The sequence below is a fragment of the Butyricicoccus sp. AM32-19 genome, from assembly GCF_003480365.1.
GTDB lineage: Bacteria > Bacillota > Clostridia > Oscillospirales > Butyricicoccaceae > Agathobaculum > Agathobaculum butyriciproducens.
This window is the reverse complement of the sequence record NZ_QUIX01000004.1, coordinates 105,420-161,937: the sequence shown is the minus strand read 5'-3', so window position 1 is coordinate 161,937 and position 56,518 is coordinate 105,420. Positions and strand designations below refer to the sequence as shown.

General features: G+C 56.5%; 57 protein-coding genes, 5 tRNA genes, 1 other RNA gene and 1 riboswitch (1 of these 64 running past the window's edge). Of the genes, 54 read left to right on the top strand and 9 right to left on the bottom strand.

The genetic code is table 11. The features are described 5' to 3' along the window. Nucleotides 1-105 precede the first annotated feature (105 nt). The 5 genes from DW806_RS05820 (at nt 106) to DW806_RS05800 (ending at nt 3,744) form a co-directional block, all read left to right on the top strand. Nucleotides 106-534 carry a DUF4368 domain-containing protein gene (locus DW806_RS05820; protein ID WP_243022649.1) on the top strand — a complete coding sequence of 143 codons (429 nt, stop codon included), beginning with the start codon at nt 106-108 and terminating at the stop codon, nt 532-534. A gap of 830 nt (nt 535-1,364) precedes the next feature. Continuing rightward, the gene (locus DW806_RS05815; protein ID WP_118360428.1) at nt 1,365-1,745 is read left to right on the top strand and encodes a GntR family transcriptional regulator; all 381 of its coding nucleotides are present in this window, start codon (nt 1,365-1,367) and stop codon (nt 1,743-1,745) included. Continuing rightward, entirely contained in the window at nt 1,742-2,590 is an 849-nt protein-coding gene (locus DW806_RS05810; protein ID WP_118729417.1) for an ABC transporter ATP-binding protein, read from the top strand. Before DW806_RS05815 ends, DW806_RS05810 begins: the two co-directional genes overlap by 4 nt. Then, nucleotides 2,587-3,243, top strand: a complete 657-nt coding sequence (locus DW806_RS05805) for an ABC-2 transporter permease (protein ID WP_118729416.1) — start codon at nt 2,587-2,589, stop codon at nt 3,241-3,243. The genes DW806_RS05810 and DW806_RS05805 overlap by 4 nt, the downstream gene beginning before the upstream one ends. 51 nt (nt 3,244-3,294) lie before the next feature. Next, the gene (locus tag DW806_RS05800) at nt 3,295-3,744 is read left to right on the top strand and encodes a TspO/MBR family protein (protein ID WP_118729415.1); all 450 of its coding nucleotides are present in this window, start codon (nt 3,295-3,297) and stop codon (nt 3,742-3,744) included. A gap of 34 nt (nt 3,745-3,778) precedes the next feature. Here the strand turns inward: DW806_RS05800 and DW806_RS05795 are convergent, their stop codons facing one another. Continuing rightward, nucleotides 3,779-4,534 (bottom strand): DeoR/GlpR family DNA-binding transcription regulator, encoded by a 756-nt coding sequence (locus DW806_RS05795; protein ID WP_117491063.1) that lies wholly within the window; start codon nt 4,532-4,534, stop codon nt 3,779-3,781. A 591-nt stretch (nt 4,535-5,125) separates the two neighbouring features. On the opposite strand from DW806_RS05795, the gene DW806_RS05790 reads away from it, so the two are divergent. The 28 genes from DW806_RS05790 to DW806_RS05655 all read left to right on the top strand — a co-directional run bounded on the left by DW806_RS05790 (nt 5,126) and on the right by DW806_RS05655 (nt 35,670). Further along, nucleotides 5,126-5,977, top strand: coding sequence for a transketolase (locus DW806_RS05790; protein ID WP_117491065.1), 852 nt, complete (start codon nt 5,126-5,128; stop codon nt 5,975-5,977). Nucleotides 5,978-5,992: 15 nt separating this feature from the next. After that, the gene (locus tag DW806_RS05785; protein WP_118480412.1) at nt 5,993-6,964 is read left to right on the top strand and encodes a transketolase family protein; all 972 of its coding nucleotides are present in this window, start codon (nt 5,993-5,995) and stop codon (nt 6,962-6,964) included. Nucleotides 6,965-7,144: 180 nt separating this feature from the next. Beyond that, nucleotides 7,145-7,759, top strand: coding sequence for a hypothetical protein (locus tag DW806_RS05780; protein WP_118729414.1), 615 nt, complete (start codon nt 7,145-7,147; stop codon nt 7,757-7,759). A 23-nt stretch (nt 7,760-7,782) separates the two neighbouring features. Continuing rightward, a complete protein-coding gene (locus DW806_RS05775; protein ID WP_118729413.1) occupies nt 7,783-8,415 on the top strand; it encodes a hypothetical protein in 633 nt (210 codons plus the stop codon). Nucleotides 8,416-8,508: 93 nt separating this feature from the next. Further along, complete coding sequence (locus DW806_RS05770; RefSeq protein WP_118729412.1) at nt 8,509-9,891, top strand: MATE family efflux transporter; 1,383 nt, start codon at nt 8,509-8,511, stop codon at nt 9,889-9,891. A gap of 163 nt (nt 9,892-10,054) precedes the next feature. Continuing rightward, nucleotides 10,055-11,227 carry an NAD(P)-dependent malic enzyme gene (locus DW806_RS05765; protein ID WP_110436477.1) on the top strand — a complete coding sequence of 391 codons (1,173 nt, stop codon included), beginning with the start codon at nt 10,055-10,057 and terminating at the stop codon, nt 11,225-11,227. 246 nt (nt 11,228-11,473) lie between these two features. Next, nucleotides 11,474-12,406, top strand: a complete 933-nt coding sequence (gene iolE / locus DW806_RS05760) for a myo-inosose-2 dehydratase (RefSeq protein ID WP_110436478.1) — start codon at nt 11,474-11,476, stop codon at nt 12,404-12,406. A gap of 818 nt (nt 12,407-13,224) precedes the next feature. Further along, nucleotides 13,225-13,947, top strand: a complete 723-nt coding sequence (gene pyrH, locus DW806_RS05755; protein ID WP_110436479.1) for a UMP kinase — start codon at nt 13,225-13,227, stop codon at nt 13,945-13,947. After that, nucleotides 13,947-14,501, top strand: coding sequence for a ribosome recycling factor (frr, locus tag DW806_RS05750; protein ID WP_117555167.1), 555 nt, complete (start codon nt 13,947-13,949; stop codon nt 14,499-14,501). Before pyrH ends, frr begins: the two co-directional genes overlap by 1 nt. 372 nt (nt 14,502-14,873) lie before the next feature. After that, nucleotides 14,874-15,548, top strand: coding sequence for a polyprenyl diphosphate synthase (gene uppS, locus DW806_RS05745; RefSeq protein WP_243022653.1), 675 nt, complete (start codon nt 14,874-14,876; stop codon nt 15,546-15,548). 23 nt (nt 15,549-15,571) lie between these two features. Beyond that, the gene (locus tag DW806_RS05740; protein WP_118729411.1) at nt 15,572-16,393 is read left to right on the top strand and encodes a phosphatidate cytidylyltransferase; all 822 of its coding nucleotides are present in this window, start codon (nt 15,572-15,574) and stop codon (nt 16,391-16,393) included. A gap of 136 nt (nt 16,394-16,529) precedes the next feature. Further along, the gene (locus tag DW806_RS05735) at nt 16,530-17,666 is read left to right on the top strand and encodes a 1-deoxy-D-xylulose-5-phosphate reductoisomerase (protein WP_418986412.1); all 1,137 of its coding nucleotides are present in this window, start codon (nt 16,530-16,532) and stop codon (nt 17,664-17,666) included. A gap of 17 nt (nt 17,667-17,683) precedes the next feature. After that, the gene (gene rseP, locus DW806_RS05730; protein ID WP_158578304.1) at nt 17,684-18,724 is read left to right on the top strand and encodes an RIP metalloprotease RseP; all 1,041 of its coding nucleotides are present in this window, start codon (nt 17,684-17,686) and stop codon (nt 18,722-18,724) included. Nucleotides 18,725-18,812: 88 nt separating this feature from the next. Further along, nucleotides 18,813-19,868, top strand: coding sequence for a flavodoxin-dependent (E)-4-hydroxy-3-methylbut-2-enyl-diphosphate synthase (gene ispG / locus DW806_RS05725; protein WP_118564503.1), 1,056 nt, complete (start codon nt 18,813-18,815; stop codon nt 19,866-19,868). Nucleotides 19,869-19,870: 2 nt separating this feature from the next. Further along, nucleotides 19,871-24,244: a PolC-type DNA polymerase III gene (locus DW806_RS05720; protein ID WP_243022648.1), complete on the top strand. Its 4,374-nt coding sequence runs from the start codon at nt 19,871-19,873 to the stop codon at nt 24,242-24,244. 15 nt (nt 24,245-24,259) lie between these two features. Further along, nucleotides 24,260-24,607: a DUF6054 family protein gene (locus DW806_RS05715; protein ID WP_116704962.1), complete on the top strand. Its 348-nt coding sequence runs from the start codon at nt 24,260-24,262 to the stop codon at nt 24,605-24,607. 225 nt (nt 24,608-24,832) lie between these two features. Then, complete coding sequence (gene hisZ, locus DW806_RS16035) at nt 24,833-26,467, top strand: ATP phosphoribosyltransferase regulatory subunit (protein WP_118729409.1); 1,635 nt, start codon at nt 24,833-24,835, stop codon at nt 26,465-26,467. 108 nt (nt 26,468-26,575) lie between these two features. Continuing rightward, nucleotides 26,576-27,877: a histidinol dehydrogenase gene (hisD, locus tag DW806_RS05705; protein WP_118729408.1), complete on the top strand. Its 1,302-nt coding sequence runs from the start codon at nt 26,576-26,578 to the stop codon at nt 27,875-27,877. Continuing rightward, nucleotides 27,864-28,439, top strand: coding sequence for an imidazoleglycerol-phosphate dehydratase HisB (gene hisB, locus DW806_RS05700; protein ID WP_118729407.1), 576 nt, complete (start codon nt 27,864-27,866; stop codon nt 28,437-28,439). Before hisD ends, hisB begins: the two co-directional genes overlap by 14 nt. Before the next feature lie 78 nt (nt 28,440-28,517). Then, on the top strand, nt 28,518-29,135 hold the full coding sequence (hisH, locus tag DW806_RS05695; protein ID WP_118729406.1) for an imidazole glycerol phosphate synthase subunit HisH: 618 nt from the start codon (nt 28,518-28,520) through the stop codon (nt 29,133-29,135). Next, the gene (gene hisA, locus DW806_RS05690) at nt 29,132-29,845 is read left to right on the top strand and encodes a 1-(5-phosphoribosyl)-5-[(5-phosphoribosylamino)methylideneamino]imidazole-4-carboxamide isomerase (RefSeq protein WP_117491097.1); all 714 of its coding nucleotides are present in this window, start codon (nt 29,132-29,134) and stop codon (nt 29,843-29,845) included. Before hisH ends, hisA begins: the two co-directional genes overlap by 4 nt. Before the next feature lie 48 nt (nt 29,846-29,893). Further along, entirely contained in the window at nt 29,894-30,658 is a 765-nt protein-coding gene (gene hisF / locus DW806_RS05685) for an imidazole glycerol phosphate synthase subunit HisF (RefSeq protein WP_118729405.1), read from the top strand. 85 nt (nt 30,659-30,743) lie between these two features. Beyond that, on the top strand, nt 30,744-31,076 hold the full coding sequence (gene hisI, locus DW806_RS05680) for a phosphoribosyl-AMP cyclohydrolase (protein WP_116704955.1): 333 nt from the start codon (nt 30,744-30,746) through the stop codon (nt 31,074-31,076). Between the two features lie 15 nt (nt 31,077-31,091). Continuing rightward, entirely contained in the window at nt 31,092-31,415 is a 324-nt protein-coding gene (gene hisE / locus DW806_RS05675; protein ID WP_118285349.1) for a phosphoribosyl-ATP diphosphatase, read from the top strand. Nucleotides 31,416-31,730: 315 nt separating this feature from the next. Continuing rightward, entirely contained in the window at nt 31,731-32,216 is a 486-nt protein-coding gene (locus DW806_RS05670) for a pyridoxamine 5'-phosphate oxidase family protein (protein ID WP_118729404.1), read from the top strand. Between the two features lie 2 nt (nt 32,217-32,218). After that, nucleotides 32,219-33,439: a CapA family protein gene (locus DW806_RS05665; RefSeq protein ID WP_147358084.1), complete on the top strand. Its 1,221-nt coding sequence runs from the start codon at nt 32,219-32,221 to the stop codon at nt 33,437-33,439. Between the two features lie 144 nt (nt 33,440-33,583). Further along, a complete protein-coding gene (locus DW806_RS05660; protein WP_118729402.1) occupies nt 33,584-34,207 on the top strand; it encodes a TetR/AcrR family transcriptional regulator in 624 nt (207 codons plus the stop codon). Between the two features lie 152 nt (nt 34,208-34,359). After that, nucleotides 34,360-35,670, top strand: a complete 1,311-nt coding sequence (locus DW806_RS05655; RefSeq protein ID WP_243022647.1) for an MATE family efflux transporter — start codon at nt 34,360-34,362, stop codon at nt 35,668-35,670. A 469-nt stretch (nt 35,671-36,139) separates the two neighbouring features. Here the strand turns inward: DW806_RS05655 and murD are convergent, their stop codons facing one another. Beyond that, complete coding sequence (gene murD, locus DW806_RS05650) at nt 36,140-37,501, bottom strand: UDP-N-acetylmuramoyl-L-alanine--D-glutamate ligase (RefSeq protein WP_118729401.1); 1,362 nt, start codon at nt 37,499-37,501, stop codon at nt 36,140-36,142. A 104-nt stretch (nt 37,502-37,605) separates the two neighbouring features. On the opposite strand from murD, the gene rnpB reads away from it, so the two are divergent. From rnpB to DW806_RS05635, 3 genes are all read left to right on the top strand, one after another. Continuing rightward, nucleotides 37,606-37,936: RNase P RNA component class A (rnpB, locus tag DW806_RS05645), an RNA gene on the top strand. A 268-nt stretch (nt 37,937-38,204) separates the two neighbouring features. Beyond that, a complete protein-coding gene (locus DW806_RS05640) occupies nt 38,205-38,849 on the top strand; it encodes a hypothetical protein (RefSeq protein ID WP_118729400.1) in 645 nt (214 codons plus the stop codon). Between the two features lie 248 nt (nt 38,850-39,097). Further along, nucleotides 39,098-39,709 (top strand): CpXC domain-containing protein, encoded by a 612-nt coding sequence (locus tag DW806_RS05635; RefSeq protein ID WP_117751668.1) that lies wholly within the window; start codon nt 39,098-39,100, stop codon nt 39,707-39,709. 129 nt (nt 39,710-39,838) lie between these two features. Here the strand turns inward: DW806_RS05635 and DW806_RS05630 are convergent, their stop codons facing one another. Then, a complete protein-coding gene (locus DW806_RS05630; protein WP_147358083.1) occupies nt 39,839-40,687 on the bottom strand; it encodes a putative manganese transporter in 849 nt (282 codons plus the stop codon). 150 nt (nt 40,688-40,837) lie between these two features. Here DW806_RS05630 and DW806_RS05625 point away from each other — a divergent pair, with 150 nt between their 5' ends. The 8 genes from DW806_RS05625 to DW806_RS16030 all read left to right on the top strand — a co-directional run bounded on the left by DW806_RS05625 (nt 40,838) and on the right by DW806_RS16030 (nt 48,041). Next, nucleotides 40,838-42,565, top strand: a complete 1,728-nt coding sequence (locus tag DW806_RS05625; protein WP_118729398.1) for a DEAD/DEAH box helicase — start codon at nt 40,838-40,840, stop codon at nt 42,563-42,565. Nucleotides 42,566-42,635: 70 nt separating this feature from the next. After that, nucleotides 42,636-43,817, top strand: coding sequence for a phosphodiester glycosidase family protein (locus DW806_RS05620; RefSeq protein WP_118729397.1), 1,182 nt, complete (start codon nt 42,636-42,638; stop codon nt 43,815-43,817). Nucleotides 43,818-43,903: 86 nt separating this feature from the next. Beyond that, a tRNA-Ser gene (locus DW806_RS05615) sits at nt 43,904-43,994 on the top strand. Nucleotides 43,995-44,478: 484 nt separating this feature from the next. Further along, nucleotides 44,479-44,563: transfer RNA gene (locus tag DW806_RS05610), tRNA-Leu, on the top strand. 22 nt (nt 44,564-44,585) lie between these two features. Continuing rightward, a tRNA-Leu gene (locus tag DW806_RS05605) sits at nt 44,586-44,671 on the top strand. A 210-nt stretch (nt 44,672-44,881) separates the two neighbouring features. Next, a riboswitch (THF riboswitch) is annotated at nt 44,882-44,984 on the top strand. A 69-nt stretch (nt 44,985-45,053) separates the two neighbouring features. Further along, a complete protein-coding gene (locus DW806_RS05600; protein WP_110436503.1) occupies nt 45,054-45,638 on the top strand; it encodes a folate family ECF transporter S component in 585 nt (194 codons plus the stop codon). A gap of 518 nt (nt 45,639-46,156) precedes the next feature. Beyond that, a complete protein-coding gene (locus DW806_RS05595; protein ID WP_118729396.1) occupies nt 46,157-47,779 on the top strand; it encodes a mannitol dehydrogenase family protein in 1,623 nt (540 codons plus the stop codon). A gap of 112 nt (nt 47,780-47,891) precedes the next feature. Next, nucleotides 47,892-48,041 (top strand): putative holin-like toxin, encoded by a 150-nt coding sequence (locus DW806_RS16030; protein WP_413814495.1) that lies wholly within the window; start codon nt 47,892-47,894, stop codon nt 48,039-48,041. Between the two features lie 146 nt (nt 48,042-48,187). Here DW806_RS16030 and DW806_RS15155 read toward each other — a convergent pair whose 3' ends face one another. From DW806_RS15155 to DW806_RS15150, 5 genes are all read right to left on the bottom strand, one after another. Next, on the bottom strand, nt 48,188-48,349 hold the full coding sequence (locus tag DW806_RS15155; protein ID WP_158578114.1) for a hypothetical protein: 162 nt from the start codon (nt 48,347-48,349) through the stop codon (nt 48,188-48,190). A gap of 117 nt (nt 48,350-48,466) precedes the next feature. Then, entirely contained in the window at nt 48,467-49,849 is a 1,383-nt protein-coding gene (locus DW806_RS05590) for an MATE family efflux transporter (RefSeq protein ID WP_243022646.1), read from the bottom strand. Further along, nucleotides 49,846-50,331, bottom strand: a complete 486-nt coding sequence (locus tag DW806_RS05585) for a DNA-deoxyinosine glycosylase (RefSeq protein ID WP_118646314.1) — start codon at nt 50,329-50,331, stop codon at nt 49,846-49,848. The genes DW806_RS05590 and DW806_RS05585 overlap by 4 nt, the downstream gene beginning before the upstream one ends. Nucleotides 50,332-50,334: 3 nt before the next feature. Beyond that, nucleotides 50,335-51,378, bottom strand: a complete 1,044-nt coding sequence (locus DW806_RS05580) for an A/G-specific adenine glycosylase (protein WP_118729394.1) — start codon at nt 51,376-51,378, stop codon at nt 50,335-50,337. Beyond that, nucleotides 51,375-51,797, bottom strand: coding sequence for a PaaI family thioesterase (locus tag DW806_RS15150; protein WP_110436509.1), 423 nt, complete (start codon nt 51,795-51,797; stop codon nt 51,375-51,377). Before DW806_RS15150 ends, DW806_RS05580 begins: the two co-directional genes overlap by 4 nt. Before the next feature lie 1,269 nt (nt 51,798-53,066). Between DW806_RS15150 and DW806_RS05570 the strand changes: the two genes are divergently transcribed. From DW806_RS05570 to DW806_RS05555, 4 genes are all read left to right on the top strand, one after another. Continuing rightward, complete coding sequence (locus DW806_RS05570; RefSeq protein WP_118729392.1) at nt 53,067-53,744, top strand: helix-turn-helix domain-containing protein; 678 nt, start codon at nt 53,067-53,069, stop codon at nt 53,742-53,744. A gap of 60 nt (nt 53,745-53,804) precedes the next feature. Beyond that, nucleotides 53,805-53,880 (top strand) — tRNA-Thr (locus DW806_RS05565). A 21-nt stretch (nt 53,881-53,901) separates the two neighbouring features. Next, nucleotides 53,902-53,986 (top strand) — tRNA-Tyr (locus DW806_RS05560). A gap of 251 nt (nt 53,987-54,237) precedes the next feature. Beyond that, nucleotides 54,238-54,492: a helix-turn-helix domain-containing protein gene (locus tag DW806_RS05555; protein ID WP_118729391.1), complete on the top strand. Its 255-nt coding sequence runs from the start codon at nt 54,238-54,240 to the stop codon at nt 54,490-54,492. 44 nt (nt 54,493-54,536) lie between these two features. On the opposite strand, the gene DW806_RS05550 is transcribed toward DW806_RS05555, so the two are convergent. Next, nucleotides 54,537-54,752, bottom strand: coding sequence for a helix-turn-helix domain-containing protein (locus DW806_RS05550; RefSeq protein ID WP_118358530.1), 216 nt, complete (start codon nt 54,750-54,752; stop codon nt 54,537-54,539). Nucleotides 54,753-54,921: 169 nt separating this feature from the next. Between DW806_RS05550 and DW806_RS15885 the strand changes: the two genes are divergently transcribed. From DW806_RS15885 to DW806_RS05525, 6 genes are all read left to right on the top strand, one after another. Beyond that, a complete protein-coding gene (locus DW806_RS15885; RefSeq protein ID WP_256152932.1) occupies nt 54,922-55,056 on the top strand; it encodes a hypothetical protein in 135 nt (44 codons plus the stop codon). A gap of 82 nt (nt 55,057-55,138) precedes the next feature. Continuing rightward, nucleotides 55,139-55,558: a hypothetical protein gene (locus DW806_RS05545; RefSeq protein WP_118729390.1), complete on the top strand. Its 420-nt coding sequence runs from the start codon at nt 55,139-55,141 to the stop codon at nt 55,556-55,558. 16 nt (nt 55,559-55,574) lie between these two features. Continuing rightward, nucleotides 55,575-55,775, top strand: a complete 201-nt coding sequence (locus DW806_RS05540; protein WP_118358534.1) for a hypothetical protein — start codon at nt 55,575-55,577, stop codon at nt 55,773-55,775. A gap of 2 nt (nt 55,776-55,777) precedes the next feature. Continuing rightward, on the top strand, nt 55,778-56,008 hold the full coding sequence (locus DW806_RS05535; RefSeq protein WP_118729389.1) for a hypothetical protein: 231 nt from the start codon (nt 55,778-55,780) through the stop codon (nt 56,006-56,008). 10 nt (nt 56,009-56,018) lie between these two features. Then, on the top strand, nt 56,019-56,249 hold the full coding sequence (locus DW806_RS05530; RefSeq protein WP_118729388.1) for a hypothetical protein: 231 nt from the start codon (nt 56,019-56,021) through the stop codon (nt 56,247-56,249). 48 nt (nt 56,250-56,297) lie between these two features. Further along, on the top strand, nt 56,298-56,518 hold the 5' portion of the coding sequence (locus DW806_RS05525) for a hypothetical protein (protein WP_118729387.1). 43 nt of this gene lie beyond the right edge of the window; 221 of the gene's 264 nt are visible here — the first part of the coding sequence; it begins with the start codon at nt 56,298-56,300; the stop codon falls past the right edge of the window.

Here is a 56,518-nt window from a genome sequence, read left to right as displayed (position 1 = left end):
GCGGTCAATGCGTATATCCGCAGCGATGTGGAGGGCTTTCAAGAGGAGTGGCTGCATTACCGCCGCGCCGATCAGGAATGAGACATCCGGGAAGATCAGAAGCGCGTGGAGCAGGCAATAAAACGCCTTGCCAATCTTGATGTGGTCATGTCCCGGCTCTATGAGGATTACGCTCTCGGTGAGATCGGCAAGGAGAAGTATAAGAAAATGACGGCTGATTATGAAGCGGAGCAGGAACGGTTAAAGCTCGAAATTGAAACAACGGAAGAATGGGGCGAGCAGCGGCAGGCAATGGGCGATGATCTGGACGCTTTCATTGCGCTGACGAAAAAGTATGTGGATGTCACGGAGCTGACGCAGACGATTGTCAACGAGTATATCAAGAAGATCATCATTCACGCACCGGATAAGTCTGACGGCAAGCGCCGACAGAAGGTTGAGATTTTCTTCAACTTCGTGGACGATGTGGGGATCCCCGTGCTGGCAGAACCCATGATCGCAGAATCTACCCTTGGACGCAGAAAAACGGCGTGACCTTCACGGTCACACCGTTCTCTGCCCCAACCGCAAGACTTATAGTTCCTTACGACTGTTAAGCCTTGGTTTCGGGTTCTTTTTGTGTGTAATTGAGAATGGAGAATTGAGAATGGAAAATGAACGCAGTTTCTTTCTGGTTTGTGCAGGGTGTATCGTATGGGAGTACAGTGTGCGCCCATAGCACGACCGAACGCGCCCGGTTAACGGTGTTTTGGGTGCCTCTACGGTTAGGTGTTTGCAAATGAATTGACAAATGGCGGGGCGCTCCGGAGTGGTCTCTTGCATTTTGGGCGATTCACCCTCTGAGGGCACTCAACCCTACGGAGTATGTAGAACGGGTGCCGTTTTCACGAGGTTTACCAGTATATTCATCATTTATTTTCTGTTTTCAATTCTCCGTTTGCAACACGGGAAATAAAATTTCAGACAAAAACAAAACAGGCTCGGATAAACCGAGCCTGCTTTGCTGTGATCGGGAGGTGTGATCCGATCACAAAGAAGAAAAGAGTAAAAAAGAAAGGAAAAAGAGAGATAGTCAATTAGTAAAGCTGTGTTTTACAGTGTTTGTGCTGTTTTTAAGCACTTTCTTTGAACAATTACAGTATAGCGTGGTTTTCGTCAAAATGCAAGAAAAAATGTTCGGCAGTTTGTATGAAAATACTATAAAATTTTTCGGCGGGAATTGTGCTTTGCGTTGAGCGTGTGAAAAACCGCCGTCTCTCAAACCGCTTCGTTTGTGAAAAATCGCGTCTGGTGGAAATCTATCCCTTGACATATTGCTCATATTGTATATAATGAGTATATACAATAAAAGAGGGAGGGACGGCATGGACATCATAGTATCCAACATGGACAGCACGCCGATCTACGAGCAGATCACACGTCAGATCAAGGCGAAAATCCTCGGCGGAGAGCTGCAGCCGGGGGAGGCGCTGCCGTCTATGCGCCTGCTGGCGAAGGAACTGCGCATCAGCGTTATCACGACCAAGCGTGCGTATGAGGAGCTTGAGCGCGAGGGCTTGATCACCAGCCAGACCGGACGCGGCAGCTTTGTTGCACCGGTCAGCAGCGAACGTTTGCGGGAAGCGCAGCTTCGCACGGCAGAGCAGCACCTGACGGACGCTGTGCAAGCGGCGAGACTGGCCGGACTGTCTGCGGACGAGTTTGCAGAGTTGGCACGGACACTGTTTGAGGAGGAAGGATTATGAGAGAGAATGCACTGGAGCTGCACGGCGTCTGCAAGAAATACGGCGGATTTGCGCTCCACAATGTGGGATTTACCCTGCCGAGAGGCACGGTAATGGGTTTAATAGGAGAAAACGGTGCCGGAAAGACAACGACCATCAAGGCGGTGCTCGACCTCATCCGGCCGGACAGCGGCGAGATTACCGTGCTGGGGGAACGCGGCTCGAATCTGTCCGTCCGTGAGAAGATCGGCGTGGTGCTCGAGGACGGCGGTTTCCCGAGCACGATGAGCGCCGCACAGGTGAGCACGCTGCTCGGCAGAGCGTACAAAAACTGGAATGCAGAGCAGTTTGCGTCGTACATCGAAAAATTCGGCATTGACCGCGAAAAGGCCATCAAGGACTACTCCAAGGGCATGAAAACCAAGCTGAATCTCGCGGCAGCGCTGTCGCATGACGCGGAGCTGCTGCTGCTTGATGAGCCGACGAGCGGCCTTGATCCGGTCGTGCGGGATGAGGTACTCGATCTGCTGTACGACTTCATGCAGGACGAAAATCACGCGATTTTGTTGTCCAGTCACATCACGAGCGATTTGGACAAAATCGCGGACGAGATCACCTTCATCCACAAGGGCGAGGTGCTGCTGAGCGAGCCGCGCGACGAACTGCTCGACACCTGCGGTATACTGCGCTGCACCGCCGATCAGCTGAACGCCCTTGACCCGTCTGCCGTGCGGGCAAAGCGCGTGGGCGCGTTCGGCTGTGAGGCCTTGGTAAGACGCGACGGCGTACCGGAAAACTGGTCGGTCGAGCCGGTCAACATCGAACAGATCATGCTGTTCCTGACGAGAGGGGAGGACGCAAGATGAAAGCAATGCTGTATGCGGACTGGATGAATCTGCGCCGGTCGATGAAGGCAATGGTGATCGCAACAGTTGTAGTTGCGCTGGCTTCGATCATCTCCGGAAACGGGCTGTCTTTTGTACCGTTTATGCTGTGCATGCTGTCGCTTATGGTGCCCGCAACGCTCATGAGCAGCGATTATGCCTACGGATGGGATAAGCTGAGTCTGGCACTTCCGGTCTCTCGGCGCGATGTGGTGAGCAGCAAATTTGTGATCAGCCTGCTGGTCAATCTGACGGTTGTGGCACTGGGCATGATATGTATTGCGGGCATGAATGCCTTCGGCGGTGATGCAATGGCAGAGGATATGATGGGCATGCTGGCCTGTGAGGCGGTCGGACTGGCGCTAATGGGTATTGAATTTGTACTCGTTTTACGGTTTGGTCCGGATCGCGGTCGGTATTTACTCCTTGCCGTGGTGTGGGTGCCGATCATCCTGCTGACCGTCGTCAAAAAGCATCCGGCGTTCAATAAACTTGTGCAGGCTGTCGGCGGCATGGACAGCTGGTCGGTCGGACAGCTTGCGGCGTTCTTTGGCGGACTGGTGATCGTCGGGGCCATCGTGTACGCGGTATGCTGGCGCATCGGTGTGGGCATTTACCGGAAAAGAGAGCTGTAAATGCATAAAATCCCTCTCGCTCCATATAAATAGGAACGGGAGGGACGGAAAATGAAGATTTTCAGCTTCGCACTGCCTCTGGCGGTCGGCGGACTTGCGGCATGGCTGACGATGGGCAGCATGTCGCAGTATGCGGCGTTGGTGCAGCCGCCGCTTGCACCGCCGGCATGGATATTCCCCATTGCGTGGACGATTCTCTATGTGCTCATGGGCTGGGCGAGTCTGCGCGTGCGGCAGTCCGGCTCGCCGGAGCGAAGCAACGCGCTCGCGCTGTATTACACGCAGCTTGCAGTGAATTTTGTGTGGCCGCTGCTGTTTTTTCGCGTTGGACTGTACGGAACGGCGTTCTGGTGGCTGATTCTGCTGCTGGCGCTTGTGCTTGTCACCGTAAGGGCATTTTACCGTATTGACAAGCAGGCGGGATGGCTTCTTGTGCCGTACTTGGCCTGGCTGATATACGCGGCGTATCTCAATGCCGGTGTCTGGTTCCTGAATAAATAAAAGGGAGCAAATCGTGTGATTTGCTCCCTTTACGTTACTCATATCTCAGTTTTACGTTTTCTGCATTGCACAGATCAACGTACTCCTTCGGCGGTTCGCAGTCGGTGATGAACGCGGTCAGATCCTTGAGGTGGCAGAACGTGACAATTGCTTCCTTGCCGATCTTGGATGAATCGACCATGCCGTAGATGTTATCCGCGCGGTGAACAACGGCACGCTTGATCTCGGCTTCGAGGAAGGTGGTGTTGGTCATGCCTGCAGTCAGCGACACGCCGGTCGCGCCCATGAACGCCTTGTTGATACGCATGGTGGACAGCGCTTCGATCGCGGACAGGCCGACAAACGAATCCGTAGTCGGGCTGTAAATGCCGCCGAGCGAGATAATATTAAGGTTATCGTACTTGGAGGCCTCGCTCAGCGCGCCGAGCGAGTGGGTGATGATCGTAATCCGCTTTTTTGCCACGAGAAACCGCAGCAGACACAGGGTGGTCGTGCCGGAGTCGATAAAAATGGTATCGCCATCCGCGACCTCCTCGGCGGCCAGACGGCCGATGAGAGACTTGTCGATCTGGTTGAGGCCCGAACGGATGGGCGTCGGCACGGCACCGGAGGGAACCGTAGCGGTCACGCCGCCGTATACCTTGGTGATGTGGCCGCGCTGCTCAAGCTCATTCAGGTCGCGGCGGATGGTATTCTTGGACACGCCAAAAACCTCGCACAGCTCGTCAATGCTGACGGTCTCGCGCGAGATGACATATTGCTCTATCGAATTGAGACGGCTGACTTTCATATTCACAGCTCCCACATAATAATATCCGCCCAGTAGTATCCGAATGTATCCACAATGTTTTCTTTAGTTTATCAAATTTGTAACCAAATGTCCACTGCTCCGAAGAATGGGAATATGACATGGATTTGGCGAAAAAGGTCGGAAATACATGATAATTCGCGGTGAAGAACGGCAGAAAGTAAGCAAAATCCGTAAAACCGCCTTTCAAAAATAATTTCTGGCAGTGAGCGGGGAGAGGAGCGGTAACCCGTCTGCGGGGAGAGGGATACGCAGACAAACAGCGAAAATAGGGCGGGATACCCCTTTTGAAAATATATTTTTACCGTTTTGCAAGAGGTTTACCAACAAAATAAATACATATAACCAGCAGATAACCAACAAATTACCTAATTTTACTCGAAATAAATTAGATATTTTCCATAAGGCGTTTGAATGAAATTGGAATTTTGCGAACAAATGCAGGAATTTCGGTTGAAATTTGGGCGGTTTGGTGATACACTTGTATTCGTAAAACAGTGGCATTGTGCCGCTGTACGCTGGAACCTGTTCCGCGGAGAGAAAATTATATTTTGAATTAGGCAGGTGTATGCAATGCAGAAAGCAGAAAAGATGCAGGAGCTTCGTGTATTTGCTCAGGAAATCCGTGTGGAGACCCTGAAGACCGTCGGTTCGCTTGGCTTCGGCCACGTTCCGGGTGCAATGTCCGTTATTGATGCGCTGGCAGTTCTGTACGGCGAAGTAATGAAGGTTGATCCGAAGAACCCGCATTGGGAAGATCGTGACTGGTGCGTGCTGTCCAAGGGCCACGCTGGTCCGGCTATGTACGCTACCCTCGGTCTGAAGGGTTTCTACCCGATCGAGGACGCTTATACCCTCAATCAGCCGCACACCAATTTCCCGTCCCATACCGACCGCACCAAGACCCCCGGTGTTGACCTGACGACCGGTTCTCTCGGTCAGGGCATGTCCACCGCTACCGGTGCTGCTCTGGGCAACAAGCTCGACGGCCGCGACAGCCATGTATTCGTATTCGTTGGCGACGGCGAGTGCGATGAGGGCCAGGTTTGGGAGGCTGCTCAGTTCGCAGCTCACTACAAGCTGGACAACCTCGTTTGCTTCGTAGACGACAACAAGTACCAGCTCGACGGTGCGGTTGACAAGGTTATGAGCCACGGCAAGGGCATCGGTGCTAAGTTCGCAGCATTTGGCTGGAACGTGATCGAGCTGCAGGACGGCAATGACGTAGAGCAGATCTACGACGCTGTTCAGCTCGCTTACGACACCAAGGGCGTACCGACTTGCATCGTCCTGAACACCGTTAAGGGCCTGGGCGCCACCTTTGCTGAAGGCACTGGCGCGCACTCCTCTCAGCCGACTAAGGAGCAGTGGGATGAAGCCATTGCTGCTGCTGAGAAGAAGCTCGCTGAGATCAAGGCACAGTAAGGGAGGGTATTGAACATGAGCTTTACTTTGATTGGCAAGCACGAGAAGGATTCTCGTAACAACCGTGACGGTTTTGTTACCGCTATGCTGGACCTGATGGAGAAGGACAGCAAGGTTATGCACGTTGACTGCGACCTCGAGAACTGCATCAATACCGGCAAGCTGGCTAAGGCTTTCCCGGAGCAGACCGTAAACGCAGGTATCGCAGAGGCTAACGCTATGGGCGTTGCTGCAGGTCTGGTTGCTACCGGCCGCACCGTATTCATGCACTCCTTCGGCTGCTTCGCTTCCCGCCGTGCATTTGACCAGGCATTCATGTCCGCAGCTTACGCTAAGCTGCCGGTACACGTTATCGGTTCCGACCCCGGCGTATGCGCTGCATACAACGGCGGTACCCACATGCCGTTCGAGGACTGCGCTCTGTACATGTCCGTACCGGAAGCAGTTGTCATCGACCCGGTTGACTACGCTCAGATCAACTGCCTGACCAAGAAGCTGGCAGCATCCGGCAAGTTCTCCTACATGCGCATGATCCGCAAGGGCTTCACCACCGTTTACGGCGATGGCTCTGACTTCGAGATCGGCAAGGGCGTTACCCTGAAGGAAGGCAAGGACGTAGCTATCATCGCTTCCGGCATCATGGTAGACGAGGCACTGAAGGCTCAGGAGCAGCTGGCTGCTGAGGGTATCTCTGCCAAGGTTATCGATATGTTCACCTGGAAGCCGCTCGACGAGCAGCTCATCCTCGATTCCGCTGCTGAGTGCGGCGCTATCGTAACCGCTGAGAACCATCAGGTAAAGGTTGGTCTGGGTTCTGCTGTTGCTAACGTTGTTATCAAGAACAACCCGGTTCCGATGGAGATGGTAGGCGTTGAGGATCGCTTCGGCCAGGTAGGCGCTGAGTCCTTCCTGCGCGAGGAGTACGGTCTGACCGCTGCTCACATCGTAGAGGCTGCTAAGAAGGCTATCGCTCGCAAGAACGGCTAAGTTTTCCCGCAGATACGCGAAGTAAAATTGCATCGAAAAGCGTTCCGACGTATGTCGGAACGCTTTTTTGTCGTTACATTGCACAGAAGCAAACGCAGATTTTGCATGGTCTGGAAATAGACAATATCACCCAAATCTGCTACACTGTAAGCACAACAGTAAAAGGAGGAGGTGTACCGCATGAAAAAACGGTACGCGGCAGGACTGGCACTGGCTCTTGTGGGGATTTTGAGCGTGTGCGGACAGCCGGCGGCAGACAACACAATCAGCCTTACACCGGTGGAGGAAACGACCGCAGACCAGAGTGGCAGACTGATTGAGTATAATTTTTCCGGCCACAGGAGCGAAGCCGAGGGCGTATTGTTTGGCTGTTATATATGGGATGGCAGCACATGGCAGAAAGATGAGGATGCCACGTTTGGGTTGCGTTGTTCGGCGACACTGGGCAGCGGCAAGGGCACGATCAAATTCGAGCGTGACGGCGATGCGGCGAATGCGAACTATAAGATTGGAATGGATTCGCCACAGCTTGGCGGATATGCACAGGTTATGGATTCGCCCGAGAGAAACAGTCTGCCGATGGAGGGATTGACGGCAACTGTTGCTGCATGGGAGGAACCTGTCAATGGCTTGGCAGTCGACACGGAAATTCCGTTGCTCGTGCGTGTGTTCCGCACGGACGGTACGATCATTCCGGTATCTATTGATGCGTTTTCGGAACCGGAAAACAGCAAAGCCGTACAGAAAAGCGTGTATGCGGAAGCGTACACTGTAATTTTCTGTTATGAAATGTAAATGCTGAAACGGAGGTGTACCACATGAAAAAACGATACGCAGCAGGACTGGCGCTAGCTCTTGTGGGGATTTTGAGCGGGTGCGGACAGGCGAAGACACAGCCGGCGGATAATACGATTTCCATCACGCCGGTGGAGCAGAAAACCGATGGACCGCAGATGGATATGGCGGTGAAGTACGATTTTGCCGGCAATCATGCGGATGTAAACGGAATGGAGTTCCGGCGTTACATCTGGGACGGCAGCGCATGGGAGAACGAGGGCGGGACGTTTACCGTTAATTTGGATAAAGTCGAAGAAAACGAGGGAACGATTCGATTTCAGCCGGAGAGTGATGTACTCAATGCGGAATATATCGTTATCATTGATGCGCAGACACCGGAATCGGGAAATTCTATACAGTTTGCGGAATCTCCTGCGCTGAGCGGTCTGCCGACGGAGTGGCTGACCTCGGCGGTGGCCATGCAGGAGGAAAAGATTGACGATCTGGCGGTCGATGTGGAGATTCCACTGCTTGTACGCACATTCCGTACAGACGGAACACAGATTCTGGTGGCGATTGACGCGTTCGCTGACCCGGAAAACAGTTCGGCGGTCAAATACAGCAGCTATGCGGAGGCATATACCGTAAAATTTGTAAAGAACGATAATCTGTAAACGCGAATGCCCTGACCTCCCGTCAGGGCATTTTCCTCTTTACGCCAACCGCGAATCTCACTATAATAGAGGGAGCGGAAAGGGGAGAGAACCATGACCCAAACAGACAGCCCACTGGGCACAGCACCGGTCGGCAAGCTGGTTCTGCAGCTTGCAATACCGGCCATGCTGGCACAGTTTGTCAATATTCTATACAGCGTGGTCGATCGCATGTACGTCGGTCACATTGCAGGCGCAGGCGATGCGGCACTGGCCGGTGTCGGCGTGTGCGCGCCTGTGGTGACTATGATAACCGCCATCGGTGCGCTCATCGGCTTCGGCGGCGGACCGCTGATGAGCATCCGCATGGGGCGGCGCGACATGGACGGTGCCCGTCAGATTATCACGAACAGCTTCTACCTTTTGCTGGCGCTGAGCGTGCTGGCAACTGTGCCGCTGCTCATTTTCAAGCGGCAGATTCTGTTCGCTTTCGGGTGCAGCGAGGTCCTGTGGGATTACGCGCAGGCGTACTTCACGACCTATGTTTCCGGTACGGTGTTCGCATTACTGAGCTACGGACTCAATCAAATTACAATGAGTCAGGGATTTTCGGGTACCGCAATGCGGTCGGTTATGCTCGGAGCGGCCGTAAATATCGCACTTGACCCGGTGTTCATTTTTGCGCTGCACATGGGCGTGCGCGGAGCCGCTCTTGCGACCGTGCTGTCGCAGGCGTGCTCGACGGTGTACATTCTGCGGTTCCTGTTCAGCGGCAGAGCCGCTGTCCGCATTACCCGTCAGTCGGTCAATTTTGGCTGGATGCGCCGTATCGTGCAGGTCGGTCTGTCGCCTGCGCTCATCATCGCGCTTGATAACGTGCTGCTCATCTCCATCAACGTCATGCTGCGCAAATACGGCGGCGCAGACAGCGATATGCTCATCGCGTGTGCCGCCATCATGCAGAGCTTCATGCTCGTCATCACCATGCCACTCGGCGGAATTACGGCGGGCACACAGTCCATTCTCGGCTATAACTACGGCGCGTGCGACGAAAAACGCGTCATGAAGGCGTTTCGGTGCATTGTGCTGCTGTGCCTCGTGTTCTGCGGTATCATGTTCCTGCTCGCGCAGACGGTCTCGGGCGCTTTTGTCAAAATTTTCACCAAAGACCCGGCGTATATTGATATGGCGGCGTATATGATCCGCACCTACTCGCTCGGCGTGCTTGGACTGACCATCCAGTACCCGTTCGTGGACGGCATGACCGGCATGGGCCTTGTCAAATGGGGGCTGACGTTTTCCATGATCCGCAAGGGCATTTTCCTTGTCAGCGTGTTCGTCCTGCCGCCGATCTTCGGGGCAACGGCCGTTATGTTTTCCGAGCCGCTGTCGGACGTTGTTGGTGCCGTGTGCTCGGGGTGCGCTGCAATCTTTATTTTACCGAAGCTGGTCAGAAAACAGTGCTGCAAGCAGAGTGAAGAGTGTGTGTTGCCTTAACCATCTTCACGTTCATTCTCCATCCTCCATTTTTCATGCTCGATTACTCTCCGCTCTTTGTACAAACTACCCCTTTACGAACGCATTTCTACTCTGTATAATAAGGTAAGATAGAAAACTCTTTCCGTCGAACGGAACAAGAACGATAACGGAGGAACAGAACATGGACGTTAAGGAACGCGCACTGCAGGCACACGAAAAATGGGGCGGCAAGATTGAGGTCGTAGCTCGCTGTGAGGTAAACAGCAAGGACGATCTGTCGATCGCGTACACGCCGGGTGTTGCCGAGCCGTGCCTTAAGATCAAGGACGATCCGTCTCTCAGCTACAAGTACACGCGCCGCCACAATCTGGTTGCGGTCATCACGGACGGCACTGCGGTGCTCGGTCTGGGCGATATCGGTCCGATTGCCGGCATGCCGGTTATGGAGGGCAAGTGCGCGTTGTTCAAGGCGTTCGCTGACGTGGATGCGTTCCCGCTCTGTGTGGCTTCCAAGGATGTGGACGAGATCGTCCGCACCATTCAGTTGATCTCCGGCTCGTTCGGCGGCATCAACCTCGAGGACATCGCGGCTCCGCGCTGCTTTGAGATCGAGCGCCGTCTGAAAGAGGTCTGCGACATTCCGGTATTCCACGATGACCAGCACGGCACGGCTGTCTGCTGCGGTGCGGCTCTGCTCAACGCCTGCCGCCTGACCGGCCGCAAGGTGGATGAGATCAAGATGGTTGTCAACGGCTGCGGCGCGGCTGCTATCGCCGTTACCAAGTTCCTGATGTTCCTCGGTGTCAAGCACATCACGATGGTTGAGCGCTTCGGCATCGTCTGCGAGGGCGATGAGCGCCTGAATCCGGCACAGCAGGAGATGGCCAAGGTCACCAACCGCGAGCACATGACCGGCACGCTGGCCGATGCTGTCAAGGGTGCGGATGTATTCTTCGGCATGTCCGCTCCGCAGGTGCTTACTGCAGAGATGGTCTCCACCATGGCCAAGGACCCGATGGTATTCGCTATGGCAAATCCGGTGCCCGAAATCTGGCCGGAGGACGCAAAGAAGGGCGGCGCTGCCGTTGTCGGCACCGGCCGTTCGGACTACCCGAACCAGATCAACAACGTGCTTGCGTTCCCGGGCATTTTCCGCGGCGCACTCGATGTTCGCGCAAGCGACATCAATGAGGAGATGAAGCTGGCAGCGGCTAAGGCGATCGCGGCCTGCGTTTCCGATGAGGAGCTGAACGCGGAGTATATCATGCCGATGGCGTTCGACAAAAAGGTCATCCGTTCGGTAGCCGATGCCGTTGCACAGGCTGCCCGCGATTCCGGTGTGGCCCGTATCTGAGCGCAGCAGACGAAAAGTTACAGATAAGACAAAATCAACCGCGCGGGAACAATCTCGCGCGGTTTTTGCGCAAAAGTGCGTGCACGCACACGCACAAGTTCGCGGAATGACAAAAACAGCGGATTGCACAACTCGGCTTTGTGAAAAAATGCGTTTGACATTTACAGTGCATAAGGGTACAATAAGAATAACAAAAATGCGTTTGTTCTGCGCAGACGCAGAGAGAAGATTATGGAGGGAATAACTATGTTAGATCCGAAGAAAGTAAGACTGGGTATCTGCCCGATCGGCTGGTCCAATGATGATATGTGGGATCTCGGCGACGAGAACACCTTCCAGCAGTGCATCTCTGAGATGAAGCTCGCTGGTTTTGACGGCTGCGAAGTAGGTCACAAGTATCCGGAGGACAAGACTGTCCTCAAGCACATGCTGGACGCACGCAACCTGACCATCGCTTCCAAGTGGTTCTCCTCTTTCCTGGTTGACAAGCCGTACGAAGAGGTAGAGGCTGAGTTCATCAAGGAGCTGGATTACCTGTCCTACGTTGGCGCTACCGCAATCAACGTATCCGAGCAGTCCGGTTCTATCCAGGGCCAGCTGGACACCCCGGTTCTGGACGACAAGAAGCGCGTTCTGACCGACGAGGAGTGGGATCGCTTCACCACCGGCCTGAACAAGCTGGGCAAGCTGTCCATGGAGAAGTACGGCATCCGCACCTGCTTCCATCATCACATGGGCACCGTATGCCAGACCGTTGAGGAGACTACCCGCCTGATGGAGAACACCGATCCGAAGTATGTATTCCTGTGCTTCGATACCGGCCACTTCACTTTCGCTGGCGAGGATCCGGTAAAGATGCTCGAGAAGTTCGCTGACCGTGTTGGCCATGTTCATCTGAAGAACATGCGCATGCCGCTGGTTGAGAAGGCTCGCGCTGAGCACTGGTCCTTCCTGGATGCAGTTCGCGCAGGCGCTTTCACCGTACCGGGCGATCCGGACGGTTGCGTAGAGTTCGACGCTGTATTCGATCTGCTTGACAAGGCTGGCTACACCGGCTGGATCATGGTAGAGGCAGAGCAGGATCCGGCTAAGGCTAATCCGTTCGAGTACGCTAAGATGGGCCGTGAGTACATCACTGCACACACCGGTCTGGGCGGCGAGGTTGTTCTGAAGAAGTAATTCTTCGCATATCGCGCAATAAAACACGAAACCGAGGGCATTTGCCCTCGGTTTTTTGCGTTCCCCAAAGGATATATGTCGTTAAGAACCGTTTGCACCGACCGGAAGCCTCCCCTGAAAGGAGAGGGGAACCGCCGAACGGCGGTGGAGGGGGTTGCCGTACCCACGGCAGAGGATTTCGCACGCTGCGGCGTGCGGGAATGTTGCCGCTGCGCGCGGCGGGCGCACAAGAGGGTAGACAACCTGCGGTTTTCCACCCTCTTGTGAATCACCCCTTTTCCCGCAAGGGCTTGGGTGCAGATGGTAGACTGCGTAAGCATGAAAAAGGGGAACGGCAGTCGGGTTACCGTTCCGTAGGGCAGACCAATGTGTCTGCCCATTTCTTTACCTATACGCAATGTCAGATACCTTTCTGCTACACATACGGTTTAGTCTACGCAGGCGCGGCATACCCGTGCCGCGCAACATTTTTACCTGTGCAGATTATCCAAATCCTGCGATTGCAGCCGGTTTGTGTCGGAAAACGAGTTGCGCGGCACTGTTATGCCACGCGTAGCGGCAATCCCCGCCGCAGTCTACGGCAAAACGCTTCGCCCGGAAGCGGTGAACCGCCTGCACGGTTCGGATGCCCTGAAAAACCGGTGCCGAAACCCCTCAGTCGCAGCAAGCTGCGCCAGCTCCCCTTTCAGGGGAGCCTGCAACCGTCCGGAGGGCGCAAACCGCTTCGCCTTTTATTCATTTGCCGCTATATAAATCGTTGCAAATTCTCCGAAAATAGGGTAGAATAGTAAACAGGAATAGAATAAGGAGTGTGGAGCATGGAAGCACAGAAATATAAGCGCGTACTGATCAAGATCAGCGGCGAAGCCCTTGCGGGCGATAAGCATTTCGGCCTGAACTTTGATGTCATCGGTCCGGTATGCGATGTGATCAAAAAATGCAACGAAGAGGGCTGCGAGATCGGCATTGTTGTCGGCGGCGGCAACTTCTGGCGCGGCGTAAAGGACGGCGGCGGCAAGATGGAGCGCACCCGCGCGGACCACATGGGCATGCTGGCAACCACCATCAACGCACTGGCTCTGCAGGATGCTTTGGAGCAGCGCGGCGTGGACGTTCGCGTGCAGACCGCTATCGAGATGAACAAGATCGCTGAGCCGTACATCCGTTCCCGCGCGACCCGTCACCTTGAAAAGGGCCGTGTCGTTATCTTCGGTTGCGGCACTGGCTGTCCGTTCTTCTCGACCGACACCGCAGCGGTTCTGCGTGCGGCAGAGATCGGTGCGGACGTTATCCTGCTGGCAAAGAACGTAGACGGCGTGTACGATTCCGACCCGGCTGTCAACCCGGATGCCAAGAAGTACGACCACCTGAGTTACATGGATGTGCTCAATCAGGGTCTCGGCGTTATGGACTCCACCGCGACCTCGCTGTCCATGGATAACCATATCCCGATTCTGGTATTCGCGCTTTCCGACCCCGAAAATATTCACCGCGCTGTTAACGGCGAAAAGATCGGCACGATCGTTGAGGAGGTAAAATAATGAAGGAACAGATCAAGTCCCACGAGGCAAAAATGCAGAAAACGCTGGACGTGCTCTCCAAGGAGCTGGCAGCAGTCCGCGCAGGCCGCGCAAACCCGGCGGTTCTCGATAAGATCACCGTTGAGTATTACGGTGCACCGACCCCGCTGAATCAGGTTGCGGCAATCTCTACTCCCGACCCGCGCACGCTGGCCGTCCAGCCGTGGGACGGCTCGGTGCTCAAGGCCATCGAGAAGGCGATCCAGGTCTCCGACCTCGGCATCAACCCGCAGAACGACGGCAAGCAGATCCGTCTGAACTTCCCGCCGCTGACCGAGGAGCGCCGCAAGGAGCTTATCAAGGGCGTTTCCAAGACCGGTGAGGAGGCAAAGGTTGCGCTCCGCAACATCCGCCGCGATGCACTGGATAAGTTCAAGGCAGCGCAGAAGAAGAGCGAGATCACCGAGGACGAGCTGCACGACGGCGAGGACAAGATGCAGAAGCTGACTGACAAGTATGTCAAGGAAGTTGATGCAATGGTCGCTAAGAAGTCCAAGGAACTCGCAGAGGTTTAATCCAGGGGGAAGTCCGCTGCCTGCAGCGGCATAAAATCGGATTTTCGCAGAAAATCCGTAAAAAGCGGGAGCATGTATCTCGCTTTTTACACAAGGGAGCATAGCTGTGTGCCGCAAAGCGGCGCGCAGATGTGCTCGCAGGACGTATCCGAGCGTTTGCTCGGTACGTTCCGATCGACCGAAAACGTGTTTTCGGTCGAGGAGCGAAGTGACATTGGGGGCGGCGGATTCGTCGCCCTTTTGCATGAAATTGGCAGGAAAACCTGCTGCAAGAGGGACAAACAGGGAGGAAACAGGTTGGGTCTGTTCACACGAAAAAAGAAGGATAACGCGCCCGAAAACCGTCCGGTGCCGCGTCATATTGCGGTCATCATGGACGGCAACGGCCGCTGGGCCAAGAAACGCGGTCTGCCGCGCAAGGCCGGTCACAAGGTCGGCGCGGAGACGTTCCGCACCATTGCCGCCTACTGCAAGGACATTGGCGTGCAGTATTTCACGGTCTATGCATTCTCTACCGAAAACTGGAAGCGTCCGCAGGATGAAGTCGATGCGCTGATGAATCTCTTCCGCTCCTATCTGAAGGAAGCGGCGGAAACCATGTTCGAGCGCGGCGTAGCCGTGCGCGTGCTGGGCGACCTGACTGTTCTGCCGGAGGATATCCGCGCGCAGATCGCGGAGGTGGACGAGATTGCCGATCGGCTTGGTCCGGACGCGGCAACAGCCTCGCTGTGTATCAATTACGGCGGCCGTGACGAGATCAAAAACGCCGTCCGTGCCATCGCGGAGCAGGTGAAGAACGGCGAGCTGGCACCTGAGGATATCACCGAGGATACCATCACCGCCAACCTGTATACCGCGCACATGCCCGATCCCGATCTCATCATCCGTCCTTCAGGCGAGATCCGCACGTCCAACTTCCTGCTGTGGCAGTCCGCCTACTCGGAGTATTACTTCACCGATGTGCTGTGGCCGGACTTCAAAACCACCGATCTGGATGCGGCAATCGACAATTTTAACAACAGAAACCGTCGTTTTGGCGGCGTTTAATATCCAATTAGGGTGATAAAACTATGAAAGCAAGAGTATTGTTTGGCGTATTCGGCTTTATTTTTGTGCTGCTGGCGCTGTATGTGTTCCCGCCGATCGTGCTGGAGCTTGTCGTGGCGGCGCTGTGCGTGTTCGCCACCTATGAGGTGCTCGGCTCGACAAAACTGGTGCGCAACCACTTGGAACTGCTGCTCGCAATGGCCGTTTCGCTGGGACTGGCTGTCGGTCATTTCAGCATCCTGCCGCTGCGGCTCGAGAGCGTGATGCAGGGACTGGTGCTGGTGCTGCTGTTCGGCTCGTTCGCCATCGAACTGAAATATCACGACGTTATGAAGGCTTCGCAGGTATCGTGGGCGTTTTTCGGCGGACTTGTCGTGCCGTACCTGCTGCTCAGCCTGCTGCGCATTTTCCAGATGCACTACCACCACGGCGCGTTCATCGTGCTGCTGCCGCTGCTTGCTGCCTGGGGTGCGGACACCTGCGCTTTGTTCTCGGGCATGCTGTTCGGCAAGCATAAGCTGGCGCCGGTCGTCAGCCCGAAAAAGACGGTAGAGGGCGCCGTCGGCGGTGTGGTCGGCGGTGCTGTCCTCGTGCTCATCGCGGCTGTGATTATGAACCGGACGCTTGACCTTGAAATGCCGCTCTGGTCGGCGGTCGTGCTCGGTGCAGTCGGCGCGGTGCTCGGCGAGATCGGCGACCTGTCGTTCTCGGTCATCAAGCGACAGACCGGCATTAAGGATTACGGACATATTTTTCCGGGACATGGCGGTGTGCTGGACCGCTTCGACAGTGTGCTGTTCGTAGCGCCGTTCGCGGAATTGCTCTTTAGAGTCATTTGTAATTGAAAATTGAGAATGGAGAATGGGGAATTGTGGTATCGTGCTTTGCGCGATGATTAAATTCCGCCCTTTGGGCGGCACCATAATTTTCAATTTTCCATTTTCAATTATCCATTATCCCAAATCGTTTAACAGGAGAAAAATAATGAAGAAGATTGCGATTTTAGGTTCAACGGGTTCGATCGGCACGCAAACGGTCGATATTCTGCCTTCGATCGACGCCGAAGTCGTCGCATTGACGACCAACCGGCGCATAAACTTATTGGAGGAGCAGGCGCGTGCCCTGCATCCGAAAATGGTCTGCGCGATGGACGAAAACGCAGCCAAGGAGCTGAAAATCAAGCTGGCGGACACGGATATTGAGGTTCTGACCGGTATGGACGGTCTGATCGCCTGTGCCGCCGAGAGCGGCGCGGACATCGTGGTGACGGCGGTTGTCGGCATGGTCGGCCTGCTGCCGACGATGGCGGCCATCAAGGCGGGCAAGGATATCGCGCTGGCGAACAAGGAGACGCTCGTGTGTGCGGGCGGTCTGGTGATGAGCGCCGCAAAGCAGTACGGCGTGCGCATCCTGCCGGTGGATTCCGAGCATTCGGCTATCTTCCAGTGCGTGCAGGCGGCAAACGGCAACCCGATTGATAAAATCCTGCTGACCGCGTCCGGCGGTCCGTTCTTCGGCAAAAAAATCGAGGAAATGCGCGGCATGACGCGCGAGCAGGCGCTTGCACACCCGAACTGGAGCATGGGTGCAAAGATCACGATCGACTCTGCGACCATGATGAACAAGGGTCTGGAGCTGATCGAAGCCATGTGGTTGTATGATCTGCCGCCGGAGGACATTGAAATTGTTGTCCACCGCGAGAGCATCGTGCACTCGGCGGTGGAGTTTGCGGACGGAGCGGTAATCGCGCAGCTTGGTCTGCCGGATATGCGTCTGCCGATCCAGTTGGCGCTGACATGGCCGCAGCGTGTGCCGTGCAAGGTGCCGCGCATGTCGCTCGCGGAGGTCGCAAAGCTGACGTTCTACGCACCCGACTATGAGGCGTTTCCGGCGCTGAACCTCGCCAAGCACGCCGCCTCCCTCAAGGGCGACCGCGGCGCTGTGCTCAACGGTGCAAATGAGGCCGCAGTCGGTCTGTTTTTGAATGGTAAGATCGGTTTTACCGACATCGCAGAGCGCGTTGCATACGCACTCGATACCATTCCGTACAAGAAGGACATCACGCTGGACGACGTTCTGGCGGCGGACAAAGCCGCGCGCGAGATCGTGCTCGGCTGACCGAAAGGAGCTACGCTTTGCTGCAAATCATTCTGGCAATCCTCGCCTTCGGTGTGCTGGTCATCGTGCATGAGTTCGGACATTTCATCACCGCCAAGCGCGGCGGTGTGCAGGTCAACGAATTCTGGATCGGCATGGGTCCGACCCTCCTCAAGCACGAGTACCACGGCACGCTGTACTGTCTCAAGCTGCTGCCGTTCGGCGGCGCGTGCGTTATGGAGGGCGAGGACGGTGAAAGTGAAAACGAGCACGCCTTCGGCAAGGCGAAGCTGCCGCGCCGCATGCTCATCGTGTGCGCGGGTGCGCTGATGAATTTCCTCGTGGGATTCCTCATCGTGCTGGCGGTCATGCGTCCGAACGGACCGAACGGCGGCTATATCGTCTCCACCATCAGCGAGGTCAATCCGGCGAGCACCGCCGCCGCAGACGGCGGTCTGGAGGCAGGCGACGAGATTCTGAAAATCGACGGCTACCACATCCTCGTGCGGACGGATTTCGATACCGCGCTTGCGCGAACCGGTTCGACCACGCATGAAATTACCGTGCGCCGCAACGGCGAAAAGGTGACGCTGCCATCCGTCAAGCTGGAGGCGACAGTCACCGATGCGAACGGCAACAAGCGCATCGGCATCACCTTTGCGGAGCTGCCCGACAGCCTTGGCATGCACCTCAGCATGAGCGTGCGCACCGCCGTCAACTACGCGCGGCTCGTCTGGTCGAGCGTGGGCATGCTCGTCAGCGGACAGGTCGGCGTGGATCAGCTTTCCGGTCCGGTCGGCGTGGCCGAGGTCATGGCGGATACCGCCAAGTACAGCATGATTTCGTTCTTCCAGCTTGTGGCATTTATCTCGATCAACCTCGGCGTGATGAACTTACTGCCGCTGCCTGCACTGGACGGCGGTCGGCTCGTGTTCCTCATCATCGAGGGCATCCGCCGCAAGCCCGTGCCGCCCAAGTACGAGGGCTATGTGCACGCGGCAGGACTCATGCTGCTGCTTATGCTGATGGTGTATGTGACCGGGCAGGACGTACTGCGCATTTTTATGCGCAGTAATTGAGAATTGAGAATGGAAAATGGAAAATGAATGTGCGGCGTAAAGTGCGATACCACAATTCTCCATTTTCCATTTGTGAGAGGTTAGAGCTATGAAAATAACAAAGCAAATCAAGATAAGGGACGTATTGGTTGGCGGCGGCGCCCCCATCGCGGTGCAGTCCATGACCAACACGGATACGCGCGACGCGCAGGCTACTCTGGCACAGATTCGCGCACTGGCGGACGCGGGCTGCGACATTGTTCGCTGTGCCGTGCCGGATATGCAGGCGGCGGAGGCGCTGCGCGAAATCTGCGCGAACTCGCCGCTGCCGGTGGTGGCGGACATTCATTTTGACTACCGTCTCGCGCTGGCGGCGATCGAGTCCGGCGTGGACAAGATTCGCCTGAATCCGGGCAACATCGGCGGCGCAGACCGCGTACAGGCGGTTGTGAAGGCGGCAAAGGCACGCCATCTGCCAATCCGCATCGGCGTAAACTCCGGCTCGGTGGAGAAGCACATTCTCGAGAAATTCGGCGGGCCGACACCTGAGGCAATGGTGGAAAGTGCGCTGTACCATGTTGGTCTGCTCAACGACTGCGATTTTGACGACATCTGCATTTCCATCAAGTCATCCTCGGTGCCGAACACCATGCAGGCCTACCTGCTGGCGAGCGAAAAGACCGATTATCCGCTGCACCTCGGCGTGACCGAGGCGGGCACCGAGTACATGGGCACGATCAAGTCGGCGGCGGGCATCGGCGGTCTGCTGGCGCTCGGTGTGGGCGACACCATTCGTGTGAGCCTGACCGATGATCCGGTCAAGGAGGTCTACGCGGCAAAGGCGATTCTCAAGGCTGTCGGCAGAGCGGAAGAGGGCATCAACGTGGTTTCCTGCCCGACCTGCGGCCGCACGCGCATCAACCTCATCGACATTGCCAAAGAGGTCGAGCAGCGCTGCCAGAGCATTCGCGGCAAGAAGATGAAGGTAGCTGTTATGGGCTGCGTGGTAAACGGTCCGGGCGAAGCGCGTGAAGCCGATCTCGGCATTGCGGGCGGCGACGGCGTCGGCCTGATCTTCCGCCGCGGCGAGATCATCAAAAAGGTGCCGCAGGAGCAGCTTGTGGATGCACTGATGGACGAAATCGCACATTATGAAGGAGAATAATCGTGGCTGGAAAGCTGATTGATATTTTTCAAAACTGCAAATGTGTAAATGAGGAGAAGCACCTTGCCGCAGGCGAGGTGCGTTCTCTGGCATTTGGGGATAATAACACGGTGATGGTCGTGGAACTCAATCTGCACGAGGTTGTCAGCCGCAAGGTGATTGCCAAGGCGGAAAAGCAGATCGCGGACACCTACGGTCTTGACCGCGTGATGATCGAGCCGCGCTACAACATGCCGGGTGAGCTGTCGAACGCGTACATCAAGTCGCTGTATGACGACATGGCGTACCGCATGCCGTCAGCCAAGGGTCTGCTCGATCACACCAAGTGGGAATTTGCGGACGGTGCGCTCCAAATCCCGATGGACGAGGTGAGCGAAAAGCATTTCGCAAACGCACTGCGGCATCTGGAGGCGCGTATTCAGCGGGAGCTGGGCCGCAGCTGTCCGGTGCATGCAGTACGCGCGGACGCACAGGATTTTGCACCCGCACCCGAGCAGGAGGAGAGCCGCGAGGAAATTCTGCACAAGGCTGTGGAGCAGGCAGCGGCAGCCGCAGCGGAAACGCCCAAGCCGAAAAAGCCGCGTCCGGCGCCGCAGCAGCACACCGGCTATCAGCGCCCGCGTGCCGAAAAGGTGCGCGAGGACGACCTCATCTTCGGCAAGCTGATTCAGGACCCCATTGTTTCGGTCAACGAGGCGATTGCCGCCTATGATATGGTGACGATTCAGGGCGAGGTGTTCTTCACCGACAACAAGGACATTCACAGCAAGAAAACCGGCAAGGATTACGTCAAGATTGCGTTTGACATGACCGACCGCACCAATTCCGTGCGCGTTTCCAAGTTCCTTGCGGCGGATAAGGCGGGCGATACGGCATCTAAAATCAAGAAGGGACTCTACTGCACCGTGCAGGGCAAGATGGTGTACGACACCTTTGCCAAGGAGATGGTGCTCGAGCCAACCGGCATCGTCAAGGCGAAAAAGCCCGAGCGCAAGGACACCTACGAGGGCATGAAGCGCGTGGAGCTGCATCTGCACACCAACATGAGCGCGATGGACGGCATGAGCAGCACCGCGTCTCTGCTGTGCCGCGCCGCCAAGTGGGGACACCGCGCGATGGCGATTACCGACCACGGTGTGGCGCAGGCGTTCCCCGAAGCACTGCACGCGCAGGAGGGCAAGCAGAAGGACATCATCGGTGACATGAAGATCATCTACGGCATCGAGGCGTACTACATCAACGACGAGAACAGTATTTCGGTCGTGCGCGGCAGGAGCGCAGAGCCGCTCGACGGAACATTCATCGTGTTCGACCTTGAGACCACCGGACTCAATCCGGCGAGCGAGGAAATTACCGAGATTGCTGCTGTGCGCGTTGTGGAGGGCGAGATTCGTGATTCCTTCCAGACCTATGTCAACCCGCACAAGCCGATTCCGGCGGAAATCACCGAGCTGACCGGCATTTCGGACGAGACGGTAGCAGACGCGCCCGACCTCGACAAAGCCGTGCCGGAATTCCTCGCATGGGCAGGCGAGGGACAGTACCCGCTTGTGGCGCACAACGCAGGCTTCGATATGGGCTTCCTGCGGACGGCCTGCCAGAGACTGGGTATCGAGCGGGAGTTTACAAGCATTGATACCCTCGAGATGAGCCGACTGATGCTGCCGCACATGCACAAGTTCAAGCTGAACATTCTGGCGAAGGAGCTGCAGGTCGGCCCGTTCGAGCACCACCGCGCGAGCGAGGATGCCGCCGTGCTCGGCCGCATTTACGTCAAGCTGCTGAAAAGGCTCAGGGAGGAGATGCACGCGGTTACGACTGCGGATATCAATCCGGTGCTGGCGGCGACGACCGACCGCAAGAACAAGCTGAAAAACCTGCCGCGCTATCATTTTATCATTCTGGTGAAGAACCAGGCGGGACTGCGAAACTTGTATCAGCTGATTTCCAAGAGCTTTCTGGAATATTACAACAAGCGCCCCATTATGCCGCGCAGCGAACTCATCCGTCACCGTGAGGGACTGATTTTCGGCTCGGCGTGTGAGGCGGGCGAGGTATTCCGCGCATTGACCAAGGGCGAGCCGTGGGAGGAGATCAAGCGGCTGGCGTCGTTCTACGACTATCTGGAGATTCAGCCGATCGGCAACAACAACTTTATGATCGCAAAGGGCATGGCGAAGGACGAGGAGCAGCTGCGCGACTGGAACCGCGATATTCTCCGCCTGGCGGATGAATTGGGAAAACCGTGCTGTGCCACCGGTGACGTACACTTCCTCGAACCCGAGGATGAGGCGTTCCGCCGTATCCTGATGGCGGGTCAGGGCTTCTCCGATGCGGACAATCAGGCGCCGCTGTACTTTAAGAGCACGGATGAAATGCTGAAGGAATTTTCCTATCTCGGGGAGGACCGGGCGTATGAGGTAGTCGTGAAGAACACCAATGAGATCGCCGACATGTGTGACGTGATTCGTCCGGTGCCGAGGGAAAACTACCCGCCGCACATCGACGGCTGTGAGGACGACCTGCGCAACATGTGCTATGAAAAGGCCAAGCGTATCTACGGCGATCCGCTGCCCGAGCCGGTGCAGGCGCGGCTTGACCGTGAGCTTGGCTCCATCATCGGCAACGGCTACGCGGTTATGTACATTATCGCGCAGAAGCTGGTTACCAAGTCCCTCGCGGACGGCTATCTGGTCGGCTCGCGTGGTTCGGTCGGCTCGTCGCTCGCGGCGTTCATGTCGGATATCACCGAGGTTAATTCGCTCGCCCCGCACTATCTGTGTCCGGACGACAAATATCTCGAGTGGCACGAGGAATACTCGTGCGGTGTCGATCTGCCCGATAAGATCTGCCCGAAATGCGGCAAGCCGCTCACCAAACAGGGCTTCAACATTCCGTTCGAGACCTTCCTCGGCTTTGAGGGCGACAAGGTGCCGGATATTGACCTGAACTTTGCGGGCGAGTATCAGTCGCGCATTCACTGGTACACCGGCGAGATCTTCGGACACGACCATGTGTTCCGAGCGGGCACCATCGGCACGGTTGCCGAAAAAACCGCGTTCGGTTATGTCAAAAAGTACATGGAGGAGCGCGGCGTTGAGTGCTCCCGCGCGGAGGAAAACCGCCTTGCCGCAGGCTGCACGGGCGTGCGCCGCACCTCGGGTCAGCATCCGGGCGGCGTTGTCGTTGTGCCCAAGGAGATTGAGATTTACGACGTCTGTCCGATTCAGCATCCGGCGGACGACCCGGATTCCGAGATCATTACCACCCACTTCGAGTATCACTCCATTGACGCGAACCTCTTGAAGCTCGACGAGCTGGGACACGATGACCCGACCATTATCAAGCATCTGGAGAACCTCACCGGCGTGAACGCGCAGGAGATTCCGCTTGACGACCCGGAGACCATGAGCCTGTTCCATTCGTGCAAGGCGCTTAAGTACACGGGCGAAAACCCGGATACCGACCCGATCCTCGGTGACCTCGGCTGTGTGGCGGTGCCCGAGTTCGGCACCAAGTTCGTGCGCGGCATGGTAAAGGAGACGCACCCATCTACGTTCGCGGAGCTGGTTTCGATTTCCGGCTTGTCGCACGGCACGGACGTTTGGCTCGGCAATGCCGCAGAGCTGGTCCGCAAGGGCATTCCGCTGTCCGGCTGTATCTGCTGCCGAGACGATATTATGAACTACCTGATCCTGCAGGGCGTCAAGCCCAAGCTGTCGTTCAAGACGATGGAGTCCGTCCGAAAGGGCAAGGGACTGACCGAGGAAATGGAAGCCGCCATGAACGAGCAGCATGTGCCCGAATGGTACATCGACTCATGCAAGAAGATCAAGTATATGTTCCCGAAGGCGCACGCGGTCGCATATGTTATGATGGCGTTCCGTATCGCGTGGTTCAAGGTGCATCGTCCGCTTGCGTTCTATTCGGCGTACTTTTCCATCCGGGCAAAAGGTTTTGATGCGTCCTGCATGATCAAGGGCGACAAGGTCTGTCTGGACAAGATGACCGAGCTGCGCGGCAAGGAGCGCGATAAGACGATTTCAGCGGCGGAAAAGGACATGATGACGACCCTTGAGGTCTGCCACGAGTTTTACCGGCGCGGATTTACGTTCGAGCCGATGGATGTGTACAAATCGGACGCAACGCGCTTTCTCGTAACGGAAACCGGCCTGATTCCGCCGTTTACGTCCATGCCGGGCATCGGTGAGCAGGCCGCGCTCAGCATCGTGGAGGAGCGCAAGAACGGTAAGTTCCTCTCGGCGGAAGAACTGATCGTCCGGTGCCCGAAGGCGTCCAAGGCGGTCGTCGAACTGCTCGAGCAGATCGGCGCACTTGGCTCCATGCCGAAAACAACGCAGATGACCCTCTTTTAGAAAGGTGTGACGATTGTGGCAAAGTACGAAAAGCATCTGACGGGAAATTTTGACGAGCTGCTGGAGCTTGTAACGGACGGCGTGCTGAACGGCAGCATGTCTGCGTCCTACGAGGACGGCTCGGATTGGACAAACGGCACGGTCCGCTGCGCGGTGCGCGTGTTCGAGCGTTACAGCTACATGGGCGGCAACCGCGTCAGCATGAATGTCACTCTGGTCGGCAACGACCGCGACCTGTTTTTCTCCGCCATCACTTCAGGTGGCAGTTCGGCCGTGTTCTTCAAGCTCAATACCCTCGGCGAGGAGAGCTTTCTGGAAAAGCTAGTGCCGATCGTGGAAAACTATAAAAAGAGAGTAGAGTGAGGAGTTGAGAGTGAAGAGATGGGAGGAAGCGGGAGGGCGGAGAGAAAAAAGCCGCCTCTGCTTCATCTCCGCTCTTCACTCTTTCTTTTTCACTCGAAAACGGGAGTTTGAAGCGGAAAAGGCTGCCCACTGTGTAGGCTCCGCTCTCTAAAAAGGGTCTTGACAGTATATAGGGAACTATGGTATGATTTCATCATGATAAAGCGATAAAGGAGCAGCGGAGCCATGAACCGTTTTCGTATTTCCACCCCGGAGGGTACCCGAGACCTGTTATTTTCCTCGTGCCGTGCGCTGCGGCAGACGGAAAACGCTGTGCGCGACGCGCTGGAGGAGCGCGGCTACAGTGAGATCATCACCCCGGCGGTTGAGTATTTTGATGTATTTGCACAGGCAAACCCCGAGCTGGATCAGGATCAGATGCTGAAGATCATCGACAAGTCCGGCCGGATCTGCGTGGCACGTCCGGATAACACCACGCCGATCGCGCGTATCGCGGCCACCCGACTGGATGACGCGGCGCTGCCGGTCCGCCTGTATTACAGCCAGAAGGTGTTCCGTTCGGTGTCCGGCGACCACGGCCACAAGGGCGAGTTCCTGCAGGTCGGCGCGGAATTTATCGGCGCGGACGGTCTGGAGGCCGACAAGGACATTCTCTCGGCTGCGTTTGCCGCACTCAGCAAGACCGGTGCGGACAACTTCCGCGTAGAGCTTGGTCACGCTGAGATCTACAAGGCGCTGATGGATGAGCTTGGCGCGGATGCACAGTCCGCCGAGGGCATCCGCCGCCTGATTGAAAACAAGTCGTTTGCCGCGCTCGGTGACGCGCTCGAGCCATTTAAGGGCAAGCCCGCCGCAAAGGCGCTCAGCGCTATGCCGAACCTGTTCGGCGGCATCGAGGTGCTTGACGAGGTCGAGTCGCTCACCGGCAACGTGCGCGTGCTTGGCGCGACCGCTTATCTGCGCCGGCTGTATAAGGCACTGGATGAGGCAGGCTACGGCGACCGCATCATGATCGACCTCGGTCTTGTCCACGAGATGGATTACTACACCGGCATCATGTTCCGCGGCTATATCGGCGGTGCGGGCGCGGCGATTCTCGCAGGCGGCCGTTACAACGCGCTGTGCGCCAAGTTCGGCAAGGATATGCCCGCGGGCGGCTTCGGCATTGACGTGGAGAGCGTTGCCGACAGCCTTGCAGGACAGAGCCGTCCCGAGGTCGCAACCCGCCGGGATACCGTGCGTATCGCACTGACCAAGGGCCGTCTGGAGAAGAAAACGCTCGCGCTGCTCAAGGCCGCAGGCTACGATATCTCCGAGCTGGAGGCCGGAACGCGCAAGCTCATCTTCACCCTGCCGGACAGCGGCGTGGAGATCGTGCTGAGCAAGGCCGCGGACGTAATCACCTACGTTGAGCACGGCGTGTGCGACATGGGCGTGGTCGGCAAGGATACCATCATGGAAAAGGGCGGCAGCTTCTACGAAATGGTAGATCTCGGCTTCGGCAAATGCCGCTTCGCCCTCGCTACCAAGAAGGGCAAGGACGTGTACGGCGGCTATAAGACCCCGGTTATCGCTACCAAGTATCCGGCGGTTACCAAGGCCTTTTTCAATAAGAAGAATATGGACGTTGAGACCATCAAGATCGAAGGCTCGGTCGAGCTGGCGCCGCTGCTCGAGCTGGCGGACGGTATTGTGGATATCGTGGAGACCGGCACGACGCTCAAGGAGAACGGCCTCGAGGTCGTTGAGAATGTAGCGCCCATCTCGGCAAGAGTTATCGTCAATCTCGCAAGCGCGAAGATGAAGAAGGCGGCGATTCAGAAGGTTATTGCAGAACTGGAAAGTGGCTTGGAGAAGTAAGCCAATACCTATATAACATAAATCATATCCATAGGGCGGGGTGCCCTGCGGAATATTGATACCAATGCCGGTGGACGAAAACGGTTGACACAAAAGGGGAATACCACAATGTTTATGAAAACAGTCCTCGCGGACGGACAGGCAGAGCAGCAGGTCATCCGCGAAATGAAAGCCCGTGCGGCAGGTGCGCGCGGCGATATTGAGCAGATTGTCCGCGGTGTGATGGCGGACGTACAGCAGCGCGGCTGGGATGCGGTCGTGGAGTACGCCGAGCGGTTTGACGGCAAGGCGCCGTACATTGTCGAGCCGGAGGTGCTTGACGACGCGTACAACGCCTGCGACCCCAAGCTGATCGCAGCGCTGGAAAAGGCGGCGGCGAACATCCGCGACTACCACGAGCAGATGCTCGTCAAAACGTGGGAGTGGAACCGCTCGGGGGGTGAAACGCTCGGTCAGACCGTGCGCGGGCTTTCGCGTGTCGGCATTTATGTGCCGGGCGGCACGGCAGCGTATCCGTCGAGCGTGCTGATGAACGCCATTCCGGCCAAGGTTGCCGGTGTCGGTGAGCTGATCATGGTCACGCCGCCGACCGAAAACATGTCCAACGAAGTGCTTGCGGCGGCAAAGATCGCGGGCGTGGACACGGTCATTGCCATCGGCGGCACGCAGGCGATTGCCGCGCTGACCTACGGCGCGGGCTTTATCCCGCAGGTGGACAAGATCGTCGGCCCGGGCAACGCCTTTGTTGCGGCAGCCAAGAAGCTGGCGTTCGGCACGGTCGATATCGACATGATCGCCGGTCCGTCCGAGGTGCTGGTCATTGCGGACCACACCGCCAACCCGACCTACGTTGCCGCCGACCTGCTCAGTCAGGCCGAGCACGACAAGCTGGCTTCCGCCGTCCTGCTGACCGATTCCATGGCACAGGCGCAGGCGATTTCGTGCGAGATGGAGCGGCAGGCAAAGCTCCTTCCGCGGTGGGACATCATCAAGGAGAGCGTGGCGAACTACGGCTGCGCCATCGTGTTTGACGACCTGAAGGACGCCTGCAGGATGGCTGATGTGGTCGCACCCGAGCATCTGGAGATCGTAACCGCCGCTCCGCGTGAGCTGCTGCCGTACCTGCACAACGCAGGCGCGATCTTCCTCGGTCAGTACGCGCCGGAGCCGCTCGGTGACTACATGGCAGGCCCGTGTCACGTTCTGCCGACCTCGGGCACGGCAAGATTCTTCTCGCCGCTGTCTACCGACACGTTTTTGAAGAAAACCAGCGTTATCGAGTACACGCGGGACGCGCTCGAAAGCTATGCACAGGATATTATCGCGCTCGCGCAGAGCGAGCACTTGGACGCGCACGCAAACTCCATCGCGGTGCGCTTTGCGGAGGAAAACGACAATGAGAACCGCTGAAATCAAACGAAAGACCAAGGAAACCGACATTTCGCTTAAGCTGACGCTCGAGGGCGGCGACCGCAAGATCGACACCGGCATCGGCTTTTTCGACCATATGCTGAACAGCTTTGCTGTGCATTCCGGCTTCGGTCTGGAACTGACCTGCAAGGGCGACCTCGAGGTGGACGGTCACCATTCGGTCGAGGACTGCGGCATCGCGCTCGGTCAGGCACTGGCACAGTGCGTCGGTGACAAGGCGGGTATCGCGCGTTTCGGACAGGCGTTCGTGCCGATGGATGAGGCGCTCGGCTTCTGCGCGCTGGATATTTCCGGCCGCCCGTACCTCGTGTTCGACGCATCCATGCCGCAGCCGATGTGCGGTCAGTACGACACCTGCCTGACGGTCGAGTTCATGCGTGCGCTGGCGGTACACGCCGGACTGACGCTGCACCTCAAGTGCGAGTACGGCGAGAACGCGCACCATATCACAGAGGCGCTGTTCAAGGCGCTTGCACGCGCGCTCAAGCAGGCCGTTGCGGTTACCGGCGGCGGCGTTTTGAGTGCGAAGGGTGTTCTCTGAATTTCATAAACATGGTGCCAACCGTTACGGCAGGATGAGGTCATCCCGCCCTGCGGAACAGATTCCGAGAGGTACAACATGAGTTATATTGCAATCGTAGATTATGGCGCAGGCAATCTGATGAGCGTACACAACACGCTCGATTACCTGGGTTATGAAAATAAAATCGCGGCTTCGGCGGACGTGATCGAGAATGCGGCGGGCGTTATCCTGCCCGGTGTCGGCGCGTTTCCGGATGCGATGGCGGCTTTGGAGCACTCCGGTTTGACGGAGACGGTGCTGAAGGCTGCAAAGGAAAAACCGTTCCTCGGCATCTGCCTTGGTATGCAGATGCTGTTCGAGGAATCGGACGAGGTGCGTCCGTGCAAGGGTCTGGGGTTGCTGCCGGGACGCATTGAGCGCATTGAAACGGCGCTCAAGCTGCCGCAGATCGGCTGGAATGCGCTGGACATTCTGCGTCCGAATGCCATGACCGAGGGTCTGGAAAACGGCAGCTATGTGTATTTCGTGCACAGCTTCATGGCGCATCCGGCGGACGAAAACGACCTTGCCGCCGTGACGGATTACGGCACGCGCGTGCCTGCTATGGTGGCACGAGGGAACCTGTTCGGCTGCCAGTTTCACCCGGAAAAGAGCGGTGAAGTGGGACTTGTGATGCTTCGCAACTTTGCAAAACTGACGGAGGTGGGAAAATGAGAGTTATCCCCGCGATTGATTTGAAAGACGGTCAGTGCGTGCGCCTGCAGAAAGGCGACTACGGCACTGCACATAAAGTAGCAGAAAACCCGGTCGAGACCGCACAGCGGTTCCTCGATGCCGGTGCAGACCTTGTACACATGGTTGACCTTGACGCCGCTAAGGACGGCTCGCACGCGAACTACGGCGTGGTGGAGCAGGTCATCCGCGAGACCGGCGCGACCGTGGAGCTTGGCGGCGGCATCCGCTCCATGCAGGATGTGGAGACCGTGCTTGCACTGGGCGTTTCGCGCGTTATCATCGGCTCGGCGGCTGTCCGCGACCCGGAATTCGTAGCCGAGGCTGTAAAAAAGTACGGCGACAAGATCGTTGTCGGCATCGATGCCAAGAGCGAGACCGTCCGCACGGACGGCTGGCTGGGCGACAGCGGTGAGAACTACATCGCGTTTGCCGAGCGCATGGAGTCCATCGGTGTACGCCACATCATCTTCACCGATATTGACAAGGACGGCATGCTCGCCGGCCCGAACTTTGACCAGCTGGCGGCGCTGCGCGCCTCGGTCTCCTGCGAGATTATCGCGTCCGGCGGCGTGTCCACCCTTGAGGATATCGCAGGCCTGAAAAAGCTCGGCATTGACGGTGCTATCGCAGGCAAGGCGGTGTATACCGGCACCCTCGATTTGGCAAAGGCCATCGAACAGGCCAAGTAACCGCCCTACGGTTACGATTGAACCTTCGATTGGAACGGAGTGAAAAACTTGTTAGCAAAACGCATCATCCCCTGTCTGGACGTAAAGGACGGGCGCGTAGTAAAGGGCGTGAACTTTGTCGGGCTGCGCGACGCGGGCGACCCGGTCGAGCTGGCGAAGTTCTACTCGCAGGAGGGCGCGGACGAGATCGTGTTTCTCGACATCACCGCTACGAGCGACAACCGCGACACCATTGCCGACGTTGTGCGCCGCACCTGCCGTGAGGTATTCGTGCCGGTCACGGTCGGCGGCGGCATCCGCACCGTGGACGATTTCCGCGAGATTTTACGCGCCGGTGCAGATAAAATTTCCATCAATTCCTCGGCGTTCAAGAATCCCAATCTGGTGAACGCCGCCGCGGAGAAATACGGCAGCCAGTGCGTTGTGGTCGCGATCGACGCGCGTGCGAACGCCGAAATGCCGTCCGGCTTTGAGGTCTACGTTGCAGGCGGCCGCACCCCGACCGGCAAGGACGCGGTCGCGTGGGCGAAAGAGGTTTACGAGCGCGGCGCAGGCGAGATCCTGCTGACCTCGATGGACAAGGACGGCACCAAGTCCGGCTTTGACCTAAAGCTGACCAAGGCGGTCGTGGAGATGGTCGGCATTCCGGTCATCGCGTCCGGCGGCTGCGGCTCGCTCGAGCATTTCTCCGAGGTGTTCGAGAAAACCGGCTGCGATGCCGCACTGGCGGCCAGCCTGTTCCATTATCGGGAGCTCACGGTCGGTGAGGTCAAAGAGCACCTGAAAGAGAAGGGTATTCCGGTTAGAAAATAAAGCACAGGCTATACCGTAGGGTGCACCGACCTCGGCGTACCCTACGGTAAACATGAATCATTATCCTGATAGGGAAGTGAATATTTTGGATTTAAGCAAATTTTTTAAGAAGGCTCCTCTGGTGCCGATTATTTGTCAGGATGAGCGCAGCGGCGAAGTCCTGATGCTCGGCTACGCGAACGAGGAGGCCCTGCAGCTAACGATGGACACCGGCACGGCGTGGTTTTTCTCGCGCTCGCGCCAGAAGCTGTGGAACAAGGGTGAGACCTCGGGCAATTTTATCTTTGTCAGCAGGATTCTGTCCGACTGCGACGATGACACGCTCATCTATGTCGGCACGCCCAAGGGTCCGGTCTGCCACACCGGACACCGCACCTGCTTTTTCACCACGCTGTGGGAGAAGCCGGAAGAAAAGTAAAAGGAGAGCAGTATTATGAATTCGTTTGAGCAAATGGAAGCCGTTATCGCGCAGCGCCGCGCCGAGCCGCAGGAAGGCTCGTACACCTGCTATCTGTTTGAGAAGGGCATTGACAAGATTCTCAAGAAGGTCGGTGAGGAGTGCGCCGAGACCATCATTGCAGCCAAGAACGGCGACAAGACCGAGCTGGTCGGTGAGATCAACGACGTATTCTACCACATGATGGTAATGATGAACGAGTGCGGCGTGACCATGGAGGATGTCTGCAAGGAAATGGACATCCGCGCCCAGAAGATTGGCAACCTGAAGAAATTCCACGTTTCCGACCACAATACCTGATTTTTATTCCACAAATTATATACAGGCGCTATTTTGTGCTTATCGCGCGTTAGCGCGCATGAAATAGCATTTGTTCTGCAAATGCTCAAAAAGGGGGAGCATGTATCACCATTTTTGAACTTCTGGAGGGAGAAAGTTTCGACCACCGGGAGGAACTTTCGTACGACTTTGGAACGGCCCACGGTCCGTTCCTCTTGTCGGCGAAACTGTAGTTTCGCGACAGCTAAAGCCCTGTGCATATTTTGCACAGGGTTTGTTGTATTGTTGGCGGGAATATGATATGATGATACAAATACTTGAACAGAGGTGAAATTCATGCGCAGAAAAGACAGAGAAATCACCGGCCGAGAGAACATCGAGCCGATCCTGCAGGCCTGCAAGGTCTGCCGCGTCGCCATGACCGGCACGGACGGCTGGCCGTACGTCATTCCGATGAACTTTGGCTACACATGGGATGAGGACGGACTGACGCTCTACTTTCACGGCGGCGTGAAGGGCAAGAAGATTGATTCGCTGAGGGCCGACCCGCGTATCTGCTTTGAGCTGGACTGCGAGGAGGGTCTGACCGGCGAGGGCGACTTGGCCTGCCGGTACAGCTATGCGTTCTCGTCCATCGTGGGGTACGGCAAGGTGGAATTTGCAAAGGACAATGACGAGAAACGCCGCGGATTGGACATCATCATGCAGCACCAGACCGGCAGGGGCGGCTGGACGTACACGGACGCGGCTCTGTCCGTCACCGAGGTGATGCGCGTGCGCGCGGAGTCGTTTGAGGCCTCGCGCAAGGCGCCGAAGGGATGAGCATGAAGCACATCGGGACCAAAATTCTGGCAGGCGTGCTGGTGGTGCTGCTGGCGGGAGCGGGCGTGCTGATCTGGCGGAATCTGCCGGAGGATGCACCGCGCCTGCAGGAGCCGGAGGAGACCGTTCGGCAGGAGCCGGAGGTGCAGCCGGACACCACAGCGACCCTGTGCGTGGCGGGCGATATTGTGGCGCACATGCCGCTTGTCGCGGATGCGTGGAACGGCGAAGCGTATGATTTTACGCACCTGTTCGCGGATGCAAGGCGGTATTACGAGGCTGCGGATTACACAACGGCCTGTCTGGAGACCACGTTCAACGGTCCGCCGTATTCGGGCTACCCGCAGTTCTGCGCACCGGATGCGCTGGCCTCCGGCCTGAAAACGGTCGGGTTTCACCTGCTCTCCACGGCGAGCAACCACAGCATGGATACCTGGTACAGCGGTCTGGTCCGCACACTGGATGTGCTGGACGCCGCCGGTCTGGAGCACGTCGGCACTTACCGCACACAGCAGGAGCGCGACACGGTGAAGATCATCGACGTGGGCGGCATCAAACTGGCCATGCTGGCGTACACCTTCAGCACAAACGGCCTGCCGGTGGACAGCGAGCACCCGTACAGCGTCAGCGTCTACACGACCGACTACATGACCGATTGCAGTGCGGTGGATTACGACCTCATCCAGTCGGATTTGGACAAGGCGGGGCAGTCCGGTGCGGATGCGATCGCCGTGTATGTACACTGGGGCAACGAGTACCACACTGAGCCGTCCGAGCAGCAGGAGCAGTTGGCGGACTACCTGTTTGCGCACGGCGCGACATTGGTGCTCGGCGGGCACGCGCATGTGCCGCAGCCGATGGAGCTGCGGACGCTGCCGGACGGACGCACCGGCTATCTGTGCTACTGTCTCGGCAACCTGATCTCCAATCAGTTTGACCCGTACACCAACCTGACGGCAGCTGTCACGCTGACACTCACCAGAAGCGGCGAGACCGGACAGGTGACGGTTTCCGGCGCGGAGTACGCGCCGATGTTCATGCTGCACGCAAGCGACTCCAACGAGGGACGCTACCGCCTGTTGGATATTCGGAAATCCATGCAGGATTTTGAGCAGGGGGATACGTCGGTTGTAAACCGGTCGGTATATGACCGAATGAAGCAGGGACGTTCCGACCTGCACCGTATCTTCGGCACGGATGAGGTGCTTTCGCTTGCAGCCTAAGAAAACCAGCAGGTTTCCCTGCTGGTTTTTTAACACTTTGGTAACATTTGATTTTCGACACGGTGTTGACTTGCGGACACGACGCTGATAAAATAAGAACCATCCACAGAAAACCGTCCTGTTGTGCACAAGGAGGAAAAGCACATGCCCGAAGCTCGAAGTAACCGCAGAGTGCGCTTTACGCGGTCTGCGCTGCGTGAAGCCCTGATTGACCTGATTCTGGAGAAGCCGCTGGTCTCTATCACGGTCAAGGATATCTGCGCGAGAGCGGACATCAACCGCTCGACCTTCTACCTGCATTTCAAGGACGTGACCGACATCCTTCGCACGACCGAGGACGAGATCTTCGAGCACATGCACGAGCATGCGCCGATGCACGAACGAGAGTGCCGCGATCTGCAGGAGATCAAGGGATTCTTTATCGACTTTCTGGAGCAGATCCGGAGCAATCCGCGCATAATGAAGGTGATTCAGGTGCTGTGCAGCGAGCAGGGAGACCCGTATTTTGTACGCAAGCTGCAGACCATGACGTATGAAGCCTTCCTCGACGGCTGGGATATGCACATGATGCCGGAAATGAGCGAGCAGCGGAAGCTGCTTGTGTTTTCGTATATCATTTCGGGCATGGTATCCATGCTGTCCACCTGGGCGACCAGAGCGCAGGACACGCCGACCGAGCAGGTCGTATCGCTTTTGATGGGGTTGATGTGGCACGGACTGGACTGTTTTGCAGCATCCGACCCCAAAAGTGCTTTTCCGACCGAATAAGCCACTTGACATTTCTATGGGAAGATGGTATATTATAACTGCTTCGTAAATAAGCAATGTTTTCCGTCGATAGCATTGCGGATCGGCCCTTTTCGGTGTATTCCGGGAAGGGTCGATCACTTTTTATATAAAAATTTGAGGGGGAGAAGGAATTGCACAAACAGGGAGCTTTGCGCGAATTCGGGCACTATGCCGCGATGAACATCCTGGGGATGATCGGCATTTCGTGCTACATTCTCGCGGATACATTTTTTGTCGCACAGGGCACGGGCTCGCTCGGATTGGCGGCGCTCAACATCGCCATACCGGCGTACAACCTGATGAACGGCATCGGCCTGATGCTCGGCGTGGGCGCGGCAACGCAGTACATGATCGCGCGGGCGCAGAACGATCAGAGACAGGCGGACAGCGTATTCACGCACGCGGCGGCACTCGGGCTGCTGCTCGGCGTGCTGTTCCTGCTCGGCGGACTGTGCTTTGCGCAGCCGATCGCGCGGCTGCTCGGCGCGGACGCGCATACACTCGGCATGACGACAACCTACCTGCGCATGCTGTGGTGCTTCGGGCCGTTCTTTGTGATGAACAACGTGCTGCTGGCGTTCACGCGCAATGACGGTGCGCCGACCGTTGCCATGTGCGGCATGGTCGCGGGCAGCCTGTTCAACATCGTGTTCGATTACATTTTCATTTTCCCGTGCGGACTGGGCATGTTCGGTGCGGCGCTTGCGACCGGCTTCTCGCCGTTTGTCAGCATTCTGGTGCTGCTGACGCACCTGCGGAGACCGTCCCGCGGCTTCCATCTCGTCAAAACGCCGCTGCGCGTCAGCCGTGTGCCGAGCCTGTGCGCGCCCGGTCTGTCCTCGCTCATCGGTGAAATCGCCTCCGGTGTGGTGCTGCTGCTGTTCAATCTGGTGCTGCTGCGCCTCAGCGGCAATACCGGCGTGGCGGCTTACGGCGTGGTGGCAAATCTTGCTCTGGTGGGAATCGCTGTCTTTACCGGACTGTGCACCGGCATACAGCCGCTGGTCAGCCGCAGCTCGGGTCTCGGTGACAGGGAACAGCTGCGGCGGCTGTTCCGCTGGGGCATCTGCACCGCGCTCGGGATTGCAGCCGTGCTGTGCGTGTCGGTTTTCCTCGGCGCGGAGCCGCTGACGGCGGTGTTCAACAGTGAGCATGACCCGGAGCTTGCCGCTTACGCGGAGAGCGGCCTGCGGATCTACTTCACAGGCTTTTTGTTCGCGGGCGTGAACATGGTCACGGCCGCGTTTTTCAGCGCGTCGGATAAGACCGTGCAGGGCTTTGCCATTTCGCTGCTGCGCGGCGTGATTGCTGTGCCGCCGATCCTGTTCCCACTTGCGTGGGTGCTCGGCGTCGATGGCGTCTGGCTGACGTTCCCGATGGTGGAGCTGGTCACGGCGGTCGCCGCACTCGTCTGGGCGCGGAAGTACATCATTAAGAATTAGTAATTGTGCGAGGCAGGAGTTTTCCTCGAAGGTGCAGATTACCGTAGGGGCGGACCAATGTGTCCGCCCTTTTTTAACAATAATCAATCTGTAAAACTGTATAATGTGCCATAAAACAGCGAAAAAGACGTGCATTGCACGTCTTTCGCTTAACAGGATTTCATCTGTATGGTATAATACTGGTGTTGCCCTACTTATTCCCGGCAACGGGAAGGAGGTGCGCCAAGTGAACTTCACCGTATCGTTAATCTGCTCCATTATGGCAAATGTAATTGCACACTACATTTGCAAGTGGCTGGATGAGCAGAAGTAAGGCAACATCAGCCCCGGCTTAAGCCACCGAAAAACGGAATAGAAAACCCCCGGAGACTGGTACTCTCCGGGGGTTTTCGCCAAGTGAACTAATTCATATCGTTGCTTATAGTATAGCACTGATTGCGAAATAATGCAAGCGTTTATCCTGTTAACCTTACAGCTCTTCCACAAGCGCCTTAAACAGCTTGCCGCGTTCCATGAAATTCTTAAAGCGGTCGAACGACGCGCTGGCTGGACTCATGATAACAACATCGCCGCTTTCTGCGTGGGCAGCGGCCTCCTGCACGGCTGTTTCGAGGTTTTCCACCTCGATAATCGGGGGATGCTCGCCCTCGATATTCTCCACGCACTCGCGAATCTTGGGTGCAGTAGCGCCGGTGAGCAGCAGCAGCTTTACATGGTCGCAGATAGGCTGACCGAGCACGTCATACGGGATATGCTTGTCGTAGCCGCCTGCGATCAGGATGACCTTCTGCTGGAAGGAATTCAGTCCTGCGATGGTTCTCGTCGGACTGGAGGCGATGGAGTCGTTATAGTACTTCACGCCGTCCTTCTCGCGCACGAACTCGATGCGATGCTCAACGCCGCCGAACGTGGTCGCCACGGCGCGGATATCGTCGTCAGAGGCGTAACCCTGCACGACAGCAGCCGCCATCATCATGTTGTACACGTTGTGCGCGCCCGGAATGCGGATGTCGGATGCGGGCATCAGCTCACGGCGCACGCCGCCGTCCGCGATGTAGATAACGTCGTCCTTGAGGAACACGCCGTTGGCCAGCTCCTGCGTTTTGCTGGTGCAGAACAGGTTGCCGGATGCCTTGAGCGAACGGGTGACCTCGTCGTCGAGATTGAGGATCAGCTTGTCGTTCTCGCCCTGATTGCGGTAAATGGCAGTCTTGGCCTGCACATACTCGTCAAAATCCTTGTGGTAGTCCAGATGATTGGGCGTCAGATTGGTGATCGCCGCAATGTGCGGAGAGTGCTTCATGCCCATCAGCTGGAACGAGGACAGCTCGACAACTGCAAGGTCGTTTTCGGTCATCGTGTCCACGCGGGGGAGCAGGGGCGTGCCGATATTGCCGCCGAGATGCACGGTATAGCCCGCGTGCTTCAAAATCTCGCTGACGAGCGTGGTGGTCGTGGTCTTGCCGTCCGAGCCGGTGATGCCGATGATCGGACACGGGCAGACCGCGAAGAAAAGCTCCATCTCGCTGGTGATCTCCGAGCCGTTTGCGCGCGCCTTCTCAAGAAAACGCGGGTGAACACCCGGAGTACGGAAGATAACGTCCTCATCGAGCGCATCAAGGTAATGCGGGCCGAGAACGAAGTCTACGCCGAGGGTAGCGAGGGTAGCATAGCCGTCGCCAAGCTCGGTGGGTTCTTTTTTGTCATGCACGGTAACGCGCACGCCTGCAGCGCGCAGCATACGGATGAGCGGCATATTGCTCACGCCCGCGCCGATTACGCCGACCCGCTTATCCGACAGGCCGCCGAGGTATTGTTCTAATGCTGTCATAAATGCGTAACACCGCCTTTGTACGAGGAACAGTATACATGATTTTTCACGATTTTGCAAGTCCGGTTTGACGGCAGGCGATTTTTACGGTATAATGCTATTTATGACTGGTGCAGACGGTCGCGTGCCTTCGGGCATGAGGAAAGTCCGGGCTGCACAGGGCAAGGATAACGGATAACGTCCGCCGAGGGTGACCTTAGGAATAGTGCAACAGAGATATACCGCCGTTTTTTGAACGGTAAGGGTGGAAAGGCGAGGTAAGAGCTCACCACGTCCCATGGCAACATGGGAGGTCTGTAAACTCTATCCGCAGCAACGCCGACTGGGACTATGATTTGCCCGATCGTCCCGACTGGCGGCTTGAGATGCACGGCAACGTGCATTCGAGATAGATGACCGTCCACGACAGAACCCGGCTTACGCACCAGTCATGCCATAGCACCGCAGATTTTTCTGCGGTGCTTTTCTTTTACCTTCTGCAGATGTGTAACCGTAGGGGCGAACATTGTTCGCCCGCAGCACAACCGGAGCCTGTGCAAGGAACGGCCAAGCATACGTTTAACCATAGTGCGGGCGCACACTGTGCCCCCTACGGGATAGATAGTACACTTCTATAAAAACTGCCGTTGCATTTTGTCGCTTTTTCCATATTCTGCGCCGAAAAAATTTGTTATACTTGAGGCAGGATAGGGAGGTGTATTTTATGAAAGGACTGGGAAAACGAATCCTTGTGATGGCGGCTGTGACAGCAGTCTGTGTGTGGGCGGCGGGCAAATCGAGTTACGCGGTAAAACCGTACCGACTGGATGAGGACACGCTTGCACAGCAGGTGCAGATGCTCAAGGAGAACAATCTGACGATGTTTTCCGGTGTAACGATATACGATGGTATCGTGATCGGTGACACGGCGTATTATGTAATGACGCAGGAGGGCATCGAGCAGGAATGCTTTCTGGGCGAAATGACTGCGAAACGCAGCTGGCTCGGTACATGGAAATTTTACAGTATGGGCTCCGGCGATTCCGGCATTAACTACGATATCACCTGCTGCGGCGGACACAATTTTTTGCTGCTGAGCGGCAAGGAACCGGAACAGCAGGTTGCAAAGGTGACGCTCAACTGGTATGGACAGACCTATGAGATGACGAATGAGAGTGCAAAGCCGTATTTTCTGCTCTGCACCGATCTGACCGGATACATGCCGGATGAGTTGCTCCCGTCGGAGGATATGTTCCGTTTTTATGATAAAAACGGCAAGGAGATTCCGCGCTGGTACGATTCATACAGCGGCACGATGAATGGTTCGAGTATTGCGGTCGCACAAGGCAGCATTTACAAGGCGGAATAGACAAGGAGCACCTGCGGTCGGCAGGTGCTTTCTTTTGATACCGAGATTGAATGGTTTGCGGGCGAACACTGTTCGCCCCTGCGGTAAAGCCGGCGATTACTCGACGCAGCGCAGACGGAACTCGCGCAAGGATAGCGACAATTCCTAACTGCTAATTCCGAATTACTGATGATCCGAACTTGCTTACAGCTATATAAATGTGTTATAATAAAGTTTAATTGGACAAACACAAGGGAGGAATCACTGTTATGATGATCGAATGTCCGCACTGTCATATGGAAACCGAACACAAGGTGATCGACCATATCAATATCGACCGAAATCCCGAGCTGCGGGCAAAGGTACAGGATCTGTCTGTCTTTCGTGTAAAATGTCCAAACTGCGGCGAGACACTGCTCGCCGTACACCCGTGCCTGTACCATGACATGGCAAACCAGTTTATGGTATGGCTGTGGACCGAGGACGGTCAGGTTCCCAAGGCGGAGTTCGATCCGCTGGCAGGCTACACCCTGCGCGTGACCGACAGCCTCAACACCTTCCGTGAGAAGATCAACATCCTCGAGCGTGGTCTGGACGACCGTACCATCGAGATCATGAAGCTGCTGCTGTTCGCACAGCTGAACCGCGACCTCGATGTTGTCGAATTGCTCTTCCATGAATTAGACGAGCGCACGGGCGATTTCCGCTTCGTGGCCGTGCTTTCCGACGGCGCGGAGCAGTATGCCGCTATGCCGGGCGCGGCGTATCAGCGCCTGCACGCGGATGTGGAGACCTATCTGTACACGCCGGGCGGCGAGTTCTCGCGCATTGATATGACGTGGGCGCATCAGGCACTCGAGCTGCTGCACGAGATGGGCTGACGGCTTGCCTTCTCCGCAGGGCATAAAAAAGGATGTGCCGTTTTGACACATCCTTAGGGCAACACCGCACAATTTGTTCACAAATTGATCTTGTTCAATTATGCGGCATTGCCTTAGATTTTTTCATTCTCAGCCGATAAGCAGCTGCACCAGCGTACCGCCGATCACGGCGGTGGCAAACGTTGCCGCGATGACCGGCAGGGCGCGATGACGGCCTTCCTTCTCCTCGAGCAGAACGATGTAGCCGAAGCCTGCGCCGGTGGAAAGGCCGGCAACCAGAGCGCCGAAGCTGATCGTGCCGCCGACAAACAGCTCGCTGAGCAGCACGCTCATCGCACAGCTCGGGATCAGACCGAGCACTGCGCACAGCAGCGGCTGGAAGATGCTGTTGGTCAGCATGAGGGAAGCGACACGCTCCTCACCGATGCCGTGTACGACCATGTTGAGCGCGAACAGCACGACAAACAGGAAGATGGTGGTCTTGATGGTGTGGGACAGGATGTTCGCCACCGGCGAGGTCTCACAGCCGCAGTCGCCCATCTCGATCTCGAGCGGGCCGTCGGTTCCGGACTTGTGCTTACGGAACACGGTGCAGCGCAGAATATAGCCGCCGATGACCGCGATCGCAAACTTGACCACGAGCAGCAGCACGACCTGCTGTACGCTTGCGCCGCCTGCCAGCATGATGGGCACCGCCTCATCCGAGGTGGCAAGGAACACGGCAACCAGCGTTGCCGGTGCAAGAAAGCCTGCCGAGAACAGCGCGGACGCTGCTGCGGAAAATCCGCACTGGGGAATAGAGCCGGCGAGCGCGCCGACCACCGGACCGAACTGCGCCGCACGTGAGAGCAGCTCCGGCGTGTTGGTCAGCCGGTTTTCAATGTAGTACAGCAGTGCGTACACGATAAGCAGCAGCGGTACGGTCTTGAGTACATCGAAAAATGCTTCCGGCAGAACGTGATGGATAATTTCTAACAAATAGGTCACCTCATAGTTGATCTGTGGGTTGATAACATTCGTATTGTCTCAGAGACAATTATAATAAGTATAGCACAGAACCCAGTCCACAGGCAAGCGGGATTTGTCGGACTGCATACCAAAGATAGCAAAAGGAATCGAATATTTACCATGAAATTTAACGAACTCAAGTTGGAGAAAAACATCCTCAAAGCACTGAAGGAGGCGGGCTATTCCGAGCCGACGCCCATTCAGCAGCAGGCGATCCCGCCGGTGCTCGAGGGCCGCGACCTGATGGGCTGCGCCCAGACCGGCACGGGCAAGACCTGTGCGTTCGCAGTGCCGATCATCCAGCGCCTGGCAAAGAACGAGGGCGGAAAGGGCACCATCCGTGCGCTCATCCTCACGCCGACGCGCGAGCTTGCGCTGCAGATTTACGAAAACGTGTGCCAGTACGCGCGCTACATGCCGTGCAGTGCGGCGGTCATCTTCGGCGGCGTATCGCAGGTGCCGCAGGTCGAGGCGATCGAACGCGGTGTGGATATTCTCATTGCCACGCCGGGCCGTCTGTGGGATCTGATGGGTCAGAAGATCGTAAAGCTGGACAAGGCAGAGTTTTTCGTGCTCGACGAGGCCGACCGCATGCTCGATATGGGCTTTTTCCCGGATGTCAAGCGCATCGTCAAGTTCCTGCCGAAAAAGCGCCAGACCCTGCTGTTCTCGGCTACCATTCCGGCAGAGATTGCCGATCTGGCAGAGAAAATGCTGCATGAGCCGGAGCATATCTCGGTAACGCCGAGTGCAAAACCGGCGGACAAGATCGAGCAGCAGCTTTATTTTGTAGAAAAGCAGGAAAAGCGGGAACTTCTGCCGGATATCATCCGTCAAAGCAATGTACACCAGGTTCTGGTGTTCACCCGCACCAAGCACGGCGCAGACAGGGTCGCACGCGACCTCAACCGTGCGGGCATCAAGACCAAGTCCATCCACGGCGACAAGTCGCAGAATCAGCGTCAGCGTGCGCTCGCGGACTTTAAGGAGTGCAAGATCGCGGTTCTGGTTGCGACCGACATTGCCGCACGCGGCATCGACATCAACGACCTGCCGCTCGTTATCAACTTTGACTTGCCGAACATTCCGGAAACCTATGTGCACCGTATCGGCCGCACCGGCCGTGCCGGTCAGGAGGGCACCGCGATTTCCTTCTGCGACCGCTCCGAGCGTCCGTACCTCAAGGATATCGAAAAGCTGATCGGCAAGCGCATTCCGGTTGCCGGTGAGATTCCGCACGAGGAAAAGGAGGAGGAGAAGCGCGAGTCCGGTCAGCGCAGGATGACCAACAAGCGCTCCCGCCGCAAGCCGGTCTCCGAGAACGCCACCGCCGAGGAGGTCGCCGCAGACGTTGCTCGTGAGAAGGAAGCCAAGAAGAAGGCGCGTCAGGCGAGAGCGAATGCCAAGCGTCCGTCCCGCCGCGAGAAGGCCGCCGAGAAGCAGACCGAGCAGCAGGCGAAGGCAGCCGCGCCGCGCTCTCGCAAGGGCAGAAACGACCGAAATGATTCGAGCCGCAGAGGCCGCCGCAGCGACCCGTACGCCCGCTTCGAGAAGAACGAGCCGCGCGTAGACGCTCACACGCCGAGCCGCGCGTATGCGCTCAGCGATGAGGCTGCCGCGCGCATCCGCAGGAAGGTCGAGGCCGCACTGGCCGCTCGTGCCGCAAAGGCGGACGGCAAGGCCGCTCCGCAGCAGGAGAAGAAGGGCAGAGGACACGGCAGCAAGTCTGCGCAGAAGCCCGCACAGCAGCAGAACAAGACGGCACAGAGCAAGACGGCACAGAGCAAGACGACCAATCACCGCCGTCATCATTCCCGCAGAGCACCCAATAATAACCGTAAAGGTTAAGAGATAGTGATAGAGACAAACCCGAACCGTATCCCGCGGTTCCCGGATTGAGAGAGAAGGAGCAACACGAATGAACGGCGCAAAACACCGCTTCGCACTGGGACTGACCTGCTTTTTTCTGATCGGCATCACGGTTGTGTATCCGTTTCTGCTGTACACACCGAACGCGTTCGTCACTCGCTGGCGTGAGTGGTACATCGAAACCGCAATGGGCACCATGACGCACCAGTGGCTGGCCACCTGGTTCATCCCGGAGAACATCATCAACGAGGTGATGACCAAGCGCTACCTGATGAACCAGAAGCAGGAGGGTATCGTCAGCAACTGGGACGGCGCATGGGAGGAGAAGGACACCGCCGAAACGCCGAAGGACAAATTCTATGCCATGTTCAGTGAGCTGAACGAGAGCGAATTTGAGAGCTTTCTGGCGGATAATCCGGAGTATCTGGAAAACGGCTACGACGAGATCAACATCGATCTGATCGGTGAGCCGAGCCAGACACACTACGACACCGGCCTCAAGACGAAGCAGGGCGACACGGTGTTGGCGGTCAACGCCGAGCACGGCATTCTGATCGTCGAGCAGACCGGCGAGGACACGCTCGGCATGGAGTACGCGGGCAAGATCGCGCTCTGCAAAAAGCCTGAGAATATCTTTGTCGGCACGAGCGAGGGCCTTGGCGATTACGGCTCGTTCGTATCCGATATGGTGAGAGATTATGACGCCGTTCTGGGCATCAACGCCTCCGGCTTTGCCGATTTTGACGGCAACGGCACGGGCGGCACCGTGTACGGCTTTCTGAAAAGCCAGGGAGAGAAGTATCAGGACGCAGTGGGCAACGGCTGGAAGATCATCGGCTTTGACAATGAGGATCATCTGCAGGTCGGTGCGTTCAACGATACCTCCAGTCTGCGCGACGCGGTGGAGTTCCACCCGGCGCTCATCATCAACGGCGAGAATCTGGTCGCAGGCACCGGCCTGAACGAGCAGCAGCCGCGCACGGCCATCGGTCAGGCGAAGGACGGCACGGTTATCATGATGGTCGTTGACGGCCGTCAGATGCACTCGTTCGGCATTTCGATCGAGCGCTGCGGCGAGATCATGGAGCAGTACGGCGCATATCAGGCATCCATGCTGGACGGCGGTTCGTCCTCCGTTATGGTCTACCGCGGCCGCGAGATCACCAGTCCGACTACGCTTTCCCAGAATGAGGAAGGCCGTTATCTGCCGGATGCCTTTCTGGTGAAATAAAAATTATCACGATTTCGGAAAAAGCACTTGTATTTTCCGTCATTGCATGATAGAATTAATAAGCGCCTGTAAGACAGGCGCGATACGGAGAAGTATCGAAGTGGTCATAACGAGCTCGACTCGAAATCGAGTTGGCGGTAACACGCCACGTGGGTTCGAATCCCACCTTCTCCGCCAAAATAAAGACCATCCATCCGGATGGTCCTTATTTTTTACTCCGAAGGTGGGATTCGAAAGGCGGCTCTTAGCAGAGTGCCGGCGGCACTCTGCTACCGCCGTGGGAGCCCGCAGGCCGACAACCTCTGAAATATTTAATGGTTGCTTGCCGCAGCAAATGGAATCCCACCGCCCAGATCTCAGCGCCCGCTCCATACGGAGGGATGGGCGGGGCAGAGTGCATGAGGTGCTTGCGTAACATCTCTGCAAAAAAATAAAAAATTTCTGCCGGCTGACGGAATTTCCCGAAGGGCGGCAGTTTTTCATGCCGCCAAAAGCCGAAGACAAAGCGCGGAAAAGTGTCGATTTTCGCCTGTTTTGAAAATAATTTTCAGCGTTTGAAAATTTCTCAAATTTTTTCGAAAATTTTGTTGACAAAGGGGGATACCCCTGCTATAATATATCTTGTCGCTGAGAGACAAGCGGTTCACCGCGAGAGATCAATGCGAGTGTGCTGGAACTGGTAGACAGGCACGTTTGAGGGGCGTGTGTCGATCGACGTACGGGTTCAAGTCCCGTCACTCGCACCACCTTCTTTCAACAACCAAATATGCGGATGTGGCGGAATGGCAGACGCGCTAGCTTCAGGTGCTAGTGTTCGCAAGGACGTGGGGGTTCAAGTCCCCCCATCCGCACCAAGTTAAAGAGCTTCAAACTTATGTTTGGAGCTCTTTTTCTGTACTTTCCGGAAAACCCGCCGGAGCAGGGAGGAGGCTGTCCAATCCCCTTGTCTAACAGATTGTCTGCCATTTCACCCAATTCCACAGAATGCACCAAAACCAAGCCGACAGAACACAGATTTTCTGTATTGACACCTGCTCAAACCGTGGTACAATTATAACAGAAAAAGCAGAGTAGAGCACAATGCGTTAAGTGCCGCTGAAACGGGGAGTTGTTCGGCGGACGAAAGGGAGCCTTTTCCTTGCGGTATTGTGGTCGCATCCCGCTGCTGCAACTGTTTAGGCACTTTCCTAAATCGCTGTGGCAACAGATGAATTTGATTAGGAGGTGTCTTTTTCTATGTCTAAAACTCCGAATATCTTTGTCCGCTCGCTGCGTGAGCTGAAGTCCACCCGCTGTCTGGCGGTCACGGCGCTGCTCATTGCGATCAACGTCACGCTGGATCTGCTCGGTCTGTCGATCAAGCTGCCGCCCAACCTGCGTATCGGCTTCGGCTTCCTGTGCAATGCGTCGATCGGCATGCTGTTCGGCCCGGTCGTCGGCATGATGGCCGGCGTGTGCACCGACGTGCTCGGCTACTTTGCGGGCAACCTGTCCATGGGCGCGTATTTCCCGGGCTATACGCTGACAGCCGTTGTCGGCGGTCTGATCTGGGGTCTGTGGCTGTATCCGCGCAAGATCACCGTATGGCGTGCCATCGGCGCAAAGACCTGCATCAACCTGTTCTGCAATATCTGCCTGAACACCCTGTGGCTGACCGTCACCGGCGGCAAGGCGATGAGCGTGCTGCTCGTTACGCGCGTGCCGAAGAACCTTATTCTGCTGCCGATCGAGATCGTGCTGGTCTACTTCGGCATGAAGCTGGTCAACCGTATCTATGGCGCGCTGCCGAATGGAAAAGCGGCGACGGAAATCGAGAATTGAAAATGGAGAATGATCCGTAAGATAAAAACAGTCCCTCGGCCTGTCGCTTGACAAAACCGGGGGATATGCTATAATAAAGCCAAAGGGACACTGTTACAGCAGTCAGGCCCTTGTACTTTCATCAGTTAAATTTTGATGACCGTTTCGGGTACCAGCCGGACGGTCATCGCGCTTTTATACAGAAAATGTACAGTACAATGACCGCACATACAAAAAGCTGAAATGCTTTCTTCTGCACTTGCGCCACCTCCTTCCTGCCGCGGACTGCGGGAAAGGAAAAGAGGGTCTGACCGCCTTATGTAACAGTGTCCGCAATGATTATAGCATATAACACCGAATAAAGTCAATCAGCCGCCTTTTCGGGCGGTTTTTGTTTTATTTGAAAACATTGGCAGCATGCTTTCAGCTTTTTGTGAATAATTCTGTTTTTCCCTATGCAAACGGCTGATTTTTTGTTATACTATATATGATTGGAGAAGAACGGTACAGTCCGTTCGCTGAAAGGGAGTGACCTCTTTATGAAACTTACAAAAGAGAGTATTAAACATAACGTGGCATGGAAGGGTTATCGTCTGCCGCAGTACGACATTGACGCTGTGCGCGAAAACACCCACAAGGCACCGACTTGGCTGCATTTCGGCGCCGGCAACCTGTTCCGCGCCTTCCCGGCTGTACTGGCGCAGCGCCTGCTGACCGCCGGTCTGTCCGACACCGGCATTATCTGCTGCGACGGCTACGATGAGGAGCTGATCGACCGCTGCTACCGCGCCTGCGATCATCTGTCGCTGGTTGTCACCCTGTATTCCAACGGCACGATCAACAAGGAAGTGGTTGCGTCCGTTACCGAAAGCCTCAAGCTGAGCGAGGACATGCTGCGCCTGAAGGACATTTTCCTGGCGCCGAGCCTGCAGATGATCAGCTTTACGCTGACCGAGAAGGGCTATATCATCCAGGACGACACCCGTGAGTTCCTGCCGGACTACAAGCATGACCGCGAGAACGGTCCGGAAGGCTGCCAGTCCTTTTTCGGCAAGCTGACCGCACTGTGCCTCGATCGCTGCCGCGCCGGTCTGCCTCCGCTGGCACTTGTTTCGCTGGATAACTGCTCGGATAACGGCACCCGTCTGGAGCGTGCTGTCCGTCACATGGCACGCGCATGGCAGAGAAACGGCTTCATCACCGAGGATGAGTATTACTTCCTGCTCAAAAAGAATACCTTCCCGCTGTCCATGATTGATAAGATTACCCCGCATCCGGATAACCGCATCGCAGACAAGCTGGCGGCTGACGGTCTGGAGAACGCAAAGCCGTTCGTAACCGAAAAGGGCACGCACGCGGCTGTTTACGTCAACTCCGAAAGCCCGCACTACCTGCTCATCGAGAACGCATTCCCGAACGGTCATCCGGCTCTCGAGCAGTGCGGCGTTATCATCACCCGCCGCGACATCGTTGAGAAGTCTGCGATGATGAAGGTAAGCACCTGCATGAACCCGATGGATACCGCCCTCGGCGTATTCGGCTGCATGCTCGGCTACACCCGCATCAGCGACGAGATGAAGGACACCGAGCTGGTCAACCTCATCACGCGCCTGAGCGAGCAGGAGGCAATGCCGATGGTAGCCGACCCGGGCGTTATCGACCCGGAGGCATTCCTGCACGAGGTTCTCGGCGAACGTTATCCGAACCCGTTCCTGCAGGATTCCCCGCAGCGTACCGCAACCGATACCTCGCGTAAGATTGCGCCGCGCTTCGGCACCACGCTGTACGCTTACTATAACTCCATGCTGCCCGCACACCGTGCCACCAGGCTGATTTACATTCCGCTGGTACTGGCCGGCTGGCTGCGCTATCTGGAAGGTGTGGACGATAACGGCAGCGAGTTCACCCTCAGCCCCGACGCGAATATCGAGCATGTCCGCGCGCTGATGGGCAACCCGAAGCTGGGCGATGACGTAAGCGAGGCTCAGCTGTATCCGCTGCTGGCAAACCGCTACTACTTCGGTGTCAACCTGTTTGAGATCGGCGTAGGCGAGACCGTTGTCCGCATGTTTGGTGAGATGAACCGCGGCCCGCACGCTGTCCGCGAGACGCTGCAGAAGTACTGCGGCGAGGAGCAGGAGCAGGAGTGGATTTTCTCCTGATTACCGAAAAAACGTAAGACAAAAAGGCGAACCTTTATGGGTTCGCCTTTTTGTATGCAGATAAAACAAAAACCGCCACAAAAGGCGGTTGATTGACAAGGTATTGCAATATATGCTATACTCAGAATGTCAACAACGATGTGAAACAGGTTGTTCCTCCCAACATAAGGGAGGTGATGACATGGTCACTTATTCCGATCTGTTCCAGTTCGGTCTTCTGATCGTTGCTATCATCAGTCTATGTCTGAAACATAGAAGATAACCGCCCCTGAAAAGGAGCGGCGTTTCCTCAATTAACCAAGTTTTTTAGGAACGACCGCTCTTTCGCAGAGAGCCATCGTTGTTGATACAATTATAACGCAGTGCCCCGGTTTTGTCAAGCGACAGAGCCGGGGCACTGTTATTCCGTTATCCGCTGACAAAGTTTACAATACCTTTCCAAAGAGCGTAAAGCAAGTCCTCGAATGACGCCTGCGGGTTGTGAATGGCAATCCATACAAAGCCCGCCGTTAAAAGGACAGACACCGCGATTATCACCCAGAAGCAATACCATCTCTGTTTAGGTGTCATAGTATTTTCCTCCTCAGTCATAACGGTAATTTTCACCTCGGGGAGTTTTACATCTGATATCTATATAGTAACAGATATTTACGGCTTGTAAAGGGATTTTGCACAGAAGCCGGTGCATTATTTTTGTCCGGCGGCTACCCGTAATCCCGGCGCATACCTGAGCCATTTCCCGCTCTTGAGCCGCAGGAAGAAGCAGATCGACCGGCACAGCCAGTCACCGATCATGGCAATCCAGATGCCGATCGCGCCCATGCCGAAGTGCACCGCGAGAATATATCCCGCGACAAGCCGCAGTCCCAGCATGGAGATAATCGAGCACACCATCGGATACCTTACGTCATTCGCCGCACGCAGGATATTCGGCATGGCAAACGAGGTCGGCCACAGGAAGATCGCGCAGCCGTTGTGAATCATAATCAGCGTCATGCCAAGCGCAAGCGCCGCTGCGGACACGCTGTAAATCTTGAGAATGAGCGGCGTGCACGCAATCGTGACAAGGCAGGTGCTCGCGGTAACGGCGTAGGTGATCATCATCAGCTTTTTCGCCATGCGGCGCGTCTGCGGCTCATCGCCCGAGCCGATGCACTGCCCGATAACCGTGATCATCGCCAGACTCATCGCCTGACCCGGAATGACGGCCACAGCATCCAGATTGTTCGCCAGCGCATTCGCGGTAATCTGCGTCGTGCCGAACAGCGAGATCATGCTCACGACGAGCACGCGGCCAAGCTGAAACAGGCTGTTTTCCAGTCCGTTCGGCACACCAATCTGCAGAATGCGGCGGATAAGCTCCTTATCCGGTCGAAACCGCTGTCCGCGCCGCAGAGAGACCATGTGCTCGGGGTTCAGCAGCAGAATCGTGATAGCGACAGCCGCCGTGCCGCGCGACAGCACGGACGAAAGCGCCGCGCCTCCGACGCCCCACTTGAACACGAAAATGAACAGCGAGTTGCCGATGAGGTTGACGATGTTGATCAGTCCCGCAATCAGCATGGAGATACGCGAGTTGCCCTGTGCGCGGAACAGCGCCGCACCGGCGTTGTAGATCGCCAGAACAGGGTAGGAGAACACGCTGACCGTCAGGTAGGTGAGCGCGCTCTGCATCACATCGTCCTCGATCGTGCCGAACAGCAGGCGCAGCAGCGGTGCGCGGAACAGCATGACGAGCGTCGAGATGATCAGCGCAATGACAGTAACAACTAAGTACAGCTGCTTGGAGGCATCGCACGCACGGTCGTTCTTTCTCGCACCGAGCAGCTGCGCAACCACGACCGCGCCGCCGGTTGCCAGTGCGGAAAAGATGTTGATGATGAGCACGTTGAGCATATCGACCAGCGATACGCCGGAAACCGCCGCTTCACCGACCGAGGAGACCATCATCGTGTCCGCCAGACCGACCGTGATAGCGAGCACCTGCTCGATAACGAGCGGCAAAATCAGCTTTTTGAGTGCGGCATTGGGAAATAACTCTTTACTCGTAAAAAATACACCTCGAATCAAAGAATAACGCGGTACGCCTCGATCAGCCGTTCGAGCGACCATGCGGCGTTCGCGGGACTGGTGGAGGGCAGCTGCGTGATGGGCACGCCGGTTTTCGGCTCGATCAGCTTGCGGTAAAGCTGCGCCGACTTGCCGCCAGTGGCAAAAATGCGCGTAATTTTGCTCTCGCGGAGCAGACGGCCTATATCGTTCGGCTCGGCGTTGCGGATAGACGTGTCGGACGCGCCCGCAATATCGCATTTGGCGATGGTGTCCCACAGCGCCACATGATGCCGCAGGCACATCGCGCGCTTGTCCTCGATGGAGACCGGAACCTCCTCGCCAAGCACAGCCGCTAGCACGCGCCAGAACCGGTTCTGCGGGTGGCCGTAAAAGAACCCGACCTCGCGGGACTTCGGGCTTGGAATCGAGCCGAGCAGCAGCACGCGCGACTCGCTGTCGTACAGCGGCGGAATGGTGTGAACGATGGTTTGCAGTTGCATGGATCAGTCCTCCAGTACGGAAACAAAGCTGCGGAACGCGCTCGGCAGCGCATAAGCGTCGCGCAGTTCGGCAGGTGTGACAAAGGTGAGAGTGGGTGCAGGTGCGTCCAGTTCGACATACACGCCGTTCATGTGCCACTCCACATGGGTGAAAATATGTCTGGCAGGCCGCAGAGAGAGCAGCTTTCGCACGCTCCATCCCATTTCGGTGAGCACCGCGCGCAGCTCGTCCGGCGAGAGATGGCCAGCGACCGACGGCAGCTCCCACAGACCGGCGAGCAGACCCTTTTTGGGTCTCTGCCGCAGACCGACAAGCTGACCGCAGCGCACAACAAGCACGGTGCGGTTTTCCACTCTCCGCGCCTTTTTTGCGGCTCGGAGCGGCAGCACAGCCGCGTTTCCGCGGTGAAAGCCCTCACAGAGATGTTGAATCGGGCAGTCGTCACAGCGCGGTGCGCCGTTCGGCAGACAGACGGTTGCACCGAGCTCCATCAGCGACTGGTTGAGGTCGCCGGGACGGTCGGACGGCATGAGTGCGGCGAACCGTTCGCGCGTCTGCTTTTTGAATTTTGCGTCCGTGATCGGCGTAAAATCGTTATCCAGCCGCGCCGCCACACGCAGAACATTGCCGTCCACCGCCGGAACGGGCAGTCCGAACGCGATAGACGCCACCGCGCCTGCCGTGTACTCGCCGACGCCGGGCAGAGCAAGCAGCCTGTCGTAATCAGCAGGCAGTTCGCCGCCGTATTCTTCGCACAGCAGGACCGCTGCACGGTGCAGGTTGCGCACGCGGCTGTAGTAGCCGAGCCCCTCCCAGAGCTTGGTGTAAACGGCCTCGTCCGCCGCCGCGAGAGCGGGAATATCGGGCAGCGCGTTCATCCAGCGGGAAAAATAGCCGCGCACGGCCTCCACGCGCGTCTGCTGCAGCATGATCTCGCTCACCCAGACGCGGTAGGGAGCAGGCTCAGACCGCCACGGCAGGTCGCGGTGCCCGGCGTCATACCAGCTCAGCAGCGGCTGCACGATGGCCTTGCTTACCCCGCTCAATATTTCATGTCATCCAGCGTAGCGCCGGTGTAGAACATGGTGAAGGTCGCGTCGGCAATATGCTTGCCCTCGTCGTCGTGCACCTCGACCATGTAGACCGACACCTTGCGGCCGCGCTTGCGCTCGTATGCCACAGCGGTCAGCTTTTTGCCGCAGCGGCCCGGACGGTAGTAGTGGATGGTGCTGTCGAGCGTGACGGCCACCGTGCCCTGAGACGCTGCCGCAGAGCCTGCCGCAATGTCGCACAGGGTGAAGATCGTGCCGCCGTGCGCCATGCCGAGCGGATTGAGCAGCTCGGGGGTCAGGTCAAGCTCTACGGTTGCGCCGCCGTCCTTGTCGAGCGTCACAACGTGCATGTGCATCAGTTTGTTTAAGCCGCCGGCTTCCTGCCGCAGCTTGAGGATTTCTTCGATGGTCAAGGTTAGGACTCCTTTATATATTCTATAATCTTTTGATAAACGATGGTTTTTCGCCTTCGAGGCGAACGGTTCTTGCCTACGCGGCAGGCGCACAAGAGGGTAGACACCAAGGTTTCTACCCTCTTGAGAATCACCCATTTCCTTAGAGGGCACGGCGCAGATTGCTGACATGTGACCGCTGCGAAGCAGGGGAACGGCAGAGGAGTTTTTCTTCCGCAGAGACGCACTGCGTGCGCTCATGTATCCGCATATTCGCAGTGTCGGATACCGTTCTGCTACACAGACCAGCTACTCTACGCAGGCGCGACATACCCGTGTCGCGCAATTCGTGAGCGCGTTATGATAGACAGGGCCTGCGCAGGATAACTTGCACCAAACGCTTAATTCGTAGGTGCTGTCTGTAATCTCCAGACTTACGAATTGTGCGGCACTGTTATGCCGCGCCTGCGTTGACTAAACCGCCTGTGTAGCAGTACGCTGTCTGTGAACTGCGAATATTTTGCGAAACAAACGCAAGAGTAACCCGACTGCCGTTCCTTTATTTCGCAGCGGTCACATATAGGAAATCTGCGCCAGATTGGGAAGCAAGGGAAAGGTAGGAGTTCAAAGAGGAAGGGAAACCGCAGGTGTCCCTTCCTTTTTGCCCCCGCGGCGGGCGCCGCAGTCTCCCGCGCTCCGCAGAGCGCAACTCCCCGCTGAGGTTCAGCAAAAAAACTGCCGCCTGTCAGGGGCGAACACGCTAACGCAGTTCGAGTACCCCGCTCAGTCGGTGCTGAAAAACTGCCGCCCGTCAGGGGCGAACACGCTGACGCAGTTCGCGTGCCCCGCTCAGCTGGTGCTGAAAAAACTCCCCGCCCGTTAGGGGCGAACCGCCTGCGCAGTTCGCGCACCCCGCTCAGCCGGTGCTGAAAAACTCCCGCCCGTTAGGGGCGAACCGGTCAATCGGTGCAGGATAACAGGTGAAATCTGCAATATTACTCTATTTTATTATAAAATGCACCCGCTCCGGCGTCAAGTGCAACCACCCGGCGAAGCCTGACGAATTTTTCTAACAACCGTCGGATTACACAATCCCCAATATGTAGTTACCAATCGAAAACAGGACAACAAAATGCAGGGAAAAGTGCCGAAAATGCAAAGTGAGCCTGTCGAAATGCGTCGAAAATGACTGTTTTCTGTACTTTACAAACGGTAATACAGCGAGTATAATGTAAATATATATTTTATAGTTGTGCCTTCTGCGGCACAACGCAGACGGAGAATGTTGGAATGAGTGATTTTTCGCGCACGCTTGCGCTTCTGCGACGGGAAAAGAAAATAAGTCAAAGAGCGGCAGCGGGCGACCTCGGCGTTTCGCAGGCGCTTCTCAGCCACTATGAGAACGGACTGCGCGAACCCGGTCTGTCTTTTGTTGTGCGTGCGGCGGATTATTACGGCGTGTCCTGTGACTACCTGCTCGGCCGTTCGATGGCGCGTGACGGCTCTGCTGTGCCTGCCGAGCGCATGGAGGGCACGGACACCGAGACGGAGCACAGCCAGATCGTGCAGGCGGCAGCCCTGCTGCTGCAGGTTGCCGAATCGCTCGAGAGCAAGCAGCTTTCGCACGAGATCGAGTCGTATTTCGCGGTTGCAATCTACAAGGTGTACCGCTATCTCTACATGGCCGACCCGGCCGGGGTGGATGCGGTGTTCCGCGCGCCGCAGGATCGCTTCGAGTACCTGTGCGATGCCCGCATGAAGGAGCATGAGCTGAAAATCCGTCTGGCGGCCAACGGCGAGGAAGGCTGCGGTCTGACGCAGGAGAATATCCGGCGGATGCCGCTCGCCCCGAGCGAGATTGCACGGCGTTATCCGGATTTGTCGAGCGCGCTGCTGACCGTTCTGCAGCAGGTGTCGGATTCGATCGATCGGAAAATAAAATGCAATAATTTCGGACAAACCTATTGACAAATACACCGGTGTGAGGTATACTAAATAAGTCGCTGAGACAAGACGACTTGATGAAACGCTGGTGTAGCTCAGTTGGTAGAGCAGCTGATTTGTAATCAGCAGGTCGGGGGTTCAAGTCCGTCCACCAGCTCCAATCAAGCTGGTAACTGAATATGGAAGGTTTCCCGAGTGGCCAAAGGGAACAGACTGTAAATCTGTCGTCTATGACTTCGGTGGTTCGAATCCACCACCTTCCACCAAAGCAGAGCCAGACGAACCGAGAGGTCGCCTGGCTCTGCTCCTATCTCTGCAATCTATATGGTCGGCGGAGTCTTCGTTTTGGTCTGTCCGCTCGACGCGGAAGAATAAAAAAGAGGCTACTGCACAGGATTGTTCCTGCGCGGTAGCCTCTTTGTGTTTTTTCATAGCCATAACGGATTTCGTTATAATCTACCAAAATCCAGCGAGATTCTAAAATCGTTGTTAGAATCTACCGTAAAGGAGCATGGCTATGATTAGGATTTTACTGTCCACCCGGCTTGGCGAGCGGAGGTGGTCACAAGCTGACCTTGCAAGGGCAACAGGCATTCGACCTTCGACGATCAATGACCTGTACCATGAGATCGCAGAAAGGATAAACCTGGAGCATCTGGATCTTATTTGTGAGGCGCTGGGGTGCGAGCTGTCAGACCTGATGATCCGAGAGGAAAATAAGGAGACCAGAGTCAAGACGCGCACCGGCGCGGATATACATAGCAAGCGTTAAGCCTGCTCCGAGGCCTCGGGCGTTCATTCGCCCGGGGCCTTTTCTTATATCTCCTCGCCGTCCTGTGTGACAAAACGGATTTCGACTGTGCAGCCGAGCGCAGCCGCCAACTCCGTGATGTCTTTTTCCGTAAAGTTCCCGCGCGTCATTTTGTTGGACAGGTTTTGCCGCGTCTGCCCTGACGCCTCAGCCAGATCGCCCATCGTTATTTTCTGCCTTTTCATGATCAGGCGAATCTTTTCGGCAACAGAGAGTCCCATACTCTCACCTCCTCACTCGTACTATACACTAAAATGTGTCGCTTGTCAAAAACTTTTTTACGATTTCCACGAAAAAATGTAAAATAACCGTTGACAAGTGACACGAATTAGTGTAATATAGTTCTTGTAAGGGAGAGGAACAAACCTCTCCGGAAAGGAGGACAGGCCGATGGACAAAGCAAAAAAAGAAGCCCTGCAAGAGCTTCTGAGGTTGCTGGCTGATAACCCCGATTTAGCCGACCGGATTACAATCACCATCAAACCTAACAGCAAGCCCCAGCAGGGCGAACGCCAAGAGACCTAACCCCGGCGCGAGGGGGAGCGGGAAAGCTCCCCTCCCCCTCAGTATAAAGCGTCGAGTGTGAAAATACAAGGAGGAACGCAAGATGAAGATCAATATCACCGATGAAATCCGGCAGGAGATTTTGGATACGCTCAACAGAGATACCGCAAAGGAATACTTTGAAAAACTCCGCGACACGGAGAAGAACCCCACTCGCGGACAGGTTTACGCATACCGGAGCTGGGAGCAGAGCACGGAAGACCGAGCCGATATGTTTGAGGTCAGAGCGCTTCCATGGGGCAGTCAGATTAAGGACGGCGTGATGAAAGAATTCGTTGCTGCATTAACCGCAGCTGATATTGACGAGATTATCGTCACAGATCAGTCAACCGCGCTCATGGAAAGTGTCCACGCCTTGGTAGCCGAGGGCGCATATCTGGAGGGCGTCGGAACTGTTACCCGCGATCCACTGCACGATCCATCAGGCCGCCGCGAGGTCAAAGGGCTGGTATTCAGATTTTGAGAAAGGAGCGCCGACAATGAAAAAGCTGATTTGTTCTACTTTCCGCGAAGGTTACGGCATCGACCAGATCCGCAGAACGATGACGGCCGGCGAGCTGATTAACTTCCTCGCCCAGTACGATGAAGATACGCCGGTCTATCTGAGTTTTGACAACGGCTACACCTACGGCGGCATTACCGAGGGCCGCTTTGAAGAAGACTATGGGGAGGAGGACTAACCATGAACAAGATCCGCCGCAAAAATTTGCAAAGCATCATCGACCAGCTGGAGGAGCTGAAAGGCAGTCTCGAAGACCTCCAGGCCGAGGAGGAAGAGTACCGCGACAATATCCCTGAGAATATGCAGGAGAGCGAACGCTATGAAAAGGCAGACGAAGCCTGCGGCAACCTCTCCGAAGCCGTAGATAACATGGAGGAAGTCATCAGCAGCATCGAAGCTGCCATTGAGTGAGAGGGCGGGCATGAGAAAAATTACTGTCTTCGACTTTTGCAGTCAGATCGGCGCGGCCAGCGATGAAATCCCCGTTGTGGTGAAAGCCGGTATGCAGGAGATCGGCCACTTCCGCAGCTTATACAAAATCCCAGCGCAAGCGATGCCGGGAGTTCTGGAAGCCAAAATCACCTATGTTACCATGGGCCGCGAAGAAATCATCATCCAAGTCAAGTTGAAAGACTACAACGCCAAGTTGTAATGACATGACCGGCTGACCTATCGGCACGACGGGGAGAAAGGACACGATATGGATTACAACACTATGAACGCTACCGTCAAGGGGACAACCTGTGAGGGCGAGCCTTTTACCGAAAGTCTCACATTTACCCTCGTTCCCCCCACCGACAACAAGCACTACGGCACAGGCTACTACATGACGGTTAAGACATCAACGCAAACGCTGTTGATTGACGTGCGCTACGAGCGCACCACTGACATTGAAATCCTTGCCGATAGATGGATTAAGGG

Coding starts and splice junctions, on each gene's coding strand:
- DW806_RS05810 (WP_118729417.1), top strand. CDS start 1,742: ATGAGAGAGAATGCACTGGAGCTGCACGGCGTCTGCAAGAAATACGGC.
- DW806_RS05640 (WP_118729400.1), top strand. CDS start 38,205: ATGAAAGGACTGGGAAAACGAATCCTTGTGATGGCGGCTGTGACAGCA.
- DW806_RS05535 (WP_118729389.1), top strand. CDS start 55,778: ATGAACAAGATCCGCCGCAAAAATTTGCAAAGCATCATCGACCAGCTG.
- DW806_RS05775 (WP_118729413.1), top strand. CDS start 7,783: ATGAAAAAACGATACGCAGCAGGACTGGCGCTAGCTCTTGTGGGGATT.
- DW806_RS05670 (WP_118729404.1), top strand. CDS start 31,731: ATGCGCAGAAAAGACAGAGAAATCACCGGCCGAGAGAACATCGAGCCG.
- DW806_RS05530 (WP_118729388.1), top strand. CDS start 56,019: ATGAGAAAAATTACTGTCTTCGACTTTTGCAGTCAGATCGGCGCGGCC.
- DW806_RS05765 (WP_110436477.1), top strand. CDS start 10,055: ATGGACGTTAAGGAACGCGCACTGCAGGCACACGAAAAATGGGGCGGC.
- DW806_RS05555 (WP_118729391.1), top strand. CDS start 54,238: ATGATTAGGATTTTACTGTCCACCCGGCTTGGCGAGCGGAGGTGGTCA.
- DW806_RS05800 (WP_118729415.1), top strand. CDS start 3,295: ATGAAGATTTTCAGCTTCGCACTGCCTCTGGCGGTCGGCGGACTTGCG.
- DW806_RS05585 (WP_118646314.1), bottom strand. CDS start 50,331: ATGCAACTGCAAACCATCGTTCACACCATTCCGCCGCTGTACGACAGC.
- DW806_RS15155 (WP_158578114.1), bottom strand. CDS start 48,349: ATGACACCTAAACAGAGATGGTATTGCTTCTGGGTGATAATCGCGGTG.
- DW806_RS16030 (WP_413814495.1), top strand. CDS start 47,892: ATGCTATACTCAGAATGTCAACAACGATGTGAAACAGGTTGTTCCTCC.
- hisA (WP_117491097.1), top strand. CDS start 29,132: ATGAGAGTTATCCCCGCGATTGATTTGAAAGACGGTCAGTGCGTGCGC.
- DW806_RS05660 (WP_118729402.1), top strand. CDS start 33,584: ATGCCCGAAGCTCGAAGTAACCGCAGAGTGCGCTTTACGCGGTCTGCG.
- frr (WP_117555167.1), top strand. CDS start 13,947: ATGAAGGAACAGATCAAGTCCCACGAGGCAAAAATGCAGAAAACGCTG.
- pyrH (WP_110436479.1), top strand. CDS start 13,225: ATGGAAGCACAGAAATATAAGCGCGTACTGATCAAGATCAGCGGCGAA.
- DW806_RS05545 (WP_118729390.1), top strand. CDS start 55,139: ATGAAGATCAATATCACCGATGAAATCCGGCAGGAGATTTTGGATACG.
- DW806_RS05780 (WP_118729414.1), top strand. CDS start 7,145: ATGAAAAAACGGTACGCGGCAGGACTGGCACTGGCTCTTGTGGGGATT.
- hisZ (WP_118729409.1), top strand. CDS start 24,833: ATGAACCGTTTTCGTATTTCCACCCCGGAGGGTACCCGAGACCTGTTA.
- DW806_RS05665 (WP_147358084.1), top strand. CDS start 32,219: ATGAAGCACATCGGGACCAAAATTCTGGCAGGCGTGCTGGTGGTGCTG.
- hisD (WP_118729408.1), top strand. CDS start 26,576: ATGTTTATGAAAACAGTCCTCGCGGACGGACAGGCAGAGCAGCAGGTC.
- iolE (WP_110436478.1), top strand. CDS start 11,474: ATGTTAGATCCGAAGAAAGTAAGACTGGGTATCTGCCCGATCGGCTGG.
- DW806_RS05620 (WP_118729397.1), top strand. CDS start 42,636: ATGAACGGCGCAAAACACCGCTTCGCACTGGGACTGACCTGCTTTTTT.
- DW806_RS05795 (WP_117491063.1), bottom strand. CDS start 4,534: ATGAAAGTCAGCCGTCTCAATTCGATAGAGCAATATGTCATCTCGCGC.
- DW806_RS05815 (WP_118360428.1), top strand. CDS start 1,365: ATGGACATCATAGTATCCAACATGGACAGCACGCCGATCTACGAGCAG.
- hisH (WP_118729406.1), top strand. CDS start 28,518: ATGAGTTATATTGCAATCGTAGATTATGGCGCAGGCAATCTGATGAGC.
- DW806_RS05770 (WP_118729412.1), top strand. CDS start 8,509: ATGACCCAAACAGACAGCCCACTGGGCACAGCACCGGTCGGCAAGCTG.
- ispG (WP_118564503.1), top strand. CDS start 18,813: ATGAAAATAACAAAGCAAATCAAGATAAGGGACGTATTGGTTGGCGGC.
- uppS (WP_243022653.1), top strand. CDS start 14,874: ATGGACGGCAACGGCCGCTGGGCCAAGAAACGCGGTCTGCCGCGCAAG.
- hisE (WP_118285349.1), top strand. CDS start 31,092: ATGAATTCGTTTGAGCAAATGGAAGCCGTTATCGCGCAGCGCCGCGCC.
- DW806_RS05790 (WP_117491065.1), top strand. CDS start 5,126: ATGCAGAAAGCAGAAAAGATGCAGGAGCTTCGTGTATTTGCTCAGGAA.
- DW806_RS05595 (WP_118729396.1), top strand. CDS start 46,157: ATGAAACTTACAAAAGAGAGTATTAAACATAACGTGGCATGGAAGGGT.
- DW806_RS05805 (WP_118729416.1), top strand. CDS start 2,587: ATGAAAGCAATGCTGTATGCGGACTGGATGAATCTGCGCCGGTCGATG.
- DW806_RS05785 (WP_118480412.1), top strand. CDS start 5,993: ATGAGCTTTACTTTGATTGGCAAGCACGAGAAGGATTCTCGTAACAAC.
- DW806_RS05625 (WP_118729398.1), top strand. CDS start 40,838: ATGAAATTTAACGAACTCAAGTTGGAGAAAAACATCCTCAAAGCACTG.
- DW806_RS05740 (WP_118729411.1), top strand. CDS start 15,572: ATGAAAGCAAGAGTATTGTTTGGCGTATTCGGCTTTATTTTTGTGCTG.
- hisB (WP_118729407.1), top strand. CDS start 27,864: ATGAGAACCGCTGAAATCAAACGAAAGACCAAGGAAACCGACATTTCG.
- DW806_RS05540 (WP_118358534.1), top strand. CDS start 55,575: ATGAAAAAGCTGATTTGTTCTACTTTCCGCGAAGGTTACGGCATCGAC.
- DW806_RS05570 (WP_118729392.1), top strand. CDS start 53,067: ATGAGTGATTTTTCGCGCACGCTTGCGCTTCTGCGACGGGAAAAGAAA.
- DW806_RS05550 (WP_118358530.1), bottom strand. CDS start 54,752: ATGGGACTCTCTGTTGCCGAAAAGATTCGCCTGATCATGAAAAGGCAG.
- DW806_RS15885 (WP_256152932.1), top strand. CDS start 54,922: ATGGACAAAGCAAAAAAAGAAGCCCTGCAAGAGCTTCTGAGGTTGCTG.
- murD (WP_118729401.1), bottom strand. CDS start 37,501: ATGACAGCATTAGAACAATACCTCGGCGGCCTGTCGGATAAGCGGGTC.
- DW806_RS05600 (WP_110436503.1), top strand. CDS start 45,054: ATGTCTAAAACTCCGAATATCTTTGTCCGCTCGCTGCGTGAGCTGAAG.
- DW806_RS05635 (WP_117751668.1), top strand. CDS start 39,098: ATGATGATCGAATGTCCGCACTGTCATATGGAAACCGAACACAAGGTG.